The sequence below is a fragment of the Phocaeicola sp. RTP21359st1_B8_RTP21360_211022 genome, assembly GCF_040911965.1.
GTDB classification, from domain to species: domain Bacteria; phylum Bacteroidota; class Bacteroidia; order Bacteroidales; family Bacteroidaceae; genus Phocaeicola; species Phocaeicola vulgatus.
This window is the reverse complement of sequence record NZ_JBDFXP010000011.1, coordinates 1-57,671: the sequence shown is the minus strand read 5'-3', so window position 1 is coordinate 57,671 and position 57,671 is coordinate 1. Positions and strand designations below refer to the sequence as shown.

The 57,671-nt window shown below is 45.2% G+C and carries 38 protein-coding genes, 1 tRNA gene and 1 pseudogene (1 of these 40 running past the window's edge); 30 read left to right on the top strand and 10 right to left on the bottom strand.

From position 1 onward, the window contains the following. Both AB5062_RS07650 and AB5062_RS07645 read right to left on the bottom strand, forming a co-directional pair. Positions 1-721: the 5' portion of a 2-oxoacid:ferredoxin oxidoreductase subunit beta gene (locus AB5062_RS07650; RefSeq protein ID WP_007833723.1), read on the bottom strand. The gene continues 284 nt to the left of window position 1, outside the view; only the first 721 of its 1,005 coding nucleotides appear in the window; its start codon is at positions 719-721; its stop codon lies beyond the left edge, outside the window. Positions 722-744: 23 nt separating this feature from the next. Further along, positions 745-2,592 (bottom strand): 2-oxoacid:acceptor oxidoreductase subunit alpha, encoded by a 1,848-nt coding sequence (locus tag AB5062_RS07645; RefSeq protein WP_005844406.1) that lies wholly within the window; start codon positions 2,590-2,592, stop codon positions 745-747. A 410-nt stretch (positions 2,593-3,002) separates the two neighbouring features. Between AB5062_RS07645 and AB5062_RS07640 the strand changes: the two genes are divergently transcribed. Then, positions 3,003-3,074 (top strand) — tRNA-Arg (locus tag AB5062_RS07640). A gap of 70 nt (positions 3,075-3,144) precedes the next feature. On the opposite strand, the gene kbl is transcribed toward AB5062_RS07640, so the two are convergent. Continuing rightward, the gene (gene kbl, locus AB5062_RS07635) at positions 3,145-4,335 is read right to left on the bottom strand and encodes a glycine C-acetyltransferase (protein WP_005844404.1); all 1,191 of its coding nucleotides are present in this window, start codon (positions 4,333-4,335) and stop codon (positions 3,145-3,147) included. A 170-nt stretch (positions 4,336-4,505) separates the two neighbouring features. Between kbl and AB5062_RS07630 the strand changes: the two genes are divergently transcribed. Both AB5062_RS07630 and AB5062_RS07625 read left to right on the top strand, forming a co-directional pair. Beyond that, the gene (locus AB5062_RS07630) at positions 4,506-5,459 is read left to right on the top strand and encodes an NAD-dependent epimerase/dehydratase family protein (protein ID WP_005844402.1); all 954 of its coding nucleotides are present in this window, start codon (positions 4,506-4,508) and stop codon (positions 5,457-5,459) included. A gap of 142 nt (positions 5,460-5,601) precedes the next feature. Then, positions 5,602-6,666 (top strand): sugar kinase, encoded by a 1,065-nt coding sequence (locus AB5062_RS07625; RefSeq protein WP_011964993.1) that lies wholly within the window; start codon positions 5,602-5,604, stop codon positions 6,664-6,666. 264 nt (positions 6,667-6,930) lie between these two features. On the opposite strand, the gene secDF is transcribed toward AB5062_RS07625, so the two are convergent. From secDF to AB5062_RS07600, 5 genes are all read right to left on the bottom strand, one after another. Next, a complete protein-coding gene (secDF, locus tag AB5062_RS07620; protein ID WP_005844398.1) occupies positions 6,931-9,918 on the bottom strand; it encodes a protein translocase subunit SecDF in 2,988 nt (995 codons plus the stop codon). Positions 9,919-10,096: 178 nt separating this feature from the next. Beyond that, positions 10,097-12,184 carry a M3 family metallopeptidase gene (locus AB5062_RS07615; protein WP_008666673.1) on the bottom strand — a complete coding sequence of 696 codons (2,088 nt, stop codon included), beginning with the start codon at positions 12,182-12,184 and terminating at the stop codon, positions 10,097-10,099. A gap of 26 nt (positions 12,185-12,210) precedes the next feature. Beyond that, positions 12,211-13,290, bottom strand: a complete 1,080-nt coding sequence (locus tag AB5062_RS07610; protein WP_011964994.1) for an endonuclease/exonuclease/phosphatase family protein — start codon at positions 13,288-13,290, stop codon at positions 12,211-12,213. Positions 13,291-13,293: 3 nt separating this feature from the next. Further along, positions 13,294-14,187, bottom strand: a complete 894-nt coding sequence (locus AB5062_RS07605) for a rhomboid family intramembrane serine protease (RefSeq protein WP_005850230.1) — start codon at positions 14,185-14,187, stop codon at positions 13,294-13,296. Beyond that, positions 14,168-14,845, bottom strand: a complete 678-nt coding sequence (locus AB5062_RS07600; RefSeq protein ID WP_005850228.1) for a rhomboid family intramembrane serine protease — start codon at positions 14,843-14,845, stop codon at positions 14,168-14,170. The genes AB5062_RS07605 and AB5062_RS07600 overlap by 20 nt, the downstream gene beginning before the upstream one ends. 210 nt (positions 14,846-15,055) lie before the next feature. Here AB5062_RS07600 and AB5062_RS07595 point away from each other — a divergent pair, with 210 nt between their 5' ends. The 5 genes and pseudogenes from AB5062_RS07595 to AB5062_RS07575 all read left to right on the top strand — a co-directional run bounded on the left by AB5062_RS07595 (position 15,056) and on the right by AB5062_RS07575 (position 22,161). Then, the gene (locus tag AB5062_RS07595; RefSeq protein ID WP_005844385.1) at positions 15,056-15,328 is read left to right on the top strand and encodes an HU family DNA-binding protein; all 273 of its coding nucleotides are present in this window, start codon (positions 15,056-15,058) and stop codon (positions 15,326-15,328) included. Between the two features lie 92 nt (positions 15,329-15,420). After that, positions 15,421-18,750 (top strand): glycoside hydrolase family 2 TIM barrel-domain containing protein, encoded by a 3,330-nt coding sequence (locus AB5062_RS07590; RefSeq protein ID WP_368326855.1) that lies wholly within the window; start codon positions 15,421-15,423, stop codon positions 18,748-18,750. Positions 18,751-18,921: 171 nt separating this feature from the next. Next, positions 18,922-19,392, top strand: coding sequence for a virulence RhuM family protein (gene rhuM, locus AB5062_RS07585; protein ID WP_016271162.1), 471 nt, complete (start codon positions 18,922-18,924; stop codon positions 19,390-19,392). 2 nt (positions 19,393-19,394) lie between these two features. After that, positions 19,395-20,450, top strand: coding sequence for a tRNA 2-thiouridine(34) synthase MnmA (mnmA, locus tag AB5062_RS07580; protein ID WP_005844379.1), 1,056 nt, complete (start codon positions 19,395-19,397; stop codon positions 20,448-20,450). A 147-nt stretch (positions 20,451-20,597) separates the two neighbouring features. After that, positions 20,598-22,161, top strand: a pseudogene (locus tag AB5062_RS07575) (arylsulfatase). Positions 22,162-22,962: 801 nt separating this feature from the next. Here AB5062_RS07575 and AB5062_RS07570 read toward each other — a convergent pair. Both AB5062_RS07570 and AB5062_RS07565 read right to left on the bottom strand, forming a co-directional pair. Continuing rightward, on the bottom strand, positions 22,963-24,942 hold the full coding sequence (locus tag AB5062_RS07570; RefSeq protein ID WP_005844374.1) for an alpha-L-arabinofuranosidase C-terminal domain-containing protein: 1,980 nt from the start codon (positions 24,940-24,942) through the stop codon (positions 22,963-22,965). A gap of 23 nt (positions 24,943-24,965) precedes the next feature. Continuing rightward, entirely contained in the window at positions 24,966-26,501 is a 1,536-nt protein-coding gene (locus AB5062_RS07565; RefSeq protein ID WP_110506245.1) for an arabinan endo-1,5-alpha-L-arabinosidase, read from the bottom strand. Positions 26,502-26,788: 287 nt separating this feature from the next. Between AB5062_RS07565 and AB5062_RS07560 the strand changes: the two genes are divergently transcribed. The 22 genes from AB5062_RS07560 to AB5062_RS07455 form a co-directional block, all read left to right on the top strand. Further along, a complete protein-coding gene (locus AB5062_RS07560; protein WP_368326852.1) occupies positions 26,789-31,015 on the top strand; it encodes a two-component regulator propeller domain-containing protein in 4,227 nt (1,408 codons plus the stop codon). A 132-nt stretch (positions 31,016-31,147) separates the two neighbouring features. Further along, entirely contained in the window at positions 31,148-33,076 is a 1,929-nt protein-coding gene (locus tag AB5062_RS07555) for a glycoside hydrolase family 97 protein (RefSeq protein WP_032952988.1), read from the top strand. A 438-nt stretch (positions 33,077-33,514) separates the two neighbouring features. Further along, on the top strand, positions 33,515-36,724 hold the full coding sequence (locus AB5062_RS07550) for a TonB-dependent receptor (protein WP_005850211.1): 3,210 nt from the start codon (positions 33,515-33,517) through the stop codon (positions 36,722-36,724). A 19-nt stretch (positions 36,725-36,743) separates the two neighbouring features. Then, on the top strand, positions 36,744-38,495 hold the full coding sequence (locus tag AB5062_RS07545) for a RagB/SusD family nutrient uptake outer membrane protein (RefSeq protein WP_005844363.1): 1,752 nt from the start codon (positions 36,744-36,746) through the stop codon (positions 38,493-38,495). Between the two features lie 24 nt (positions 38,496-38,519). Next, entirely contained in the window at positions 38,520-40,298 is a 1,779-nt protein-coding gene (locus tag AB5062_RS07540; RefSeq protein ID WP_011965000.1) for a bacterial Ig-like domain-containing protein, read from the top strand. A 73-nt stretch (positions 40,299-40,371) separates the two neighbouring features. Further along, complete coding sequence (locus tag AB5062_RS07535) at positions 40,372-42,255, top strand: arabinan endo-1,5-alpha-L-arabinosidase (RefSeq protein WP_005850207.1); 1,884 nt, start codon at positions 40,372-40,374, stop codon at positions 42,253-42,255. Between the two features lie 374 nt (positions 42,256-42,629). Then, positions 42,630-44,111: a cysteine--tRNA ligase gene (cysS, locus tag AB5062_RS07530; RefSeq protein WP_032946210.1), complete on the top strand. Its 1,482-nt coding sequence runs from the start codon at positions 42,630-42,632 to the stop codon at positions 44,109-44,111. A 226-nt stretch (positions 44,112-44,337) separates the two neighbouring features. Further along, a complete protein-coding gene (gene hutH / locus AB5062_RS07525; protein WP_050505413.1) occupies positions 44,338-45,870 on the top strand; it encodes a histidine ammonia-lyase in 1,533 nt (510 codons plus the stop codon). After that, a complete protein-coding gene (gene fabG, locus AB5062_RS07520) occupies positions 45,867-46,595 on the top strand; it encodes a 3-oxoacyl-ACP reductase FabG (protein WP_011965002.1) in 729 nt (242 codons plus the stop codon). Before hutH ends, fabG begins: the two co-directional genes overlap by 4 nt. Before the next feature lie 7 nt (positions 46,596-46,602). Next, positions 46,603-47,832, top strand: coding sequence for a beta-ketoacyl synthase (locus AB5062_RS07515; protein WP_032953012.1), 1,230 nt, complete (start codon positions 46,603-46,605; stop codon positions 47,830-47,832). A 21-nt stretch (positions 47,833-47,853) separates the two neighbouring features. Beyond that, positions 47,854-48,105: an acyl carrier protein gene (locus tag AB5062_RS07510; protein ID WP_005844349.1), complete on the top strand. Its 252-nt coding sequence runs from the start codon at positions 47,854-47,856 to the stop codon at positions 48,103-48,105. After that, on the top strand, positions 48,105-48,989 hold the full coding sequence (locus AB5062_RS07505; protein WP_022508332.1) for an acyltransferase: 885 nt from the start codon (positions 48,105-48,107) through the stop codon (positions 48,987-48,989). The genes AB5062_RS07510 and AB5062_RS07505 overlap by 1 nt, the downstream gene beginning before the upstream one ends. A 13-nt stretch (positions 48,990-49,002) precedes the next feature. Next, positions 49,003-50,073 (top strand): methyltransferase, encoded by a 1,071-nt coding sequence (locus AB5062_RS07500; protein WP_032952985.1) that lies wholly within the window; start codon positions 49,003-49,005, stop codon positions 50,071-50,073. After that, a complete protein-coding gene (locus AB5062_RS07495) occupies positions 50,070-50,507 on the top strand; it encodes a hydroxymyristoyl-ACP dehydratase (RefSeq protein WP_005850196.1) in 438 nt (145 codons plus the stop codon). The genes AB5062_RS07500 and AB5062_RS07495 overlap by 4 nt, the downstream gene beginning before the upstream one ends. Then, a complete protein-coding gene (locus AB5062_RS07490; protein ID WP_005850194.1) occupies positions 50,504-50,947 on the top strand; it encodes a thioesterase family protein in 444 nt (147 codons plus the stop codon). Before AB5062_RS07495 ends, AB5062_RS07490 begins: the two co-directional genes overlap by 4 nt. Further along, on the top strand, positions 50,932-52,662 hold the full coding sequence (locus AB5062_RS07485; protein WP_032952984.1) for a beta-ketoacyl synthase N-terminal-like domain-containing protein: 1,731 nt from the start codon (positions 50,932-50,934) through the stop codon (positions 52,660-52,662). The genes AB5062_RS07490 and AB5062_RS07485 overlap by 16 nt, the downstream gene beginning before the upstream one ends. A gap of 5 nt (positions 52,663-52,667) precedes the next feature. Next, the gene (locus AB5062_RS07480; protein ID WP_005844336.1) at positions 52,668-52,925 is read left to right on the top strand and encodes a phosphopantetheine-binding protein; all 258 of its coding nucleotides are present in this window, start codon (positions 52,668-52,670) and stop codon (positions 52,923-52,925) included. Next, positions 52,922-54,112 carry a beta-ketoacyl synthase gene (locus AB5062_RS07475; protein WP_368326853.1) on the top strand — a complete coding sequence of 397 codons (1,191 nt, stop codon included), beginning with the start codon at positions 52,922-52,924 and terminating at the stop codon, positions 54,110-54,112. The genes AB5062_RS07480 and AB5062_RS07475 overlap by 4 nt, the downstream gene beginning before the upstream one ends. A 3-nt stretch (positions 54,113-54,115) precedes the next feature. Next, positions 54,116-55,069, top strand: a complete 954-nt coding sequence (locus tag AB5062_RS07470; RefSeq protein WP_118292313.1) for a beta-ketoacyl synthase chain length factor — start codon at positions 54,116-54,118, stop codon at positions 55,067-55,069. 71 nt (positions 55,070-55,140) lie between these two features. Beyond that, positions 55,141-55,728 carry a KilA-N domain-containing protein gene (locus AB5062_RS07465; RefSeq protein ID WP_368326854.1) on the top strand — a complete coding sequence of 196 codons (588 nt, stop codon included), beginning with the start codon at positions 55,141-55,143 and terminating at the stop codon, positions 55,726-55,728. A 185-nt stretch (positions 55,729-55,913) separates the two neighbouring features. Further along, positions 55,914-57,161: a site-specific integrase gene (locus tag AB5062_RS07460; protein ID WP_005636637.1), complete on the top strand. Its 1,248-nt coding sequence runs from the start codon at positions 55,914-55,916 to the stop codon at positions 57,159-57,161. After that, on the top strand, positions 57,151-57,671 hold a 521-nt coding region (locus AB5062_RS07455), incomplete at its 3' end, for a hypothetical protein (RefSeq protein WP_368331261.1). The genes AB5062_RS07460 and AB5062_RS07455, both read left to right, overlap by 11 nt.

The window sequence follows — 57,671 nt, the reverse complement described above, 5'->3', positions numbered from 1 at the left end:
TCAGCCCGTATTCTTTATCTACCCCAAACAACATCGGTTTACCGTGTTCCAAATAAATGGCATTCTTTGAACGACCTTCTTTCGTATATACTGATTCGTGTGTTCCATCATTAAAAATGACGCAGTTCTGAAGAATTTCACATACAGCCGCACCTTTATGATTGGCAGCAGCTTTCAGAATCTCCACTGTACCAGGACCATCCGTAGCTACCGCACGGGCAAAGAAACGCCCACGCGCACCAAAACATAATTCAGCCGGATGAAACGGATCTTCCACAGTGCCGTAAGGAGATGATTTGCTAACAAATCCACGGGGAGAGGTCGGAGAATACTGTCCTTTGGTCAAACCATATATACGGTTGTTCAACAAAATCATATTCAAGTCGATATTACGACGAACGGCGTGTATAAAATGATTTCCACCAATAGCCAGCCCATCACCATCCCCTGAAATCTGCCAGACAGTAATCTTCGGATTAGCCACCTTGCAGCCTGTAGAAATAGCAGCCGCACGACCATGCACAGTCTGCATGGCATATGTATTCATGTAATAAGGCAGACGGCTGGAACATCCGATACCCGAAATAACGGCAGTATCATGAGGAGCCACTCCCAATTCAGCCATCGCTTTGTGCAGCGAAGCCAAGAAAAAATGGTCACCGCAACCCGGACACCAGCGAGGTTGTCCCTTTTTGAAATCTTTTGCTGTATATTCGTTCATAGTCTTTACTTTCTTTACGGTTATTATTTATTTAAAATCTCAGTGAAAGCATCAACTAACTCGCTGACTACGAACGGCTGGCCTTTTACCTCATTAAACTGATAAGGAACAAATCCGTCCACTTTCATACGGAGATATCCGGCAAACTGACCAAGATTCTGCTCAGCCACGACTACCTTCTTATATTTCTTCAGCACTTCTGCCGTATTGTGAGGCAGCGGGTTCAAATGAACAAAATGTGCCAAAGCAACCTTCTTGCCCGCATGGTTCATTTCCTCCATTGCTGAATATAAATGACCGTAAGTTCCACCGAAACCTACTATCAGCAAATCTGCATCCTCTACGCAGCCTTGCACCTTAACATCAGGCACTGGAATTTTAGCAACCTTCTCGGCACGCAAACGGCACATCAAATTATGGTTTTCAGGCTCGGTAGAAATAGCACCTGTATCACTGTCTTTTTCCAAGCCTCCCAAAATATGCATATAACCTTCCTGTCCCGGCAATGCCCAATAACGGACACCTGTTTCGGCGTTACGCTTGTAAGGAGTATAATTATCCTTCATTTCCGGAGTAACATAGGGTGGGTTAATAGCCGGATAGTTCGCCAGATCAGGCAACTTCCATGCACCGGAACCATTTGCTACAAAACCATCAGTCAGCAACACCACCGGGGTCATGTGTTCCAAGGCAATCTTACAAGCATCATAAGCAGCATCAAAACAATGAGTTGGAGAAGCTGCGGCAATGACCGGCATAGGAGATTCACCGTTACGGCCAAACAAAGCCTGCAATAAATCTGTTTGCTCAGACTTAGTAGGCAAACCAGTAGAAGGACCGCCGCGCTGTACATTAATAACCACCAATGGTAATTCTGTAATAACAGCCAGATTCATAGCCTCTGATTTCAGACAAACACCCGGTCCCGAAGTAGAAGTAGCTGCCAACGCACCTGCAAACGAGGCACCGATAGCCGTAGCGCAACCTGAAATTTCATCTTCACATTGAACCGTAGTCACTCCCAATGATTTATGTTTAGAAAGTTCATGCAAGATATCTGTTGCCGGAGTAATGGGATAAGATCCCAGGAACAAACGCAGACCTGCTTTCTCGGCAGCAGCAATTAAGCCATAAGCCGTAGCCTTGTTTCCGCTGATATCCATGTACTTTCCAGGTACTTTAGACTTAGTTTCCACCTTATAAGTATGATCCACAGACGCATGCGTATTGTGACCATAATCATATCCGGCGTGTATCACTTTAATATTCGCTTCAGCTATTTGCGGCTTCTTTGCAAATTTCTCGCGCAAGAAATTTTCAGCAACCGCCAGGTCACGATTAAACAACCAGCAGACCAATCCCAAAGCAAACATATTACGACATTTCAACATTGACTTGTTGTCCATGCCTGTATCTGCCAGACAATCTTTCACCATCTGCGAAATAGGAGCAGCAATTACATCCTGCTTAATACCCATTTCTTCAATCGGATTGTCTGTTTTGAAAGCCGCCTTGTCCAGATCTGATTTCTGAAAACAATCTGTATCAATAATGATACAAGCTGTGGACTTCGCAAATTTGTATTGTGTTTTCAATGCAGCGGCATTCATTGCGACCAGCACGTCGCATTTGTCACCAGGGGTAAAAACTTTACCCGCACCGATATGCACCTGGAAACCTGACACACCGGTCAACGAACCTTGCGGGGCACGTATATCCGCCGGGTAATCGGGGAATGTACTGATATCATTTCCCACTGTAGCCGAAATATTAGAAAAGATATTTCCGGCCAGCTGCATACCATCGCCTGAGTCGCCTGAGAAACGGACCACCACTTGGTCCAACTCCTTGACTATCATTTCATCTGCCATAACTTATTATTTAGGGTTACAAAATTTCACTGTTTGCAAAGTTCGGAAAGTTCTGTCAAAGGACAAAATATTCCGCTATCAAACTACGTTTGAATATCAAAATGTACAAAATTAAAGGTTTATTTGTTTCCAAGCTAAGAAAAAGCAGAGATAATTACCTGTTTAAAAGCATAAATTCCTATCATTATGACAGCATCAAAAACGATTCATTTTTACAATTTATTATTTTTATCCATGTTTTATGAACAACATGAAAGTTTATAGCAGAATAACAACATTATTAGATTATAAAAAACAGACAAAAAACAACAAAACAACAAAGAAAGGATTATTTTCTTCCCACTTAAGACATTTTTCAATCTTTCATATTGCCATTTTAACAAAAAGAAGTACCTTTGTACCCATAAAGGGGCCTTGTAGTTCAACGGATAGAATAGAAGTTTCCTAAACTTTAGATAGGGGTTCGATTCCCCTCGGGGCTACAAAGAGCAGTAAACAATTGTTATACAACCGTTTACTGCTCTTATTTTACTGGATAGTTTTCAAATCTGCTTATTTAATCACCCCAAGTTCTTTGCCCACTTTAATAAATGCAGCAATTGCCTTATCCAAATGTGCCTTTTCATGCCCGGCAGACAACTGGACACGGATACGTGCCTGTCCTTTCGGAACAACCGGATAATAGAAACCGGTTACATATATGCCCTCTTTCTGCATCTTGGCGGCAAAATCCTGAGACAGTTTCGCATCATAAAGCATCACAGCACAAATCGCGCTCTGAGTTGGTTTGATGTCAAAACCGGCAGCCAGCATCCTGTCACGGAAATAATTCACATTATCCATCAGCTTAGTATGCAAAGCATCACTTTCTTTCAATATCTTAAACATTTCCAGACTAGCACCGATAATGGCAGGAGCTACAGAATTAGAGAATAAATAAGGACGGGAACGCTGGCGCAACATATCAATAATTTCTTTCTTACCGGTGGTAAATCCTCCCATTGCCCCACCAAATGCTTTACCTAATGTACCAGTAAAGATATCCACACGCCCGTATGCATTAAACTGTTCTGCCACGCCATGCCCTGTAGGACCTACTACACCGGCCGAATGAGATTCATCCACCATAACCAACGCGTCATACTTTTCCGCCAGTTCACAAATCTTATCCAATGGAGCCACATTACCATCCATCGAGAATACACCATCTGTAGCAATAATACGATGACGCTGTGCCTGCGCTTCCTGCAAACAACGTTCCAGGTCAGCCATATCAGCATTGGCATAACGATAGCGTTTTGCCTTACACAAGCGTACACCATCTATAATAGATGCATGATTCAACGCATCTGAAATAATAGCGTCTTCTTCTGTAAACAGCGGTTCGAACAAACCACCGTTAGCATCAAAACAAGCTGCATAAAGTATAGTATCTTCTGTTTTAAAATAATCAGAAATGGCAGCTTCCAGCTGTTTGTGCAAATCCTGAGTTCCACAGATAAAGCGTACGGAAGACATACCGAAGCCATGTGTGTCCATCGCCTCTTTGGCAGCATTGATCAAGCGTTGATTATCTGACAAACCTAAATAATTGTTGGCACAAAAGTTCAACACATCTTCTCCGTCATTCACCTTGATGTCCGCACGCTGAGGTGTGGTAATTATACGTTCATTTTTATACAATCCGGCTGCCTTAATATCAGCCAGTTCCTTCGCAAGGAACTCCTTCATTTTACCATACATAGCTTTGTTTTTTTATTAAGTATATAGTTTAAGTTTAAAAATCAGTCTGACTTGACAAAGTTCTTATTTTTTTTTGATATCCGATTAAATTATAGAGAAAATTTTGATAAAATATGCAGTTTTCTATCTATCTTTGCTTCCAAAAGAAAACTTAAAGCAAATAGCAAACTATGAAAAATGTATTAATTATCGGCTCCACCGGTCAGATCGGTTCGGAACTAACCATGAAATTGAGAAGTATTTACAATGGTAATATCGTAGCCGGATATATTCCCGGTGCTGAGCCTAAAGGGGAATTAAAAGAATCAGGCCCTTCTGCCATCGTAGATATCACCAACGAACAACAAATTGCCGAAACTGTATCAAAGTACAACATCGACACCATTTACAACCTGGCAGCCTTACTATCGGCTGTAGCAGAAGCCAAACCTCAACTAGCATGGAAAATAGGCATGGGAGGCCTGTTCAACGTATTGGAAGTAGCACGCGAAATGGGTTGCGCCGTATTTACCCCAAGTTCTATCGGTGTCTTCGGCAACAACACCCCTAAAGACAAGACCCCGCAAGACACTATCCGTAATCCGCGTACCATGTATGGCGTTACAAAAGTATCAGGAGAATTACTGAGCGATTATTACCATATCCGTTTTGGCGTAGATACCCGCTCCGTTCGTTTCCCCGGATTAATTTCGTATGTCACACCTCCGGGTGGCGGGACCACTGATTATGCTGTAGACATCTATTATTCGGCTGTAAAAGGTGAAAAATTTGAATGTCCTATTGCAGCCGGTACATTCATGGATATGATGTATATGCCTGACGGTTTACGTGCAGCCATTGAAATCATGGAAGCGAATCCCGACAAACTAATTCATCGCAATTCGTTCAACATTGCTTCAATGAGTTTTGATCCGGAAATTATTTATAACAATATAAAGAAGTATATGCCCGACTTCCATATGGAGTACAAAGTAGATCCGCTACGTCAAGCTATCGCCGAATCATGGCCGAACTCACTGGACGACACTTGTGCCCGTGAGGAATGGGGATGGAAACCGGAATATGATCTAGACAGCATGACACAGGATATGCTTGCCAAACTAAAAATACGATTCAATAAATAAACCACTAATATTGAATAAATAAAATAGCCTTCTCTATTCTATATGGAAAAGATAGAGAAGGCTATTTTTATACATTTCTTGCACTTATATAAAATTTTGATCGTATCTTCGTGCAAATTAACATACTGATTAAAAACATACTATGAATACAAGAGCTATTACCCAGAACAAGAAAGTCGTTACATTCGGAGAAGTAATGCTAAGGCTGACCGCCCCCAAATTCCAGCGCTTTTCCCAAACAAACGAGTTTATTGCTACTTATGGAGGAAGTGAAGCGAATGTAGCCATATCACTGGTCAACTTCGGCATCCCCACAGAATTCGTTACCAGACTTCCCGAGAATGCAATGGCACAAGCCTGCGTAAACTCACTCCAAGCTTACGGATTAGGTACAGACGGCATTATTTATGGTGGGAAACGCATGGGATTATACTTTCTGGAAAGCGGTGCAGCATTTCGTAACTCCAATGTAGTATATGACCGTGAAGGCTCTTCCTTTGCCACTTTACGTCCCGGCATGATAGACTGGGAAAAGATTCTTTCCGATGCAGGCTGGTTCCACTGGTCGGGTATAGCAGCGTCCCTGTCACAGGAAGGAGCAGATGCCTGCCTGGAAGCACTGCAAACAGCAGACCGCCTGGGATTAACAATCTCATGCGACTTAAATTTCCGCAAAAAATTATGGAATTACGGTAAATCCGCATCAGAGGTAATGCTCCCCCTTGTTCAATATAGTGATGTCATTTTTGGTGCAGAACCCGAATACAAAGAAATTTTCGGCATTCCCCCGGTAGGTTTTAAAGCTGTAGACACCTCATATCCATTAGATTTGTCCGGTTTCAAAGTATTCGGTCAAAAAGTATCAGAACAAGCTCCCCGATGCCAGAAAATGTTTCTGGAGTTGCGTAATACCATCACTTCCAATCACAATCTGCTGGCAGCCATACTTTATTCTAAAGGAACATTAAGGCATACCGGCATTTACGATATTGTCCATGAAGTAGACCGTGTGGGTGCAGGAGATGCATTTGTAGGCGGCATGATTTATGGTTTGCTGACCTACCCCGACAATGACCAAAAAACATTGGAATTCGCCCTTGCCGCATCTGCATTGAAAAATACCATATATGGAGATTTCAATCAAGTAACAGTAGAAGAAGTGGAAGAGTTAATGCAAGGAAACACTTCAGGAAGAGTAGTCAGATAACTATTTTCACGATTATAGCCAAACAGAATTGATCTGCAAGATACTGCGTAAAAAAGCAAGTTAACTTCATGGGACAAGCAAGTTAAGTTGAAATGCCAAGTAAGCTAAGTTACTTACCCAATGTACTTAAGTTAATTTTTGAAGCCACAGAAGATTCATCTACCCTTTTTCCACAAACCAATTCCAATCGACCTTATAAAAAGAGGAGGATGCTCATGATATGAGCATCCTCCTCTTTTTATTTATTTCTTAAAAGAAACCTTCTTATGCCTTTGTTTCTTCCGGCATCTTGTTACCCATAGTCAGGTAAGCGATAGGAGCAGCAATGAAGATAGAAGACAATGTACCGATCACAACGCCCAAAATCATTGCAAAGGCGAAGCTGCGGATACTGTCACCACCCAGCACGAAGATACACAACAATACGATCAATGTACTTAATGAAGTATTGATGGTACGAGCCAAAGTAGTATTCAATGAATCATTAAACAACTGCATACGGTTACGTTTCGGATACAGACCGAAGAACTCACGGATACGGTCAAAGATAACCACCTTGTCATTGATAGAATAACCGATAGCGGTCAAAATAGCGCCAATAAAAGTCTGGTCAATTTCCAATGAGAACGGAACCCATCCATAACATAACGAGTATGCACCGATGATCAAAATAGTATCGACAGCCAATGCAACAGTCGCACCCACACTATAAGCTACATTGCGGAAACGCAGCAAGATATACAAACCGATAGCCACCAATGCAAACAATACAGACCAGACAGCCGAAGTCTTGATATCATCAGCGATACTAGGACCTACTTTCTGAGAACTGATGATAGAACCACCGACACGATTATCACGGTCAATAAAGATTTCCAATGTAGTACCTTCGCCCAGCAAGTTACCATCTTTCAAAGACTGATACAAGAACTCTTCAATTTCAGAGTCGATAGTAGGAGAATCTTCATTAATACGGTAATTGGTTGTAATACGGATTGTCTTCTTGTCTGTACCCAAAGCAATAGCCTGTACATTATCTTCTGTGATTTTCTTCTTCAACAGGTCACGCACTGTTTCAGGTTCAACCTGCTGTTCAAACTGAACTACGAAGTTACGTCCACCGGTAAAGTCAATACTCTGCGCCAAACCACGGATAAAGAATGAAATGATACAGATAACGATAATCGCTCCGAATACCGTGAATGAACGTTTCATCATTCCCATAAAGTTGTAATTCACGTTCTGCATCAGATTCTTGGAGATCCCTGTAGTGAATGTCAAGTTCAACCACTTGTCTTTATTCATGAAGTGCTCATAAACAATACGGGTCAAGAATACTGCTGTAAAGAATGAGCAGAGGATACCGATAATCAACGTAGTGGCAAAACCACGAATCGGACCCGTACCGAAATAGAACAGAATGATACCAGTGATAATTGATGTCAAGTTTGAGTCAAAAATAGCAGAGAATGCGTTAGAATAACCGTCTGCTAAAGCAGCCTTAACAGTTTTACCGGCTCTCAATTCTTCTTTTGTACGTTCATAAATCAACACGTTAGCATCTACAGCCATACCCAATGACAACACCATACCGGCAATACCAGACATGGTCAGTGCAGCTTGGAACGAGGTAAGGATTCCTAATGTGAAGAAGAAGTTAACAACCAATGCGCAGTTGGCAACCATACCCGGAATCAATCCGTACATAGCGCACATATAGATCATCAACAGAATCAACGCAACAACAAATGAAATAATACCTTGATTGATAGATTCCTGACCCAATGACGGACCAACAATATCCTCCTGAACGATACGTGCAGGAGCAGGCATCTTACCAGACTTCAATACGTTAGCCAAGTCTTTTGTCACCTCCGGGGTAAAGTTACCGGTAATCTGAGAGTGTCCCCCCGTAATTTCACCGTTTACATTCGGAGCGCTGTATACGTAACCATCCAGTACGATAGCGATAGCCTTGCCTACATTGTTCTTTGTCAGAACAGCCCAGCGGCGTGCGCCGTCAGTGTTCATAGACATACTGACACAAGGCTTGTTGAACTGGTCATATTCATCTTTAGCATCAGTGATCACATCACCTTCCAACGGAGCACGTCCGTTACGTTCAGTAGACTTGATAGCATACAATTCAAAAATACGTCCCTGCTTGTCAAAGTCAGCAGCCTTTACACCCCATTTCAAACGAAGATCTTTCGGCAACATTTCTTTCACTTCTTTCATAGCAAGGTACTGGTTTACCTGAGCAGTATCTTTATAATCGGCATAACCTACCACCGACCCGTAACCATTCGGATTTAATTGAAGAACAGAAGCCAACGGATGTTCTTTCTTCATCTGCTCCATTGCGGCAGAGTTACTTGCCGTTTCGCCTTTCAATGCGGCTGCAAGACTGTCGGCAGCAGAAATTGCAGAAGCCTGTGCGACAGCAACAGTATCAGTAGCTACAGAATCAGCAGAAGCAGCACCACTTTCAACGGCAAGAATATCACGCAGTCTGTTATCTACAGAAGAAAGATAAGGAACTATTTCTTTTGCGTCGAAAGTTTCCCAGAATTCCAAGTTAGCAGATCCCTGCAACAGTTTTCTGACACGTTCCGGTTCTTTGATACCCGGCAGTTCCACCATGATACGGCCCATCTTTCCTTCCAACGCCTGAATGTTAGGCTGTGCCACACCAAAACGGTCAATACGTGTACGTAATACATTATAAGAGTTGTCGATAGCAGCCTTTACCTCTTCGCGCAATACTTTTTCAACTTCACTGTCGGAACTGCGGGTGGTTACTTTGTCTTTCAACTGCTGAGTAGCAAATAATTCAGCCAATTTGCCATTGGGAGCTTGTTTCTTATACTCTTTTACAAAAAGAGTGATAAAGTCATCCTGACTAGTGATAGATTGTTTTGATGCTTCTGCAACCGCTTTGTTAAAAGCTTCATCAGTCTTGTTGTCAGCCAAAGCCTTCACTACATCCGGTACAGAAACTTCAAGGATAACGTTCATACCACCTTTCAGGTCCAGACCCAGACCAATCTCCATCTCGCGACACTGTTTCAGCGTATAACTACCCAAATAAACTTTTTCATTCTGCATAGAATCAAGGTAATGTGCTTCACCTTTCGGGTCTTGTGCCGCTTTGTCCATGTGATAGCGGGTCACAAAAGAGAAAGAAAGATAAAACACACATACAAGGGTGAGTAATACCGCAAAAACCTTTACAAATCCTTTGTTTTGCATGTTACTTTGAAATTTATTATTTTTACTTTTTGATTAATTCTTAGTTTATACAAGGTTGCAAATATAGTTTTTTTTTCACATTCCCACGGTATCAAACACAAATATTTAGATTCCAAAAGAGAAAAAAGGCTGCAAAAGCATTTTTTGCAGCCTAAATTATTCTATCTCACAGTCTATTTTATTTCAAACCCCTGTTTTTAAGCAAGGGTTCCAAGCTGGGATCAGCCCCACGAAAACCTCTGTAAAGGGTCATAGGATCTTCCGTTCCACCTTTCTCTAGAATATTTTTACGGAAAGAATCTGCGGTATTTTTATCGAACACTCCATGTTCTTTAAACGCTTCAAAAGCATCCGTGTCAAGAACTTCTGCCCATAGATAGCTGTAATACCCAGCAGCATATCCACCTATAATATGACTAAAATAAGTGGCGCGATACCGAGGAGCTATTTCAGGAATCAGCCCCAGCTTGTCCATCGTTTCTTTTTCAAAAGCAACGACATTCAGATTGTCTGTATCAGTCAGGTTATGCAGTTCCATATCAAGCAAAGCGGCTGCCAATAATTCCGTAGTCATAAAACCTTGATTAAAAGTACCCTGATTTTGGATTTTCGTAATCAGCTCATCCGGAATCACTTCTCTTGTTTCATAATGCTTGGCATAGAGTTTCAGCACTTCAGGTTCTACAGCCCAATGTTCCATAATCTGTGAAGGAAGTTCTACAAAATCCTGCGCCACACTGGTACCGGACACTCCTTTGTAGTTACACTTGGTCAGCATACCGTGCAATGCATGTCCAAACTCATGAAACATGGTTTCCACCTCATCCAAAGTCAGTAAAGAAGGCATATTTCCTGCAGGTTTAGTAAAACTTGCCACATTATAAATTAAAGGACGTACTTCACCGGCCTGTTCACGAAAATTACTCATCCATGCGCCACCACGCTTACCTGCGCGTGGAAAGTAATCCGCATAGAACAATCCCAAAAATGAGCCATCGGCATCCTTTACTTCATACACTTTCACATCCGGCTCATATACGGGCACATCATTCAGTTCGGTCAATGTAATGCCATACAGCTTGTTGGCCACGGTATACAATCCGCTACGCACATCTTCCAAACTGAAATAGGGCTTGATTTCATCTTCATTCAAATCATACTTTTCCTGACGCAATTTTTCGGCATAATACCACCAGTCCCATGCAGCCAGCTTCTCTCCCTTACCTTCCTTATCCATTATTTTCTGCAACTCGGCGGCCTCTTTCTTTGCATTTTCCAGTGAGTATCCCCACAGGTTGTTCAAGAAATCCATGACTGTCTGCGAATTCTTAGCCATGTTCTCATCCAGTACAAAATTGGAATAACAATCGAATCCTAATAATTTTGCCTGTTCCAAACGCAATGCCATGATCTTTCCCAATATCTCTTTATTGTCATTCGCATCATCATGATTCCCCCGGTTGATATAAGCTTCATAAATATTTTTTCTTAGCTCACGGTTTTCAGCATATTGCAAAAAAGGCAAGCGACTGGAGTTTTGCAAAGTGAATAGCCATTTCCCTTCTTTTCCAGCAGCTTTCGCTTCCTCTGCGGCCCCCGCTTTCACCCATTCGGGTAACCCGGCCAAATCAGCCTCATTCTCGATAACCAACTGATAAGCGTTATTCTCATTTAAGATATGATTGTCGAAAGCAATCCCCAAAGTCGACAATTCTTTATTGATCTCCCTCAAACGGGATTGTTTTCCGGCATCCAGTCCGGCACCCGAACGGACAAAAGCTTTATAATACTTGTCCAACAGCCGGTGTTGCTCAGTCGTAAGAGTTATCTTACCTTCCTGTTCCTGTTGATGCACATCAGCCACCCGTTTATACAAATCCTGATTCAAATAAATATTATCACTATGTTCTGAAAGTACAGGAGCCATCTTTTCATTCAAGGCCGTCAACGAATCATTTGTATCCGCTTCGGTCAATGCAAAAAACACCCCACTTACTCTCGCCAGAATCCCGCCACTTTTATCCAGCGCCACAATGGTATTTTCAAAAGTAGGTTCCTCGGGATTATCAACTATTGCCTTAATTTCCGCATTCTGCTCCTCTATTCCTTTCAAGAAAGCAGGCTCATAATGCTCCAGTCTGATCTTAGTAAAATCGGGAGCACCGTACTCGGTCTGGAATTCCGTAAAGAACGGATTCATTTCTGTTTTCTGTTCACATGCACACATTACACAACACGTCGCTAACGTAAATAATAGTCTTTTCATAATCTGTCAATTAAAGGTATGTAAAATCACTTCTCCGCCACATAACACCAAATGGGGTAATGATCCGAACTCTTTATCGTATTATCCACCGTACAACGGTAAGATTTTAAATTCTTGCTCAATAAAATATTGTCTATTCTGAAATAAAAATGATTTTGATTATAAGATATGCCAAAGCCGTTTCCCGACTCCACAAAAGCATCATTCAGACCTTCCCCTACCACCCTGTGAGTGTATGATATAGGAGAATCATTGAAGTCACCGCATACAATTATGCCTCCCCCTTTGTAACCGGCCACCAAACGAGCTATGGAATCAGCCTGAACGGCACGTATAGCCGATGCTTCCGCCAGTTTTCCGATCAGCAAACGAGACCCTTGCGATACCTTTTGCTTATCAGGATCCTTCATCATTTCGCGATAGACTTCTTTATCCTTCTCAGTCAGCTTATTGGATTCCAGATGATTATTAACAATCAGCAAGGTATCACCATTCACTTTGATTTTATAAGCGATGGAACCATTGTTAAGGCTGGCATATTTCACCGGATGTGCCGACAAAATAGGAAAACGGGAATAACAACCCAAACCGTTGGCCCCCGATATCTTATGATAATTTTTATAAGGATAATCTCTTAAAGCATAATCCACCTCTTTCTTGGTTAACCGTCCGCCTACAATATATTCCTGCAGGCAGATTATATCCGCATTGCTGTTTCTTAAATATTCCAGCACAGGGTTCGGATTATCCTTGGTGTTCGCACGGTTCTTTTCAAAGGCCATCGTATTGTAGGATAAGAATTTGATTGCCCCTTCCGGTACATCAGATACAAATACATTGACTGGGAAATAAGTACGGATAGCACCAATGGAACATACCAGGCCTAAAAATGAAAGCAACGCATATTTACGATAAATCACCAACCAGAAGACCAGAAACAAAAGATTAACAATCAAAAAAGCGGGAAAAGCCAAACCGGCACATGACCATACCGGATGAGCCACAGGATCAATATAAGGGCTGTAAGCACATACCAGTAACAATACCACCATACACAAGTTTATGCCCAGTAGTATCCATCCCAAAAAACGACCAATATATTTCATATATCACTTTTTGCTCGCATCAAACAAGCTTTTCTTCTCTTCGGTAGTCAGACTGTTATAACCGGATTTCTTTAATTTATCCAATATACGGTCTATCTCCTCGCTTTGCTGTTTTTTACGGGCATTATAATCGTAATCTTTTGCCTTATCACCATAATGAACTTTCATCTTCGGTCTTTTCGATTGACGACGAAACGAAAGACCTTCCGAGAAGCAATCCAAGCATCGGTTTATCCATGACGTAGCATCATGTCCGCGGGACAATCCGGAAGCAAACCACCATCCGGCCAAAGCACCTCCTAAATGAGCGATATGGCCACCGGCATTGCCCGATGTCATAAACAGCAAATCGGTCACAACCATAAACAGAGCCACATACTTCAACCTAACAGTCCCAATAAACATAAAGTTTACTCTATATTCCGGTGCACGTACCGCAGTGGCCACAACGATAGCAAGTACGGAAGCTGATGCTCCCAACAAATAAGAATAATACAAAGAATCACTGAAATAAGGGAAAACATTGTAAGCGATCATATACAACAAACCGCCACAAATACCTCCCAACAGATAGAGCCCGCGGAAATGCTTTGCCGAGAAAAGAGACAGAAACATCTGCCCGAACCAATAAAGCCACAGCATATTAAACAGCAAATGCAAAATACCTGCGTGCATGAACATATAAGTCAGCAAAGACCAAGGCTGCTTGACAAACTGCAACGTCCAGGCCGGCAGTTCCAAATATTGAAGCACAAATGCTCCATTCCGGTTGAACAGCATCCATAAAATTCCCAATAAGGAAGTTACAATGAATACCCCTACATTAATATATATAAACTGGATATATATGTTCCCTTTATTGAAACTATTTTTCAAATCAGTAATAAAACTGCCCATTGTTATTCTTTTTTCTCCAATACATTATCAATATAAAGCCAAAAATCATACCTCCCAAGTGTGCAAAGTGGGCAACGCCATCGGTCGAAGCACCCAAGCCCAAAAATATCTCCAAAGCAGCATATCCCATCACAAAATATTTAGCCTTGACAGGAAATGGGATAGGGAATACAAACATCTGACTATTGGGGAACAGCATACCGAATGCCAACAAAATGCCATATATCGCTCCCGAAGCGCCAACTGTAGTCATCAGATTCAAGTACTCCGCCATCGGGATCACGGCAATCCCCGTATTCACACTGTCATACTGCGATAATTCAGTCACATATTGTATATATTGCACCAGCTCCTGCACCAGTCCCGCACCTATACCACATACCATATAATAGGATAAGAAACGTTTCGGTCCCCAGACCTGTTCAAGCGTACGGCCAAACATCCACAAAGCAAACATGTTAAAAAAGATATGCTGGAAACCGCCATGCATAAACATATAAGTAATCAACTGGGCAGGATTAAAATCAGATGCCATAAAAAAGTGCAGTCCCAGCAGGTCGTTCAAGTCAATTCCATACTTCATGGCTACCACGCCGCCAAAGAAACACAACACATTTATTATCAATAAATTCTTGGTTACTGTAGGTATACTGTTCATAAATATTCTTCGTCTTATAAAACATTGATTGCGCGCAAATTTACAATTTTATTCTGTTATATAACAGAAAACAAGAGTTCTCTTACGTTTTTTTGATTTTTGGAGCATCTTTTTTAGGCTATCTGTTTGATTTCTAATTTTGAAAGCATATATTTGTCACTGATTTCGGTAAAATTTTTGTGTTACATTTAATAATTAATCATTTTCGTTATGAATAAGGCAGATCTTATCAGCGCAGTCGCCGCTGAAGCCGGCTTGAGCAAAGTCGACGCAAAAAAAGCAGTTGAAGCTTTCGTTTCAACTGTAACAAAGGCCCTCCAAGAAGGGGACAAAGTATCATTAATCGGATTCGGAACATTCTCTGTTGCTGAAAGAAGTGCAAGAACAGGTATCAACCCATCCACAAAAGCAACGATTACTATTCCTGCTAAAAAAGTAACCAAGTTCAAACCAGGTGCTGAACTGGCAGACGCAATTAAATAATTGCTATTTTACATAAAAGGACTTAAGGAAAGGGGCGCCGGTACTAGCGCCCTTTCTTCTTCATTTTTCTATTTGAACCTATGAAACCTAAAATGACAACCTTATTTAAATTCCTGATCGGCGCTGCTGTATGCGCATATTCAACACAAGTTCTTCATGCGGAAGATACAAAACTACCTTATTGGAAAGATATTCAGACCGTAGCCGTCAACAAGGAATATCCACGCACAGCTTTCATGACTTACGACAACCGGAACCAGGCACTGACCGGCGAGTATGAGAACAGCCCTTATTACAAACTACTAAACGGTACATGGAACTTTTATTATGCAGATGCATACAAAGATCTGCCTGCCAACATTGAGCAACCGGATGCCAACATAGCCTGGAAGGAGATTAAAGTACCCGGCAACTGGGAAGTACAGGGCTACGGAGTGGCCATCTACACCAATCATGGATACGAATTCAAACCCAGAAATCCACAACCGCCGCAGTTACCCGAAACCAATCCGGTCGGTGTGTATCAGCGTGATATCGAAATTCCCGCCGATTGGGATGGACGCGACATATTCCTCCGTTTGGAAGGAGCAAAATCCGGTGTATACGTGTATGTCAACGGACAGGAAGTGGGATACAGCGAAGACTCCAAGAATCCGGCAGAATTCTTAATCAACAACTACCTGAAACCCGGCAAAAACTCGCTGGTCATCAAAATATTCCGCTGGAGTACCGGTTCTTATCTGGAATGCCAGGACTTCTGGCGCATGAGCGGTATTGAACGTGATGTATTCCTGTTCTCACAGCCCAAAACCCACATCAAAGATTTCAATGTGGTGTCTACACTGGACGACACTTATAAGAATGGTATCTTCAAACTGAATGTGGACGTAACCAACCATACAGCAGCCAACAAAGAGGTAACCGTAGCATACGAATTGCTGGATGCCGCAAAGAAAGTGGTTGCAGAAGGTAACACCCCCTGTCCTGTTACAGCAGACGGGCAGAAGAGCATCTCTTTTGAAGCCGCCCTCAGCAACGTCAAGACCTGGACATCAGAACACCCTAACCTGTACCGGTTACTGATATCTCTGAAAGACGGAGAAAAAACAAGCGAAATCATTCCTTATACGGTAGGTTTCCGCCGTTTCGAGATCAAACCAACCGATCAGATAGCCGAAAACGGCAAACCATACGTTTGCTTGTTCGTCAACGGCCAACCCATCAAGCTGAAAGGTGTAAACATACACGAACATAATCCCGAAACAGGACATTATGTTCCCGAAGAGCTGATGCGCAAGGACTTCACCCTAATGAAACAGAACAATATCAACAGCGTGCGCCTCTGCCACTATCCGCAAGACCGCAAGTTCTATGAATTGTGTGATGAATATGGTATCTATGTATATGATGAAGCCAACATCGAAAGCCACGGTATGTATTATAACTTAAGCCGGGGCGGAACATTGGGCAACCATCCCGAATGGCTGAAGCCGCACATGGACCGTACCATTAATATGTACGAGCGTAACAAAAACCATCCCTCTGTAGCCATCTGGTCATTAGGAAACGAAGCCGGAAACGGTTATAATTTCTATCAGACCTATTTATGGCTGAAAGAACGCGAAGTAAAAGGGATGAACCGTCCTGTAAATTATGAACGCGCCCTTTGGGAATGGAACACAGATATGTATGTACCCCAATACCCCAGTGCCGCCTGGCTGGAAGAAATAGGCAAGAAAGGCAGCGACCGTCCCATCGCACCATCCGAATATTCACACGCTATGGGCAATTCCAATGGTAATCTGGCAGCACAATGGAGAGCAATCTACAAGTACCCGAACCTGCAAGGCGGTTACATTTGGGACTGGGTAGACCAAGGTATTCTGGAAACAGACGAAAATGGACGTACCTACTGGGCCTACGGAGGTGATTACGGAACCAATGCACCCAGCGACGGAAACTTCCTATGCAATGGAATCGTAGCTCCGGACCGCACTCCGCATCCGGCCATGACAGAAGTGAAATATGCACATCAGAATGTAGGTTTCGAAGCCATCGACCCGGCTGCCGGCAAATTCCTGGTAAAAAACCGTTTCTACTTCACCAACTTGAAGAAGTATATGATCAGTTATACCGTAAAGGCAAACGGAAAAACAATCAAAGGCGGAAAAGTATCATTAGATATCGAACCGCAAGGTTCCAAAGAACTGAACATCAACCTCAACGGATTGAAACCCAAGGCCGGCACAGAATATTTTGTAGATTTTGTAGTTACCACCACAGAACCGGAGCCCTTGATTCCTGCAGGGCACGATATTGCTTCCGAACAATTCCGCCTGCCCATAGAACCATTGGCTATGACCGGACATAAAGCAAGCGGCAAGACTACCGTCAGCACGGATAGTGACATCATCACCGTATTATCACCACGTATGCAGTTCGTTTTCAACAAGAAAAGCGGACTCGTGACTTCATACAAAGTAAACGGTACAGAATATTTCGCTGAAGGTTTTGGTATTCAGCCTAACTTCTGGCGCGCGCCGACGGACAATGATTATGGTAACGGTGGGCCTAAGCGCGAGCAAATATGGAAACAGTCCAGCAAGAATTTCAATGTAGCAGATGTTACCACAACAACAGACGGCAACAAGACCGTATTAACAGTCAATTACCTACTGGCGGCAGGCAATCTGTACATCATGAAATATACCATCTATCCCGACGGTGTGGTTCATGCAGGCATCACCTTTACTTCTACCGATATGAAGGCTGCCGACACGGAAGTATCAGAAGCTACCTTAATGGCCACTTTCACACCGGGACAGGATGCTCAACGCCTTGCCTCTTCCAAACTGAACGTACCACGTATCGGTGTACGTTTCCATTTGCCATCCGATATGAACCAGGTAGAATACTTCGGACGCGGACCGGGTGAAAACTACATCGACCGTAATGCAAGCAGTTTCGTTGATCTCTACCGCACTACAGCCGACCAGATGTACACCAACAACTATGTCCGTCCGCAAGAAAACGGACACCGCACCGACACCCGTTGGGTAGAACTGACCCGCAAAGGCGGAAAAGGATTGTTAATACGTGCCGACAGCACTATCGGATTCAATGCCCTGCGCAACTCCGTAGAGGACTTTGACTCGGAAGAAGCTATCAGCCGTCCCCGTCAGTGGACTAACTTCACTCCCGAAGAAGTTGCTAACCATAATGAGGAAAAAGCTAAAAATGTAATACGCCGCATGACACATGTCAATGATATCACCCCACGTAATTTTGTGGAAGTATGTATTGATATGAAGCAACAAGGTATAGCCGGTTATGACAGCTGGGGAGACCGCCCTCTGCCGGAACATACCCTACCCGCCAATAAGGAATATCATTGGGGATTCACATTGATGCCGGTAAAATAAAAACATAGCAAGCATTCCTTCCTTAATAAGAAGAGTATGTCAGAACTCCGATGGCACTATCATATAGATTGTCATCGGAGTTTCATTTCCCATCCTACATTTCAATTATAACCTGAAAACAAGATCAGTCTGATTTATATTTGCTAGCTTTGTACTCAAAAAATCGAACACATGGAACAACAAGGAGAAATCATACTCTACCAGCCGGATGAATCAGTGAGGATGGAAGTGCGCATTGAAGATGAAACAGTGTGGCTGACCCAGGCACAAATAGTAGAACTATTCCAATCCAGCAAAGCCAATATAAGCGAGCATCTAAAGAACATTTATAAATCAGAAGAACTAATCCAAAGTTCAACCGTTCGGAATTTCCGAACAGTTCGCCAAGAAGGCAACAGACAGATTACCCGTAACTTAGAATATTATAATTTAGATGTGATTATATCAGTAGGATACCGTGTAAATACGAAACGAGGAATCCAATTCCGCCAATGGGCTAATAGCCAGGCACATGACCGTTTTCTTATTATAGACCAATCCGACATATATCACATCGGAGCCTCTTTGAAAGATTTGGGAAAGAAACTGTTTGCCTTCTCCAAAATGGATATTCCGGCATCCATCCTCACAAAACTGCTATAAAGATGAGAGAAACAGAGTCCAATAATAAAGTCCTACTAGGCATGAGCGGAGGAACAGACAGTTCCGTAGCCGCCCTTCTATTGCAGGATGCAGGATACGAAGTAACCGGCATCACCTTCCGCTTTTATGAAAAAGAAAATGATACAGAGTATCTGGAGGACGCCCGCGCTTTATGTGAACGTCTGAACATCCCCCATCTCACATACGATGTTCGTGACACCTTCCGGAAAACCATCATTGACTATTTCATCAACGAATATATGGCAGGTCATACCCCGGTTCCCTGTACCTTGTGCAACAACTACCTGAAATGGCCTCTTTTGAAGAAAATATCCGATGAAATGGGAATTTATCACTTCGCTACAGGACATTATGTACGCCGGCGCTTCATCAATGGATGCTATCACATCACTACCGGTGCCGACCCGGATAAAGACCAATCCTTTTTCCTATGGGGGCTGCCACAAGAAATCCTGCAACGTATGCTTCTCCCTATGGGCAACCTGACTAAAGCCCGTGTCCGTGAAATCGCGGCAGAGCGTGGTTTTCTGAAAGCCGCCCATAAACGGGACAGTCTGGGAGTCTGCTTCTGCCCCATGGACTACCGCACATTCCTACATAAGGAATTACCTGAAGGAAGTATCCTACCGGGTAAATTCTTCGATGAAATGGGGAATTTTATCGCACGGCACAAAGGTTATCCTTTCTATACCATCGGCCAGCGGAGAGGATTGGGCATAGATCTTAACCGGGCTGTCTTTGTCAAAGAAATCATTCCGGCAGAAAACAAAGTCATACTGAGCGACTTGAAAGCACTGGAAAAAACAGAAATGAGACTGAAAGAATGGCGCATCACCAATCCCGCTTTATTACTAAACAAGGACGACATCATCGTCAAAATACGCTATCGGAAACAAGCCAACCGCTGCACAGTAACCCTGCAACCGGATAACACCCTGCATGTACAACTGCACGAGCCGCTGACAGCCATTGCTCCGGGACAGGCAGCCGCTTTCTATAGGGATGATGTAGTACTGGGTGGGGGCATTATCATCTAATTCCAGACACTTTCAAATCATATTTCGGCCCTCTTTTTTGCTGCTTCAAGATTTTCTTGATAACTTTCCGTCGTTCTTCACCTTCAGGTCGAGAAACCGGAAAGTGAAAATAGACATGTATCCGGATCAAACCTTAAATAAATAGAGATGAAAAGTAGAAATTATGCAGGCATATCCTTACTTGCCTCATTAGCCGCCTGTAACTCTGCAACAGCAGAAACCGTTCAAAAAAACAGTACGCAGGCCCCCCAAAAGCCCAATGTTATCGTTATTCTGGCAGATGACCTGGGATATGGAGATTTAAAATGTTACGGAGCCAAGAATGTAGAAACTCCCCATGTTGACAAACTGGCATCGGAAGGCATTCGTTTCACTAATGCACATACCGTAGCCGCTACCAGCACCCCATCCCGCTACTCCTTGCTGACAGGAGAATATGCATGGCGCAGACCGGACACGGATATTGCCGCAGGAGATGTAAAAATGATTATCCGTCCCGAACAATACACCATGGCAGACATGTTTAAAAGTGCCGGATATGCTACAGCCGCCATCGGCAAATGGCATCTGGGCCTGGGAGACAAGACAGGCGGGCAGGATTGGAATGCTCCTTTACCAGCCCGCTTTAGGTGACTTAGGCTTTGACTATCACTATATCATGGCCGCTACAGCCGACCGTGTACCTTGTGTATTTATAGAAAACGGCAAGGTAGCCAACTATGATCCGTCCGATCCCATAGAAGTGAGTTACACCAAGAACTTTCCGGGAGAACCGACCGGCAAAGATAATCCCGAATTACTGTATAACCTACATCCCAGCAACGGACATGACATGTCCATCGTCAATGGCATCAGCCGCATCGGATTTATGAAAGGGGGCGGAAAAGCACTTTGGAAAGACGAGAACATTGCCGATTCCATCACCGTTCATGCCATCGACTTTATCAAACAGCATAAAGACGAGCCTTTCTTTATGTATTTTGCAACCAATGATGTACACGTTCCTCGTTTTCCCCATGACCGCTTCCGTGGAAAGAATCCTATGGGACTACGCGGAGACGCAATCGCCCAATTCGACTGGACGGTAGGCCAGCTGATGGAAACATTGGACCAACTTGGACTAACTGAAAACACGCTGATTATTCTATCCAGCGACAATGGTCCGGTTGTAGACGACGGATATAAGGACAAGGCAGAAGAGCTGTTGAACGGACATACACCTTCCGGTCCGTGGAGAGGAAACAAATACAGCGCTTTCGAGGGTGGAACAGCCGTCCCGGTCATTGTCCGCTGGCCACAGAAGATAAAAAAGACAGGAGACTCGGACGTATTAATGTCACAGATTGACTGGCTAGCCTCCTTAGGAGCTTTGATCAACGCCAGATTACCTAAAGGCAGCGCTCCGGACAGTTATGACCGTTTAGGGAATCTGATAGGAACCGACAAGACAGACCGCCCCTGGATTGTGGAACAATCCATGAACCACACGTTGTCCGTCCGTACCAAAGACTGGAAATACATTGAACCGAATGATGACCCGACCACTTTCATGAAAGCAGAAAAAATAGAAACCGGAAACCTGAACGTTCCCCAGTTATATGAAATGGAAAAGGTGAGCGAACAAGAGAATGTAGCAGAAAAGTATCCTGAGAAAGTATTTGAGTTGCAGACCATTCTGAGGCAAGTACGCAATAAGAGAATAAAGATGTAAACAGGACTCATCCAATAAGAGGATATTTCAAAAATCCGAAATAACCATCAAATGTTCCACCGTATGGGCAGGCCCATGAGCCCGCCCATACAACATAACGACAACAAAAATCACTTTTGACTCATTTACATAAAACATAAAAGCATTCCATCACAACAACTCACTCATTACCAAGAGCTTCCCGTGCGACAGTCTTTCAAAACCTCCTCAATCGGTATGCCGGTGGCGAAATACATCTGCTTCGGGGATGCTCTCGGACAGAATGTAAAATCAGCCCCTCGTTACCTCCCGGTAGCTCGTAGGCATCAGAAGAACCTATTCTCATCATACCTTCACCTCACTCCATTTGATATTTCACCCAGGTGAAGCAGTTATTCCACTTGGGTGAAAGCGGCTGTTCACCTAAACGAAGCTGCCTCTTCACCTTAGTGAAGCAATGAACGCACCCGAACAAAAATACGCCTTATGACGCTCCCCTGCAAGGGAACAACCGTAGCTATGACACAGGAATCAGAACAACCGATATCCGTCAAACCAAATTTGGCAGCGGAGAATGGCAAACCGTTTCGGGGGGATTTAGAATGTATTTTCACGGTACATTACTGATTTACAGCAAAATAACGTGAAAAATCCAAGATGACAATATACGTATAATCAAAAAAACTCCCTTGGTACAACCAAGGGAGACAGGTATACATTTCCTTTAAAAGTTCCGGATGCAGTTGGGATTATAAAGCAGCCCTTCGGCTGCTTTATGTTTCTCTATCCTCTGTGTTAGCATTTAAAGGAATGATTCATCTTTTACTTATTACTTGCCTTAACAAACTTATAAAGCACGAAAGTCTTGGGCGCCATCTCTACATTCAGTACATTACCCTCAATCGTAACATCACTTTCTTTCGGAGTGATGACATTCGGATGCTCTACCGTGTTATCTTTATCCAAATCGGCAGACTGGAGCGTGATGCATTTACCTTCCACAAGTTTATCACTCTTCTTCAATCCGTTGAAAGTCACTGATACCGGTTGTGCCTTATCCGAAGTATTGGCAATTTTCACGATACAAGCCTTTTCATCCTTATCCCATACGGCACTGGCAAACAGACCATCCTGTCCTTCCTGACCGCTCACAGCTTTTTTATCCATTGTCAACGGCAATACATGCGTGCCTTTATTATGACTGTACAACTGTTGTACATAGTAACTGCAAGTACGGACGGAATTCAGATTATCAAACCAAATCAAATCCGGACGCCACTGCCACCCTTCCACATGAGCAAACAAAGGCGCATAAGTAGCCATGTGTACCACATCGGCATTACGTTCCAGTCCGGTCATGAACGCAGCTTCCATTAAAGCAGCATTAAAATGGTTCCATTTCTTGCCTTTTCCATGACAAGCATATTCTCCGGCAAAGACCTTCGGACCTTTGCGGTCGTAATTGTCATAACGGTTACCTTGTGCCAGGAACCAGCTTTCGGGACGATAGAAATGCTCATCCACCAAATCCACTTTCAGATTTTTCATTTCCGGCCATAAGTAATCAAAGTCTTTACCTTCAGACTGAGGTCCCGAACTGCCGACAATCTTGATTTCGGGATGCGCCTTACGAAGCACCTCGACAAACTGTTTCAGACGTTCCGGATATTCCGGTCCCCATTGTTCGTTACCAATACCCAAGAACTTCAAGTTGAAGGGAGCAGGATGTCCCATATCCGCACGAACTTTTCCCCAAGTAGTCGTAACATCACCATTGGCAAATTCAATCAGATCCAATGCATCCTGTATATACGAATCAAGTTTGGACAAGCTGACCTGCTGGTCGGGGTCATTCTGATACTGGCATACCAGTCCGCAGTTCAGAATAGGCAACGGTTCGGCGCCTATATCCTCCGACAACTGGAAATACTCAAAGAAGCCCAGTCCGTAAGTCTGGAAATAATCGGGGAAGAAACGATGCTTGAACGTATAATGCCAGCGGTTTTCATTCAACGGACGATTCTCTACCGCACCTACTGTTTTTTTCCATTCGTAACGGGTAGCCTCATCCGTACCTTCCACAATACAGCCGCCGGGAAAACGGAAAACACCGGGTTTGATATCATATAAAGCCTGCACCAAGTCCTTGCGAAGCCCGTTCTTACGTTCTTTCCAAGTATCCACAGGGAAAAGAGAAACATGTTCCAGATCCACCGTTCCCGCACTTTCAAGGAAAATACGGAGATGAGCCTTGGGTTCCGTTCTCGGCGATTTCAATATCACCTCATATTGTTTCCAATCCTTCGAGTTCACTGTCAGTTCTTTTGACTCAAAAGCCTGACGTTCCTCCATCGTATCATTCTTGATCAATTCAATGCGAAGTTTCTGGTTCTCACCACGTGCCCATACGGAAAAACGGTACTCGGCTCCTTCCTTGACACCTATACCGAAGAAACCTTCGTTTTCAATCCCTGTATGTTTTTCCCTGTGCCCGGAATTACCCAGACGGACATAATGCGGATTTCGTTCAAACGGCCCGTCATCCATCAAGGTCACGTTACCGAAAACATTCCACCCCATAAAACGTTGCGGGAATTCGAATGAACGGTTCTTTACCAGTTCGGCATACAATCCTCCGTCGGCTCCATAATTAATGTCCTCAAAAAACAAACCATACATGGTTGGTTGTATTTCCGCACCAAGTTTATTGGTCTGCACGACCATGTTGTGCGCATTCTGTGCATGTAGCGCTACTCCGGCAGCAAATACCCATGCTGTGAATAGAGTTCGGTGTAATTTCATGATAGTAATATTATTAATTTTTATTAGTTAATTCTCTTTCCCCATACCGAATGCCCTTGAGCATCCAGGCCGGTAAAGAGAATGGTTTCTGTTTCATTTTCCCAATCGTGTCCGGCAAAGATAATCAAATTGTTAATATCTTCTGTGGCTGTTTTTATAGTAAGAAGTTGTTTTTTAACATTAAAATCCCAAGTTGCATCTCCAACACTGCCATCTGCTTCCAAAACGACACGGGCAGACAATGCCTGCTCCCCATTTCGCAAGTCTCCCTCGCCCCACATTATCTGACCGGCCTCCAAGCTACGTTCCAGAGGCGGCTCCTGAAGACGGATAATTTCCCACTCACCTGCCAAATCTTCTTTAGTGAAAGAGCGCGGAGCAGTACCTGCATAGCGTTCGGGAGAAACCACAGGCCATCCGTTTACAGTAAAGAACACTTCACGTACATGCAGATCCATCAACTGGTTCTGAGGAGAGAGCCGTCCCTGATGAGTCATAAAATAACGGCCGTCACCGGCGTCAATAAGACCGCAATGAGCCGTTCCCGCCCATCCCGGATGATTTTCGAAGCGGTAAGGAGCTGTCAAAATGGGAACATTATTCGTTGTATCTTTTATATCCTCTCCATAGAAATCCACAAAAGGCCCTTCGGGAGAATCGGAATAAGCGACACGTACATTATAGGTAGTCATCAGCGGATCGTAGGATGTAAACAGATAATATTTGCCAAGTTCCGGCTGATACATGATTTCCGGCGCTTCCAGATTGTCTTTCCGGTAATTGGCCCGACGTGCTATCAAGTGCCCATGATCCTCCGGCTGCATAGTCATTCCTGTTTCGGGACTCAGTTCCACACAGTACAGACCGCCGAAATAAGAGCCATAATGCATCCACCACTTTCCGGTTTCCGGGTCCTCAATAACAGAAGGGTCTATGGCATTCATCGCATCCCCTTCCCCTGTCTTGACCACACACCCTTTCTGTATCCAGGGACCTTCGGGAGAATCCGACTCAGCCATACCGATATAGGATGTATTCCTGCCGAATGCCGATACACAATAATACAAACGATAAATACCCTGATAAGGCATCAGGAAGGGAGCCCAAATGTTAGTCGCCCCTTTTCCCTCCGCCTGACTATGGACCCATTCTATAGCCGGAGCAGGTATTTCGGGAAAGGCCCATCCCACAAAATCCCAATGTACCAGATCTTTTGATTTGCGTACCTGAATAAAACCTAACGGTACATTCTTCTCTTCCGCCTCTTTCCGGTTCTCGGCAAAGATAGCATCAGTGGAATACATATAATAGGTATCCCCTATTTTTTTACAAGCCGGATCGTGTACATTATACGTTCCCCACTGCTTATAATTTTCCATAGACGAAAGGGCGGTATAATCATCCATCCAAGGATTCGGTGAAGGAACAGGCACGAAAGCCGTAGGTGCATTGCATGATACCAATGCCCCTACGACCAACAGGCCTAAACCAACCAACCTATTTATTATTAACCTCTTCATGTCCATGAATAATCTTTGAGGAAAAAATTGCTGTTTCATAGTATTTTGTTTATTATATGACCATTTGCTAATGTACTAATTTATCAATGGCCATGTGGCATATAGCGCAGCCAATTGGCACATTGGCATATTGACACATTGACTAATTATTATTAATGCAAATATAGCTGCAACCAAAAGCTCGCCAGGTGGACAATATCGCTTAAAGGGTGGACATTTGTACAGCAGAGGGATAAAAATGATTTGTTTGTTTTTAAGGAAAAACGAAAAGGTATATCTTTGTTTCCATAATGGTATATTCTTACGTCATTAATGAACTACACACTATGAAAAGACATTCTTTGCTATTTGCCCTGTTCATCTTTCTGTCGAGCCTGTCTATGCAAGCTGAAGAGACCGCCGGAAAATGGTCTGAACGCTATAACGTCACCGCTATTACGATGGATGAAGGACTGCCTCACAACTTCGTGGACGATATATTGAAAGACAGTCAGGGCTTTTTATGGATTGCCACCCGTGGGGAAGGAATCGCCCGTTATGACGGTTATGAATTTACCGCCTTCAATATGGGAAGCACCCACACCAAACTACGAAGCAACTTCATAAACAAACTGTGTGAGGATAACTTCAAGCGTATTTGGGCTGTCAGTGAAATGGGTATTGACATATTGGATATACAAACCATGCAGACTGTACAAGTCGCTGATACGAAAGACAAACTTATTTCACTGTGCAACCGCCCCTCCCATCTCATTCTCCATAGCAAAGCGGGAAATATTTGGGTTTGTTCGGAAAACAATTTATTCAAAATTACCTTTGACAAACAAGGAAATATAAGACAGATCATTAAAATATGCGAAGTGCCGGCAGGAGAATCCGTCCGGACTATTTGTGAGGTGGAAGACTATCTTTGGATAAACTACAAAGACGGTATCTACCGCATCAAAGAATCGGCTATGGAAGTACAGGAACCCACATTCATTTCATCTGCCCTGCAATTACCCGGTGTGTCCATACAAGTAATCTGCCGGAAAGAAAATGAAATTTGGATTGGCAGCGCACAAGGCCTTTTCCGATACAATATGGATACGGAACTGATGAAGCATTATATGTACGATCCGAATGACAACAACTCGCTTTCCCAAAACTTTATCACAGACATAGCAGAAACAGGAGAACATACCATGCTGGTTGCCACCCTAAAAGGTATAAACCTTTATAATGCGTTGACAGACAATTTTGAGCGGATAAATAAAGATACCGGAGAAGGAGAAATCGTACAAAACACATTGAACTGTGACTTCGTAAACTGTCTGCTGACCGATGGTGACATTATCTGGGTAGGAACCGAAGTGGGAGGGCTGAACAAGATGAGCCGCCGGATGCTGTTGGTACAAAACTATTATCATATTCCCACCATTCCCGGAAGTCTTTCCCAAAATCCCGTCAATGCCATTTATGAAGACCCGTCGGGTGTTTTATGGGTAGGAACCGTAGAAGGAGGTTTAAACCGGCGGGCTCCCGGCAGCAACACTTTTGAACACTATACCACTGATGCACCCGCCCACCTAAGCCATAATACCGTCAGTTGTTTTACCAGCGATAACGATGGAAGACTCTGGATAGGAACCTGGGGAGGAGGCATAGGATGGATAGACATGAAAAATCCGCAGAACAAACAATTCCACCACATAGAAATACCCGAATACGGAGACTTCTCATGGGGATGGGCCGGAAGTATCTGCTATGACCACTTGAATAATGCCATCTGGGTGGGAACCAGTACCAATATCTATGTTTACGACTTGAAAACACAAACGCTCACCGAACCATTCAAGGGTATGAACCTAGGTGGAATTGAAGGCTGTACAGGATACTATATAGATAAGGATAACCACCTGTGGCTGGGACTTACAGAAGGACTTTGCCGAATAGATCTAAGCAGTTTGAAAGCCCCCAGACTGATTTATCAACTCTGGAGGATCAAGCTGGACGAACCGGAATCAAAGTTGAAGGAAAGGGTAACCTACATCACCCAGTCTAAAGACGGAACCCTATGGATAGGCAGCAACGGATATGGTTTCTACAAATCCTCACCAACAGAAAACGGAGAATATACCTTCCGCTCCTTCACCACCGAAGACGGACTGATAAACAACAGTGTCCGCTGCATATCGGAAGATAAAGAAGGGTATCTTTGGATTACCACCACCAACGGACTCTCCCGCTTCAATCCTAACAACAACAGCTTCTTCAACTATACCCGGAAAGACGGACTATTATCCAACCAGTTCTATTGGAACGCAATATGCCGTGCCGCCAATGGAGATTTGTATGTAGGAAGTACTAAAGGGCTGTCTGTAGTCAAACCAGTCATAGACACAAATCCCAAGGAGGCTGTTCCTCTGGCATTCACCCATGTTCGTGTGGCCAATGAAGAACGATTGTACACAAACGGCACCCTACAGTTACACGAACGCGACAAATCTCTCTATATTGAATTTGCCGCACTGGATTATGATGCATCGACATTCGCCAATTATTATTACCGCTTGAAAGGATTTGACGACAAATGGATAAAAGTGCCGGCCAACAGGCGACAAGCCGCCTATACCAACCTGCGTCCCGGCAACTATACTTTCGAACTGCGTTATGCCCCCGACGGCAAACAATGGCTGGAAGAAATGGCAGAACTCCACATTGCCGTATCACCTTATTTCTATAAAACCATCTGGTTCATTCTGTCCATATTGGTTCTTCTATCTTTCCTTATATATAAGGTATTATCATGGAGGCTTCGTTCGTTAAAAGAACAACAAGAAATGCTCCACATCAAAGTAGAGGAACGTACCCGTGAACTGGAAGAACAAAAAAAACTGCTTTCCACTCAGGCAAGCGAGCTCTATCGTCAAAACCAACTATTGAAACAGCAAAACGAAAAAATAACCAAACAAAAAGGGCAATTGATACAAATGTCAAAGAAAGTACAGGAATTGACGGTTGACAAACTCGCCTTCTTCACCAATATCACCCATGAATTCCGTACTCCGTTGACATTAATCGTAGGACCTATAGAAAGGGCATTGAAACTAAGCTACAATCCTCAAGTCATTGAACAATTACATTTTGTGGAGCGCAACTCAAAATATCTGCTCTCACTGGTCAACCAATTAATGGACTTCCGCAAAGTAGAATCAGGGAAAATGGAAATTGTCCGCAACCCGGGCAACTTTGCCAAGTTACTCAATGAACTGCTGGTTCCCTTCGACGCATATGCATCCGAAAGAGGAATAACCATCGAACGTCGTTTCCGCCTTCCTTCATGTGAAATCATGTACGATGAGGATGCCATGCATAAAGTGATTGTCAATTTGATAGGAAATGCTTTGAAATTTACCCCCAAAGGAGGACAAATTACCATCTATGCCACCCCCTTCCGCCAGGAAGAGCAGGAAAAGTTGTTCATCTGTATCCGGGATACGGGGCCAGGACTGCCCGAAGAAGAGATAGACAAAGTATTCAACCGCTTCTACCAATCACAAAACAAGACGCATTCCTCTATCAACGGACAAAGCGGGACCGGAATCGGCCTCTATCTATGCAAACGAATTGTCCAGTTGCATGGAGGTTCAATTTGTGCCAAGAATAATCAGAGCAAAGGATGTTCTTTCCGTATTTTACTTCCTTTGCAATATGCCGATGCAGACAGTCTGCCCGCACCAACAGAGCAAGTTAAAGAACCGGTAGGATCTCCGCTGGCCTTGCAACCTGCCACCAATGGAAAACTGACGATTCTGGTAGTAGAAGACAACAAAGATATGCGCGACTATATCCGTTCCATTCTGGCCGAATATTATAACGTGCTCGAAGCATCCCAAGGTGAAGAAGCATTGACTGTGCTCCAATCCCAGAACGTGGATTTTATTGTTAGCGACCTGATGATGCCTGTCATGGATGGTATGGAACTGTCCCGCCGGGTAAAATCCAATTTCGCCATCTCACATATCCCCTTCCTGATGCTCACAGCCAAAACATCCAACGAATCGCGTATCGAAAGCTTCCGTATAGGTGTAGACGAATACCTGCTGAAACCATTTGATGATACTTTGCTGCTGGCCCGGATATCCAATATACTGGAAAACCGCAAACGTTTCCAACAAAAGTTCTCATACAGTATGGACGTGGATGCACTGAATATCGAAAAAGAATCCAGTGACAAGAAATTCCTGGACAAAGCGATGCAGATTGTGAAAGAAAACTATAAGAACTCCTATTACGAAATAAGCGATTTCATCGAAGCAATGGGGGTAAGCAAAAGTTTGATGAACAAAAAAATGCAAAATCTGACGGGACAGTCTGCCGGACAATTCATGCGTAACTACCGGCTGAATCTTGCGCGGGAACTTATTATCCGTAACCGGCTGACGCACAATATGAATATATCTGAGATAGCATACGAAGTAGGATTCAATGATCCCAAATACTTCACACGCTGCTTTACAAAACATTTCGGAACAACACCCAGTTCGATGATGGAGAATGGAACCGACTGACTTATTCCAGAGCGTAAAATGAACGGATTGTATACCATAAATGCTCCGTTTTTCTACGCTCTCGTCTCGCTAAATAAATTATCTTTGCTCTACATTATAATAGCATATTTAATACCCATGAAAAAACAATTTATGACTTGGCTGCTTGCCATCACTACAATGTCAGCTTTTGCCCAACAAGCTACAGTTACAGGACCCGATTCCTTTTTGAAAGTAAATGTATCCGTAAAACAGGGTATCCCCGTTTATTCCGTTACCTATAAGGACAAGACCATCCTGGAAGATTCACCTTTAGGTTTTGTTGCCAATGTGGGGGACTTCAGCCGGGATATGACTTTCACCGGACAAAAAGAGAATAAAATAGATAAGACCTATACGCAAGACCGTATCAAACAATCACAAATTCATTATCAAGCCAATGAACTTACATGCACCTTTACCAATAAAGAAAAGAAAAATATAAATATAATATTCCGCGTAAGCAACAACGATATTGCTTTCCGTTACGAAATGCCCAAATATGGCGATACGGGAAGCATCGTGATAGAAAAAGAGACTACCGGTTTTGACTTCCCCTCCTTCACCACTACTTTCCTGTGCCCGCAAAGTGACGCCATGATAGGTTGGAAACGTACCAAGCCCAGTTATGAGGAAGAATATAAGGCTGACGCTCCTATGAATGTACGTTCACAATATGGGCACGGTTACACATTTCCTTGTCTGTTCCATGTAGGAGAAAATGGCTGGGCACTTATCAGTGAAACCGGAGTAGACAGCAAATACTGTGGTTCACACCTGAGCGATGCCACCGCCGACGGACTTTATACCCTCGCTTTCCCCATGCCCGAAGAAAACAACGGTAACGGTACGGCATCTCCCGGTCTTGCATTGCCCGGTTCCACTCCTTGGCGTACTATTACTGTAGGCGAAAACCTGAAGCCCATTGTAGAAACAACGATTCCATGGGATGTCGTGGAACCTCTTTACCCAACGGAGCATACATACAAAATGGGACGCGGAACCTGGAGCTGGATACTTTGGCAAGATGGCAGCATCAATTTCGACGATCAGAAAAAATATGTAGATCTTGCTGCCGCCATGGGATATGAATATGTATTGATAGACAACTGGTGGGATACCAACATCGGCCGTGAACGTATGAAAGACTTCATAGACTATGCACACAGTAAAAATGTAGATGTATTTTTATGGTATAGTTCCAGCGGCTACTGGAATGATATAGTGCAAGGTCCTACCAATTACATGGACAATCCCATTATCCGTAAAAAGGAAATGAAATGGCTGCATAATATAGGAGTAAAAGGAATCAAAGTAGACTTCTTCGGAGGTGACAAGCAGGAAACCATGCGTCTGTACGAAGCCATCCTGAGCGATGCGGATGATAATGGACTGATGGTCATTTTCCACGGCTGTACCCTTCCTCGGGGATGGGAGCGTATGTATCCTAATTATGTAGGAAGCGAAGCCGTGCTCGCATCGGAAAACCTGATTTTCCAACAACATTTTTGCGATGAAGAAGCGTTTAATGCCTGTCTGCATCCATTTATCCGCAACACCATCGGTTGCATGGAGTTTGGTGGCACATTCCTCAACAAACGCCTCAACCGCAACAATGACGGCGGAAGCATACGCAAGACCACTGATGTATTCCAACTGGCAACAGCCGTTTTATTCCAAAATCCTATTCAGAATTTTGCGTTGGCGCCTAATAACCTGACCGATGCCCCCCAAGTTTGTTTGGATTTCATGAAGCAAGTTCCCACCACATGGGACGAAACAAGATTCATTGACGGCTATCCGGGCAAATACGTAGTACTGGCACGTCGGCATGCCGATAAATGGTACATAGCCGGAATCAATGCACAAAAAGAACCGCTGAAATTAAAGTTGAACCTTCCCATGTGTACTAAAGGAGATAAAGTGATGCTTTATCAGGACGATAAAAAACTAAATCCTCACGCTGAAGAGATAACATTAAAAAAGAATGATGAAGTCAGCATTACGATGCAGGCGGAAGGAGGATTTTTACTTGTGAAATAATTCCTTTCAGAGAATTTTATTTGTATTTTATCCCTTATGTAGCCGGACAGTCCTTCACCAGGTTGTCCGGCTACATGACTTTATATAAAAAAAGTCTTCTCCTAAGCCTATCTCACCACCCCCAAAAGACGCAAACTATAAGCGGAATAAATACATTTTTTCCATTATCCATTCGTCCACCCTATAAAACCGTTTGTCCACCCCTGTTTACGGTGTAAATTATACTTTTGTCATGCAATCGGTGCTCAATCTTTCGGAAGAGAACCCTGCTTTTAAAGTCTAATCCTAATCTTAAATATTATGAAGAATAGCTCCAGCATATTTATAAACTCTGTGATTTGTCTACCTAGAGTATTCAACATTGGATTGTACAATAATCCAACATCTCAATTCAATACATCAGCAACAATTTAATCTACTAATTTAATACTTAAAAAAATGAGGAAACATTTATTATTTTCCGTAATGCTTAGTCTGTGTGCTATGGGTGGCATGATGGTGTATCCCACACCTGCTATAGCTACCGTAGCACAATCTCCGGCTATCAAGGTTCGCGGTCAAGTTATCGATGAACAAGGTGAGCCCTTGACTGGAGCTACTGTCAGAATTAAAGGAGGACAAGGTGGAACCATTACCGATGTGGACGGAAACTTCCAACTGGAGGTTGCCGGAAACGCTATCCTTTCGATAAGCTATGTAGGCTACAAGGAACGCGAAGTAGCTGTTCGTAACCGCGCTATCATTGAAGCTATCCAATTGCAACCCGACAACCAGATGCTGGAACAAGTTGTTGTCATAGGTTATGGCACACAAAAGAAATCCGATTTGACCGGTTCTGTAGCTGTAGTAGACACGGAAGCCTTGAAACAGACATCCCATTCCAATATCTCCACCATGCTCGAAGGTAAAGTATCAGGCGTACAAGTCACTTCCGACGGGCAGCCCGGTGCCGACCCTACCGTCCGTATCCGTGGCGTCGGATCTTTTGGTGACACTTCTCCTCTTTATGTTATCGATGGTGTCCCCATGGGTACTTCCATCCGCGATTTCTCTTCAAACGATATTGAAACCATCCAAATTCTGAAGGATGCATCAGCTGCTGCCATTTACGGTTCGCGTGCAGCCAACGGTGTGGTCATCATCACTACCAAACGCGGTCAGAAAGACCAACCGCTGAAAGTAGACTACAATGGGTACGTAGGTATGGACTACATTCCCAGTAGTGTCTATGACGTAATGGATGCCGACCAATACAGCCAGTACATCGGTCAGGCATGCGCCAACTCCAACACTCCGCTGCCCGGCGGTTACAAGCTGGACAGTACCACCGGAAAATATCATTTCCAGGATAACACCAATACCAACTGGTTTAAAGAAGTGTTCAAAACAGGTATCCGTCAAAATCACAATGTGAACCTCTCCGGTGGCGGTGCCCACAATACTTATAACGTTTCATTAGATTACTACAACCAGAAAGGTACACTGGAAGGCGCCGGTCCCAACTACGAACGTTACACGGCGCGTGTCAACAACACGATGGACACCAAATTCATCAAGTTCCATACCAGCCTGGTTTACTCTCACTCCGATCAAGACAACATGGGTTTGTCAAACGCTTCCGAATACGTTCAAGGTCTGTATGGAGACGTAACCAACATACTGCGTGGTACTTTGCTGATGCAACCCACCATCAAAGCCTACGACAACTCTACTTGGGTACTTGACAATCTGGTAGGGATCGCCAATAACTTCAACTATGACTCTTATGGTTATGGTGTTTACTACGACACCGTACATGGTGACATTTCAGCTTCCAACCCCTTGCTGGTCAATAACCTGTTAAAGCGCAATACCCGTGTAGACCGCTTTGTAGGAACAGCCTCTGCCGATGTGGATCTCCTGAAAATGATCGGTATTGACAGCAAAAACCACAAGCTCAACTATAAAGTCAATCTCTCTTACAGCAAAACCCATTGCAAGGACTTCACCTGGATTCCTGCATGGGTACAGAGCAACCGTGTCTATCTGGCCAAAAGCAACGAACGTCTCACCAAAGCTACCCGCTCTTATGCCGATGCTTTGATTGAAAACGTGCTGACTTATGATGCCACCGTCGGCAAACACCATTTTAACCTGGTAGCCGGCCAGACTTACGAAGAAGAAAACACCGACTTGCTGACAGGCTGGGGCGTCAACTTCACCGAGCCTTACTTCCTGCAACTCCAGAATGCCGCCAACACTTACGCTGAAAGCTTCGAATACAAACACACCCTCCTATCCTACATCGGGCGTATCAACTACAACTACGACGAGCGTTATCTGTTCTCGGCAACCGTGCGCCGCGACGGCAGTTCCCGCTTGTCCCAAAATATCCGTTGGGGCACCTTCCCCTCTGTTTCTGTGGGATGGCGTTTCGACAAGGAGTCTTTCTTCCCCTTCAACAGAAACATTGTCAACATGTTCAAGGTACGTGCCAGCTATGGCGAGCTCGGTAACGAAAACATTGGTGAATACATGTATCAGGCTGTAATGGCACGTAATAACATGACTTATAGCTTTGGCAACACGCCCATCACCGGTTCTGCCATTTCCACTTTCGTAGACAACAACCTTTCTTGGGAAAAGAAGAAAAGCTACAACGTGGGTATCGACCTCGCCTTGTTCAACAACCGTCTGGAATTCACTGCCGAATGGTACAAGAACACCAGTGAAGACCTGCTTTATGCTGTTCCCGTTCCCGAACAAGCCGGTGTATCCAATACCACCGTAACAATGAACGCCGCTTCGATGAACAATTCAGGTTTCGAATTTGCAGCTACTTACCGCAACCGAGACCACGACTTCAAGTATGAAGTGTCGGCTAACTTAAGTACTGTCCGTAACCGCGTAACCTCATTGGGCTTCGGTACCGATTCATACATCTCCGGCGCCTACATCACCAACGTAGGTGAAGAGATCGGCAAATTCTACGGATGGGTTTATGATGGCATCGCCCGCACACAAGCTGACTTGGACAACCATGCCACACAAGAAGGCGCCCAAATTGGTGACTGCCTCTATAAGGACGTAAGCGGTCCCGACGGAAAGCCTGACGGAAAGGTAGATGCCAATGACCAGGTAGTATTGGGCAGCGGTATGCCTAAGATCAATTTCGGTTTGAACGCCCGCTTCGAATACAAACGTTTCGACCTGAGCATCGCTACGTTCGGTGCACTCAACTATCATGTTAGCGACGACATCCACAACTCTCTGAACTCTTGCTATGGCTGGGGCAACAAAGACGTAGCCATGCTCGACGCCAATCGCTTCAGCGAAGACGGCAGCACCTATCTTTCCAGCGTACCACGTACCTATGTCACCAACAGTGCCAGCCTGGCCTGGAACGATCTCTTCAGCGACCGCAAAATTCAGAACGCAGCTTATTGGAAAATTGCCAATATAGAACTGGGCTACAACTTCCCCAACGAATGGTTTGGCAAATACGTATCGGATGTACGTTTCTACGTGTCGGCACAGAACCTGCACACCTTTACCGGCTACAAAGGTTACAATGTGGACTATGCAGGAGGTACCTTCACACCGGGATATAACTTCTGTTCTTATCCTACCGCACGTACCTTCATGTGTGGCGTTCATTTCACTTTCTAATCACTAAAAACATAACAATATGAAACTCAATAAATATGCATTGGTTCTCTTTTTGGGATTAGGCACATTGACTTCTTGCAATGATAATTTGGAGCTGTTAAATCCCAACCAGCAAACCTCAAACACATTCGGTTTCAATGCCGATGATTTGGAAGAGAGCGTTATTGCCGCCTATAACCATATCCGTATGGAAGGTTCTTACGCCCGTGTAGGCTACACCATTGATGTGTGTCGTGGCGATGAAGCCTGGAATTCATCACAAGTATGGTATCTGCCTTTCGATGACCTGAATGCGGAAGTAACCTCGGACATCACGTGGTGGCCCTGGCGCGAATGGTACTACACCGTTAATGTATGTAATTTTGCCATTTCCCGTTGCGATGAAGACAACAGCCAGCTTTCCGAAAAAATGAAACGCATCAAAGGACAAGTGCTCTTCCTGCGCGGTCTGTCATACTACAATCTGGTTGGTTATTACCAGAACCCGCCCCTCATCACAGATTATGCCACCTACTCTTCATTGGATGGACTTTATACCGGCAACAGCACCTATGATGCCGTGCTGGACCAAGTGGAAAGTGATTTCAAAGAAGCCATGGAATTGTTACCCTCACGAGATCAAGGTGGCGAATGGGAAAAAGGACGTGCCACCTGTGGTGCCGCAGCCGGTTACTATGCCCGTGCGCTCATGGTACGCCATAAATTCAAAGACGCCCTTACTGTACTGAAAGACATTATCGGCAAAAAATATGGTACTTATGAACTGATGGATAACTATGGCGACAACTTTCGTGAAGGTCCTGCCTATGAGAACAACAAGGAAAGCCTTTTCGAAGTGCAATTCCTTGACTTAGAATCACAAGGAACCGACGACGAGTGGACTCCGGTGAACACCAGCCCGAATGCCACCCAAGGTTCGGCCATCGAGAGTAACTTCGCTCCCGGCAATTATGGCGGTTGGGCCGACATTTCGGCTTCCCCCTGGCTCTACCATCTCTTCAAAGCAGAACGTACTACTGACGGCAAACTCGACCCGCGTCTGTACTGGACCATCGGTACTTACGAATCCGATTGGGAAGACTTTGAATATGGCAATGTAGCTTATACGAGCAAACTTACAGCCACCGACAACATCGTAACCAACAACACATACGGTGGTCTACCCATCGCCAAGTTCACAAACCTCCGTACCGGACTCTATAGCACCGTTATTACAGGCTTACACGATGGAATCAACTTGCGTCTGATGCGCTACTCCGACGTGCTGCTCCGTGCTGCCGAATGTGAAAACGAAGTCAACGGCCCCACACAACAGGCCATCGACTGGATTAACGAAGTACGCAACCGCGCTGACTTGCCCGATCTGGAACTGGCTGACTTCCCTACAGCCGACAAACTCTTCGAGCAGATTGCCAATGTGGAGCGTCCGAAAGAATTTGGTTGTGAGTTCGGACGCGGATTCGATCTTATCCGCTGGGGATTCTTCTATAAGAATGATCGTTTGCAACAACTTAAGGAGCACAGTGTCGTACGCCGTTCTGTAACCGGAACCAAAGATCCTGTAGACTACAACGATATCGCAACCGACTCCGAACTAAAAAGTTCTTTTGACACCTACTTACCCGGGCACGAATTTCTGCCCATCGTACAACAGTTGTTGAACAAGAACCCTAACCTAAGTGGTAACTCTGCCAACTTTAGCACGGACAACTCTACTTATTTCAGTGAGAACGGATGGACTGTTCATCCGGTGGTTGACTTAAGCAAATAAACAAACCTATTAAAATGTAAGACAATGAGAATACTCAATAAATTAGTATACGCTTGCTGTTCCATCGCCTTCGGGTTGATGGCATTGCCAAGCTGCGAGGGTGGCGAGCTGTATGATGTTAACGCCCCCGACTGGATTTCCGAGAAAGTGGACTCCATAGCAAATTCAAAGAAAGATCCGGAAGAAGAAGTGCTGGAGGGCATGCAGGAAGATGTCTACTCCTTCGGTAATACGGACTACACCTCCGGTTTCTGGACAGCTTTCTCCAAGTATTACGTCGTGCCCGATGGTCAGAAGTGGCATGGAGTGTTCAACCTCAACATCAACCCTGCCGACAATACCTATTATAAAAACTTCGCCCTAGTCATTACCAATGACGCAGACCGCGGAGGTGAAGGATACACGGAATATGGCGCTTATCGTTTTGATACCACAAACGATACTTTGGCCTATAACTCCCAATGGGGTTCCCATCTCTTCTTCAAATACACCTCCAGCACACTGATGCTGTCACCCGTTGACAATCTGGACGAAACTGTACAGAAATTGGGCGGCAAAGTAACACTCACCGTAGACCGCACCAATGAAAATGCCTTCTCTATCAAAATCCAGAACGCCTCGGCAACCAAAACCTACAAACAGCCGTACAAGTTACCCAATCTGAATGCAGACGCGAGCAATACCAACATCCGCTGCTTCCTGGTACCCGAAGGCTCTTACATCAACTTCTTGCAATCGAACATCGTTCCTATCGGCGGCCTTACCTCTGCCGAAGACAAGAATCCGCTCTCGATGGTACTGCAAAATGTACCCGATCAGGTCAATGCCGGCACCTCACTCGAAGAAGCCGTGGCCGGGATTACTGCCATCGTCAGCTTCGAAGAAGGGGTGACTAAGACCGTAACCGCAGAAGAACTCCAGTTCACTGCCATCCCCAATATGAACGAACTGGGCACGAAGACACTGGTAGTCATCTACAACAAGACCTTCAAGGGCGAGAATTGCAACCAGCCGGTGGTGGCCAATGCTACGTTTGAAGTAGTGGAAAAGATTGTATCCATCCAAGTGACGGCTCAACCTGCGCACACGCAGTATTACTATTATACTTCGGCAGCAACGGAAACGATGACCGACCGTACGCTGGCATTCCTTCCCGAAGGATTGGAAGTAACGGCTACTTATGCCGACGGAAGCACAAGAGTAGTAGACAACGCCAAACTCCATTTCTCTGCCATTCCTGCCAAAGCCGGTACGCAGACCGTAACCATTACTGCCGACGAAGTTACCGCTACCGTAGAAGTCAAAGTTGCCGAATCTGTGGTTGCCGCTGTGAGCAACTCAGCCGGTATCATAGGAGCCGAAGACAATTCAACGGGTTGGTGGACTGTCTTTTCTGACAATTTCAACGTGCCGGCAGGTGAAACCAGATCCATCAGCTTCACCAATTACACCAGCCAAGCTAATAACTGGAGCAACTTCGCTATCGTTCTCCGCAAAGCCGATCTTGCCGAATATGCAGTGGTACGCGCCGACAACTATGGATGGGGTGCAGGATACGATGGAAATGCCAGCCTCGTTCACAACGGTACACAAGGCGACTGGGCTGCTTGGCTTGCCGATATGAACGGAGCCAAAGTCACCGTCTACGTGACCAATTGCGGCAATGGTACAGCCGACATTCAAGCAGTAATGAAAGGCACTTCAGGTACTTCCTATGCCCAATACTATTTAGGGATCAACAAATTGGATATGAACGACTTGAACTTCGCTTTAACGATTGAAGGCGGCCATCTCGTCTTCTAATCCGAATCAGTAATCACACAAGCCATGCCGTTTTCCTCAGGAAGAAGCGGCATGGTCTTTAAACTATCAACAGATGAAAAAACTATTACCATTGTGGATGTTCTTGCCAATATTCCTTGTTTTAGCCGCTTGTTCTGACAACAGCGAAGATATAGACCGCTATTATGCAACTGTAAGTACTCCGAAAGTAACTACAACCACACCCACCTCGTTGACCGTCACCGCATCGGTTACAGGTGATCTGAACCAAATAGTCAAGAAAGGCTTCTGTTACAGTGCAGCAGCTTCCGTACCGACTATCAAAGACCACGTGGTGGATGCCGATGAGAATTTCAGTGCCTCCCTCTCAACCTTGACCTCCGGTACCTCCTACTATATCCGTGCATACGTCTACTGTGACAGCCGTTATGTCTATTCAGAGGTGGTCACGGCCACCACAGAAAGCTTAAGCTTAGACGATGAACTCAAGAATTACGTGGCCCCCACCTACTCCGATGACTATACCTCGATAAGTGACTGGAGCAAACGCTCTCAATGGAATCTTGCCAACGTACACGACCCCTCGGTTGTATTGGCCGAAGATGGTTATTATTACATGTATCAGACGGATGCTTCATACGGCAACGTCCACACCGCAGGCGGCCACTTCCACGGTCGTCGCTCCAAGGACCTTGTCAACTGGGAATACCTCGGCGGTACAATGAAGAACCTGCCCGAATGGGTAGTGCCCAAGCTCAATGAAATACGAAAAGAAATGGGACTTGCCGAAATCAATCCTAATGTTAATGACTTCGGCTATTGGGCTCCCGTAGTACGCAAGGTAAAGAACGGCCTCTATCGCATGTACTATTCCATTGTCTGCCCCGGCACACTCAACGGTGCCAACACCTGGTCGGAGCGCGCCTTTATCGGCCTGATGGAAAACAACGATCCCTCCAACAACGACGGATGGGTAGACAAAGGCTACGTCATCACCAATGCTTCCGACAAAGGACTTAACTTCAACGTGAAGCCGGATGATTGGGCCAATTGCTATTATAAATGGAATGCCATCGACCCCTCTTATGTCATCACGCCCGAAGGCGAGCACTGGTTGGTCTACGGTTCATGGCATAGCGGCATAGCCGCTCTCAAGCTCAATAGCGAAACAGGCAAGCCTGCCGAAACTTTGGGCCAACCTTGGGCTACAGGCCAAGCACCTGCCGAGTATGGTCAGTTGATCGCCACCCGCCAGACAGGTAACCGCTGGCAAGCCAGTGAAGGTCCCGAAGTCATTTACCGCGATGGCTACTACTACCTCTTCCTTGCCTACGACGCTCTCGACGTGCCCTATAACACCCGTGTGGTCCGCTCGAAAAGCATCACCGGTCCCTACGTGGGCATTGACGGCAAAGACGTGACCGCCGGTGCCGATGCACTGCCCATAGTGACTCATCCCTATAAGTTCAGCAAAGGCTACGGCTGGGTAGGCATCGCCCACTGCGCTATCTTCGACGATGGCAAAGACAACTGGTTCTACGCCTCACAAGGCCGTCTGCCTAAGGATGTTCCGGGCATCAACGCCAGCAACGCCATCATGATGGGGCACGTACGCAGCATCCGCTGGACGAAAGACGGTTGGCCTCTCGTAATGCCTGAACGCTACGGAGCCGTTCCCAAGGTAGCCATCACCGAAGAAGAATTGCCCGGCAATTGGGAACACATCGACCTTACATACAAATATGGAGAGCAGAGAACTTCAGCAACAATGACTCTCGCCGCCGACCACACTATCACCGAAGGTATCTGGAAAGGCAGTACGTGGAGCTATGATGCCGCCCAACAGATTCTGACTGTCAACGGAGTGGAACTTTATCTGCAACGCGAAACCGACTGGGAAGCCAGTCCGCGCACCCATACCATCGTCTATGCCGGCTATGCCAACAACAAGACGTATTGGGGAAAGAAGTCCAAATAAACATTCCCGCTCCGCACGCAAACTTCATATAGAAACACCACCACTGCCCCGTAAAACAACACCAAGGTTTATGAGGCAGTGGTCCTGTTTTACAAATCAATAGCAGAGATTAAAGATCATAAACAGAAACAAGAGAAACCTATTTCATGAAAAGGAAAAAGAGTTAGGTTCCCTAATCTCCATACAAAAAATCATCATTCTGTTCTTTTACATTCAAAGACAACCTACTTTTATTTATTACCATAAATCTCTATCCTTTAAACCAACAAACACCATTTGTAGACAAGCAGAGGACATCAGCATCAGATTTTTTGTTAATTATTAGCCAAATACACACTTTAATTTATAACTTTGCAATTCTAATAGAATGAATTATGGAAAATAAACTAACCATTTACAATACATTAAGCCGTCAAAAGGAACTTTTCGTTCCCTTGCATGCCCCTCATGTAGGTATGTATGTATGCGGTCCTACCGTATATGGCGATGCCCATTTAGGACACGCACGCCCCGCCATCACGTTCGATATCCTGTTCCGTTATCTTACCCATCTGGGATACAAGGTACGTTATGTCCGTAACATTACCGATGTCGGTCATCTGGAACACGATGCAGATGAAGGCGAAGATAAAATCGCCAAAAAGGCCCGTCTGGAGCAACTGGAACCCATGGAAGTAGTGCAATATTACCTCAATCGCTACCACAAGGCAATGGAAGCCTTGAATGTACTTCCACCCAGTATCGAGCCACATGCATCAGGCCATATCATTGAACAGATAGAACTGGTAGAAGAAATTCTGAAAAACGGCTATGCTTATGAAAGTGAAGGTTCCGTTTATTTCGATGTAGCAAAATACAACAAAGACCATCATTACGGCAAACTGTCCGGCCGCAACCTGGACGATGTGCTGAACACCACCCGCGAGCTGGACGGTCAAAGCGAGAAGCGCAATCCTGCCGATTTCGCCCTGTGGAAATGTGCACAACCCGAACATATCATGCGCTGGCCCAGCCCGTGGAGTAACGGATTCCCCGGTTGGCATTGTGAATGTACCGCAATGGGTAAGAAATACCTGGGCGAGCATTTCGATATTCATGGAGGGGGAATGGACTTAATTTTCCCACACCACGAATGTGAAATCGCACAAAGCGTGGCTTCACAAGGCGATGACATGGTTCACTATTGGATGCACAACAACATGATTACCATTAATGGACAGAAGATGGGAAAATCATACGGCAACTTCATTAACTTGGATGAGTTCTTCCACGGTACCCACAAGTTACTGACCCAAGCCTACAGCCCCATGACCATCCGTTTCTTCATCCTTCAGGCACATTACCGCAGTACAGTGGACTTCAGTAACGAAGCATTACAAGCAGCCGAAAAAGGATTGGAACGGCTGACAGAAGCTGTGAAAGGTCTTGAACGCATCACTCCGGCAACACAAACCACCGGCATAGAGGGGGTAAAAGACTTGCGTGAAAAGTGTTATACAGCCATGAATGATGACTTGAACTCACCGATTGTCATTGCCCATCTGTTTGACGGCGCCCGTATGATTAATACGGTTCTGGACAAGAAAGCCACTATTTCCGCAGAAGATCTGGAAGAACTGAAAAGTGTGTTCCATCTCTTTATGTACGAAATCCTGGGTCTGAAAGAAGAAGCCGCCAATAACGAGGCACGTGAAGAGGCATACGGCAAAGTAGTAGATATGCTGCTGGAACAACGTATGAAAGCCAAAGCCAATAAAGACTGGGCTACAAGCGATAAAATCCGTGATGAGCTGGCCGCTCTTGGCTTTGAAGTGAAAGATACCAAAGACGGTTTCACATGGAAACTGAATAAATAGGATACATAGAGCGACACTATATTTTTCACCACAGACTATACAGATTCACACAGATTACCCACCTGACAATCAATGATTTAAGAAGCATCTGCGTTTATTTGTATAATCTGTGGTGAACCTTTCAGATAACCATCAAAACTGAAAAATCTCCCTTCGGATGGTAATACTTATTTTTAAATAACTATTTTTGCGGAAATTATACAAAACTGCTTATCACACCAATCCAATGCTAGCTGAGAATAAGATAACTTTAGCGTCCCTGTATAAGATTTTGTTTGAAGAAGAGCCACTGACACTCTCCGACCAATGTATGCAAAAATTGGAAGAGAGTTTCCATTTTCTGAAAACATTCTCCAACGACAAGATCATCTATGGCATCAATACCGGCTTTGGACCGATGGCCCAATACCGTATTGAAGATGAATCCTTGTCACAATTACAGTATAATATCATCCGCAGCCATGCCACCGGAGCAGGGCAACCCCTTCCGGAACTCTATGTCAAAGCTGCCATGATAGCGCGTCTCTATACTTTTCTGCAAGGAAAATCCGGCATACATAAAGAACTGGCATTGCTCATTACCGAGTTTATCAACCGGGGGATTACTCCATACGTACCCGAACACGGCAGTGTAGGGGCCAGTGGCGATTTGGTACAGCTTGCCCATATCGCCCTCACCCTGATTGGAGAAGGAGAGGTCTTTTACCAAGGCAAGAAAAGAGATACGGCATCCGTTTTGGCGGAAAACGGATTGCAACCCTTCAAAATGCATATCCGCGAAGGGCTTTCAGTGACCAACGGCACTTCGGTAATGACAGGTATAGGCATTGTCAACCTGATTTATGCCCGCCAACTGATGCATTGGGCAGTAGGCGCATCGGTCATGATGAATGAAATTGCCGCCTCGTACGATGATTTCATGTCCGAACCGCTGAACGAAGCCAAACGGCATGAAGGACAGCAAGAGATAGCCCGCATGATGCGCCAATGGGTGGAAGGCAGCCAATGTGTACGCAAAAGAGAGAATGAACTTTACAACGGAAAACACGAAGAGAAAATCTTCACCCATAAGGTTCAACCCTATTATTCGTTGCGCTGCATCCCACAGATTCTAGGACCGGTTTATGATGAATTGCTCAATGCCGAAAAAGTATTGATAAACGAAATAAATTCAGCCTGTGACAACCCGATAGTGGACCCCGACACGCAAAACGTGTATCATGGCGGTAATTTTCACGGAGATTACGTTTCTTTTGAAATGGATAAACTGAAAATAGCGGTCACCAAACTGGCCATGCTTGCCGAACGGCAGATCAATTACTTGTTTCACGACCGCATCAACGGCATTCTGCCCCCCTTTGTCAATATGGGAGTGCTGGGATTGAACTATGGTTTGCAGGCGTCACAATTTACCGCGACTTCTACCACAGCGGAGTGCCAGACTTTGTCCAATCCGATGTATGTGCATAGCATCCCCAACAACAATGACAATCAGGATATTGTAAGCATGGGAACCAATTCCGCACTGCTGGCAAAAACAGTCATAGAAAATGCTTATCAGGTGATGGCTATCCTGATGATGGGTATTGTACAAGCTGTAGACTGTTTGGAAATAGCCGATCGGCTAAGCCCCCGGTCACAACAAGTATATAAAGAGATACGAGCATTTTTTCCTGTGTTCCGGGAAGATACGCCTAAATATAAAGAGATAGAAAGAATGATGGTATATCTTAAAAAAGGGAGGTTGCAAGAAAAATGAAATACGCACTAGTAACAGGAGGAAGCCGGGGCATCGGACGGGCTGTATGTCTGAAACTGGCCGAAATGGGATATCATATACTGATAAACTACCAAAACAACGATACGGAAGCCGAAGCCACCCTGCAACAGATACGGGAACAAGGCTCGGACGGCGAACTGATGAAATTTGACGTGACAGACGCAGTAGCCACACACGCCGCACTGAACGGCTGGATGGAGAAGCATCCCGATACCTACATTGAGGTACTGGTGAACAATGCCGGTATACGCCGTGACAACCTGATGCTGTGGATGGAACAGGATGAATGGAGCCGGGTGTTGGATATCAGCCTGAACGGTTTCTTCAACGTCACCCAACCCTTGCTGAAAAATATGCTGGTAAAGCGATTCGGACGTATCATCAACATCGTTTCCCTGTCGGGTATCAAAGGAATGCCGGGACAAACCAACTATTCGGCAGCCAAAGGCGGAATGATAGCCGCCACCAAAGCACTGGCACAGGAAGTGGCCAGAAAACACGTGACGGTGAACGCCGTAGCACCGGGATTTATCCGCACGGATATGACCAACGGCATTGATGAAAATGAATGGAAAAAACAGATACCGGCAGGACGGTTCGGCGAACCCGGAGAAGTAGCCGCACTGGTAGGCTTCCTGGCATCGGAACAAGCCTCCTATATCACCGGAGAAGTAATTTCCATCAATGGAGGAATCTATACATAAGCAGAAGATGAGAAGAGTAGTGATTACAGGCATGGGTATTTATTCGTGCATAGGCAAGAACCAAGATGAGGTGAAAGACTCTTTGTTCCAAGGGCGTTCAGGCATCGGCATCGATCCGGCACGTAAAGAGATGGGGTATTTTTCCGCATTGACAGGACTTGTCGAACGTCCTGATTTAAAGAAGTTATTGGACCGCAAAAAGAGGCATAGCCTCGCCGAACAGGGAGAATATGCCTATATGGCTACCTTGGAGGCATTCCGTCAGGCACAAATAGACGAGGAGTTTTTATTAAATCATGAAGTAGGCATATTGTATGGAAATGACAGTAGCGCCGCTCCGGTAATCGAGGCCATTGATGTCATTCGTGCCAAGAAGAATACGGCTATGGTGGGCTCCGGTTCTATCTTCCAGTCCATGAACTCTACGATTACCATGAACCTTTCGGTTATTTTCCATTTGAAGGGAATTAATTTTACCATATCGGGAGCTTGTGCCAGCGGTTCACACGCCATCGGCATGGCATATATGCTCATCAAATCAGGACTTCAGGACTGCATTCTGTGCGGAGGAGCACAAGAGGTAAATCCTTACTCCGTGGGTAGTTTCGACGGATTGGGCGCGTTCTCCACCCGTGAGGACGAACCGGAAAAGGCATCGCGCCCCTTTGACAAGGGACGGGACGGTTTGATACCCAGCGGAGGAGGCGCCAGCCTGGTACTCGAAAGTTATGAATCAGCCGTAAGGCGCGGAGCTACTATTCTGGCAGAAGTCATAGGATACGGTTTTTCATCCAACGGAGATCATATTTCCGTACCGAATGTGGACGGTCCCAGACGCTCTTTACAGATGGCAATCAACGATGCGGGCATTCCCTTGGAAGAAATCCAATATATCAATGCACACGCCACTTCCACCCCCGTGGGAGATTTGAATGAGGCAAAAGCCATAGCGGAAGTGTTCGGAAACCATCGGCCCTATGTCACATCCACCAAGTCACAAACCGGACATGAGATGTGGATGGCAGGCGCCAGTGAAGTCATTTATTCCATCTTGATGATGAATAACGGATTTATCGCTCCTAATCTCAATTTTGAAGAACCCGATGAAGCCTCTGCTCTGCTGAACATCCCCTCCCGGAGGATAGAAACGGAATTTGATACCTTCTTGTCCAACTCATTCGGATTCGGAGGAACCAATTCCTCACTGATTATCCGTAAATTTAAAGAAAACAATTAATTCAAACCAATATATAAATTTATGACCAACGAAGAAATCATCGAAAAGATCAGAACCACCCTGGCCGAAGAATTTGAGATTGATGTAGAACAGATCCAACCGGACGCACCTTTGATGCAAACCTTGGAATTGGATAGCCTTGACCTGGTGGATATGGTAGTACTGATTGACAAGAATTTCGGTTTCACCGTTACAGCCAAAGATTTTGCCGGTATCAAAACCTTCCAGGATTTCTATAATCTGGTAATTTCACATATGCAAAAAGAAGACTGATGTCCGAAACATGGAAAGGTAAGACAAGAGGAGGCACATTCGGATACATGTTCTTTATCTACATGATCCGCTGTCTGGGGATAACTGCGGCCTACGGCTTCCTGGCATTGGTCGTCCTCTACTTCATACCTTTCGCACCGAAAGCAACGGGCAATACTTGGAGTTACGCACGGAACAGGCTGAAATACGGACGGCTGAAATCCGTCGCACTGCTCCTGAAAAACTATTACCGGCTGGGACAAATATTGATTGACAAAGTGGCCATCGGCAACGGAATGACCGGCAAGTATCATTTCAAGTTTGAGAACTATCAGGCATTTTTAGACGTACTAAACGGAAACACCGGAGTAATTATGATTGGCGCCCATGTGGGCAACTGGGAAATAGGCGCTCCTTTCTTCGATGAATATGGCAAAAAGATCAATATCGTCATGTTTGACGCCGAACACGAACGGATAAAGGAGATTTTGGAAAAGAACGCCTCTACGCGAGACTACAAAATAATTCCGGTGAATGAAGACAGCCTGACACATGTATTCCGCATCACGGAAGCATTGGACCGCCGGGAGTATGTCTGCTTTCAGGGAGACCGCTATCTGAATAAAGAGAAATTACTCACGACTTCTTTCATGGGAAAAGAAGCCAAATTTCCGATGGGCCCTTTCCTGCTGGCTTCGAAGTTAAAAGTACCCGTCGTATTCTATTTTGCCATGCGTGAAGCCCAAAGAACGTATCGTTTCCATTTCTTTATAGCCGAGACAGTAGTACGGACGAAAGAGAAACGGGCCGAACAGGCATTATTGGAGCAATATACACAAACGCTGGAAAAGATTGTCCGGCAGTATCCGGAACAATGGTTCAATTACTACCCGTTCTGGACATAAAAATAAATCTGGTATGATGCATAAAAGATATACAAAAGAACAATGTACGGCTGCCGAAGCGCAAAGACTGGCACAAGAGATAGCTTTCGGTCCTGTGGTATTCCAAGTATCGCGCCTGATGTTGAAATTCGGAATTTTCCAATTATTGTCCGGCAAACGGGAAGGATATACGCTGCAAGAAATCAGCGGGCGGACCGGACTGACACGCTATGCGGCACAAGTATTACTGGAAGCATCGCTGACCATCGGAACCATCCTGTTGGAAGAAGACCGTTATGTACTGGCCAAGGCAGGCTGGTTTCTGCTGAACGATAAAATGGCTCGTGTCAATATGGAATTCAACCACGATGTGAACTATCAAGGATTGTTCCATTTGGAAGAAGCTCTTTTAAACGGGCGTCCGGAAGGATTGAAAGTATTCGGAGAATGGCCTACCATTTACGAAGGTCTGTCCCAATTGCCGGAACAGGTACAGAAAAGCTGGTTCGGCTTTGATCATTTCTATTCGGACCAGTCATTCGGCAAAGCATTGGAAATCGTGTTCAGCCATCACCCGAAACGCTTGCTCGATATTGGCGGGAATACCGGCAGATGGGCCACACAATGCGTACAATATAATAAGGAAGTGGAAGTAACCATCGTGGACCTGCCTCAACAACTGGAAATGATGAGAAAGCAAACGGCCGGTTTGTCCGGTAGTGAACGCATACACGGTCACGGCGCCAATCTGCTGGATCGGGACGTGCCCTTTCCCACGGGTTTTGACGCTGTATGGATGAGCCAGTTTCTGGACTGCTTCTCGGAAGAAGAAGTCATCAGCATCCTGACCCGTGTGGCACAATCCATCGGCAAAGACAGCAAAGTCTATATTATGGAAACATTATGGGATCGCCAACGGTATGAAACAGCATCTTATTGCCTGACACAAATCAGCCTCTACTTTACAGCAATGGCCAACGGCAACAGCAAGATGTTCCATTCGGATGACCTGATCCGCTGCATTGAAAATGCCGGATTGGAAGTGGAAGAGATTCAAGATAACATAGGACTGGGACACAGTATCCTGCAATGCAGACTGAAATGAGCAGCAAAGAAATCATTTGTCAGGGAGAAGAACTGTTCCGGCTGATTCCCCAACGCCCGCCCATGGTAATGATAGACCGCTTCTATGGGATAGAAGAAGATACATCCTGGTCAGGGCTGACCGTCACTACCGACAACCTGTTCTGCCGGGACGGTGTACTACAGGAAACGGGAATCATAGAGCACATCGCCCAGTCGGCGGCGGCACGTGTAGGTTATATCTATATGCTGCGGAAAGAACCTGTACCATTAGGTTTTATCGGTTCGGTAGAAAAGATGAAACTATTCCGTCTTCCTTCTGCCGGAGCAGAACTATATACCGGTATAACCATCGTTCAGGAAGTATTTGATATCACCCTGATTACCGCCGAGGTAAAAGAAAACGATGAATTGCTGGCCGAATGCCGGATGAAAATATATCTGAAGAAAGAATGAAACGAAAAACAAGTCCACATCAGGCGGCACTGACAGACCGGACCACCATCAAAGTCCGCTTCAGTGAGATAGATTCCATGCAGATAGTATGGCATGGAGAATATGTGCGTTATTTCGAAGACGGACGCGAAGCTTTCGGAAAGCGGTACGGCCTGGACTATATGAGCATTTACCGGGAAGGATATGTAGTACCTATCGTAGATCTGACCTGCCAATTCAAACAACCGCTGTCTTTTGGTGAGGAAGCGATTGTCGAGACACGGTTTATCCACAGTGATGCCGCCAAAATCCTTTTTGAATACACCATCTACCGGGCATCGGACCAAAACATTGTGGCAACAGGAACCACTACACAGGTATTCCTGAATACAAATAGAGAACTGGAACTGGTTAATCCTGCCTTTTACATAGAGTGGAAAAAGAAATGGAACATCATCTGACTACCTATATCACCCATGATACCCTGATCAGCGCGCTGGGTTTCGGCACACAGGAAAATCTGGAAGCCATCCGGAGCTATCACAGCGGTATCACCCTGCAGACGGACAAACGGATTGCGGACACTCCCCTATTGGCAGCCACTCTCTCGCAAGAGAGATTGCAACAACAGGCGGAAGCCATAGGAGTAAGTGGCTATCCCCGGATGGAACAACTGTTCATACTGACTATCAACGAACTCATCCGTCAGTCCGGACAAACTTTGGAAGACAAAACCTGCGGACTCATCCTCTCCACCACCAAAGGGAACATCGATTTACTGGCCCGTCATACGGAACATCCCGATGAAGCGGTCTTTCTTTGGAAAATGGCAGAAAACATTGCCGGTTATTTCCATGCCGAGGAACGGATGCATGTCATTTCCAATGCCTGCATTTCAGGAGTGTCAGCCATCATAGCAGGAAAACGCATGATAGAGAACGGTATCTACCGCCGGGTAATCGTAGCGGGAGGTGACCTTCTCTCTCATTTCATCACCAGCGGTTTCGGGTCTTTCCGGTCTCTCAGCTCCCGCCCATGCCGTCCGTATGACAGCAGCCGTGACGGATTGAACTTGGGAGAGGCCTGCGGAGCCGTATTGCTCAGTTCAGAAGGAACAGAAGAACATGTTATCCTTTCGGGAGGAGCCGTCAGTAACGATGCCAACCACATCTCCGGTCCTTCCCGCACGGGAGACGGACTCTATTTCGCCATCCGCCAAGCCATGCAGGAAGCAGGAACAGCCCCTCAGGATATCAGTTTTGTGAATGCTCACGGCACTGCTACCTTATATAATGATGAAATGGAATCCAAAGCCCTCACACTGGCTCATCTGGAACAAGTGCCCGTCCATAGTTTGAAGCCCTATTTCGGCCATACCCTGGGAGCATCGGGAATCATTGAAAGCATTGTCTGTATGCACGAACTGAAACAAGGCATCCTGTTCGGCACTCCGGGTTACGAAACGCCGGGAATTCCTATACCAATACCGGTCTATGCCACCCACCGGAGCATCCCGATGAAACATTGTGTAAAAACCGCTTCGGGATTCGGCGGATGCAACGCAGCCATTGTCTTATCTTTACCGGAATATACTCCGTTCAAGGATGAGGACAACACCTTGCCCGAAATCCGATGTACACGGGAGGTTCGTATTGAAAACAGTTCTGTCTTCATAAACAACGAACTTATTTTTCATTCCGAAGAACCGGATTTCGGCACATTTATACGTGATACCTATAAAAAAACATGCGGAAACAACCTGAAATTTTATAAAATGGATGACCTTTGCAAATTGGGATATGTGGCCGCCGAATACTTGCTGGAAGGTAAGACATTCGCCCCACTGGAAATGGGGATGTTACTTGCCAATGCCGCTTCCTCTCTGCATACGGACATCAGACACCAGCAACTGATAGACCGGGAAGGAGACCAGGCAGCCAGTCCGGCTGTATTTGTTTACACACTACCCAATGTCGTATCTGGCGAGATTTGCATCCGCCACAAGATACAAGGGGAAAACACCTTTTTCATCACTGAAGCCTATCAGCCGGAAAAACTGGAAAGATACGCACGTATAGTCATGCAAAAAGGGAAACTGAACTATTGCATCATCGGGTGGTGTGAATTATGGAAGAACACCTATAAAGCAGTATTTAAACTGATCGAAAAACAATAAAGAATATGGAAGAATTGATTGATAAACTGAAAGTTGAATTAATAGAAGCATTGAATCTGGAAGAAATCACTCCGGAGGACATTGACAGTGAAGCACCTTTATTCGGAGATGACGGTCTGGGCCTTGACTCGATTGACGCATTAGAGATTATCCTGATTCTGGAAAGGAATTATGGAATCAAGATAGAGAATCCTGCCAAAGGCAAGGAAATATTCTATTCGGTACGTACCCTGGCAGACTACATCACCGCCCATCAGAAATGAGGAAGATCTATGTCACCGGTCTGGGAGTGATTTCGGGCATAGGGAAAGGAGTGGAAGAAAACCTGGATTCCTTAAAAGCCGGGAAACACGGTATGGGGAAAATCACCCTTTTCCCCACCGCACTTGACGTACCCGTGTCCGAAGTAAAACAGAGCAATGAAGAATTAAAGAAACTCCTGTCCCTTCCATCCGGCAAGACGTATTCACGTACAGCCTTGCTGGGCTTGTGGGCAGCCCAAGAAGCGGCCCGTGATGCGGAACTCGATTTCACTTCTCCCCGTATCGGGCTCATTTCTTCCACTTCCATCGGAGGAATGGATGCAAGCGAGCGGTTTTATGCCTCTTTCCGGGAAGATAACCGGAAAGGAAGATTACGTGACATTATCTCCCATGACTGTGGGTCCAGTACCGAAATGATAGCCGCTTATTTGGGAGTGAAAGGAACGGTGACCACCCTCAGCACCGCCTGTTCTTCCGCCGCAAATGCCATTATGTTAGGGGCACGCCTCATCCGGCACGGTCTGCTGGACGCTGTCCTTGTAGGCGGAACGGATGCCTTATGCCGTTTCACGCTCAACGGTTTCAATTCATTGATGATACTGGACAAAGAGCACTGCCGCCCTTTCGACCGCACACGTGCCGGACTAAACCTGGGAGAAGGAGCCGGATACCTTGTTCTTCAATCTGATAAATCCCTTACTAAAGCTCCTTATTGCGAACTCAGCGGTTACGCCAATGCCAATGAAGCCTACCACCAGACAGGAAGTTCCCCCGACGGAGACGGACCTTTCCTTTCCAAGAGTCAGGCCATAGCCTCTGCCGGGCTGACAGCCGGAGCCATAGACTATATCAATGTACATGGTACAGGCACTCCCAGCAACGACGCTTCCGAAGGGAAAGCCATCCGGCGTATCTTCGATACCCGTATTCCGCCTTTCAGTTCGGTCAAGGCTTTCATCGGGCACACCCTGGGAGCCTCGGAAGGAATAGAAGCCGTATATTCCGTACTCTCCATCCGTCACGGACTGATTTACCCTAATCTGAACTTCCATCTGTCCGATGAAGAAAGCGGCCTTATTCCTGAAACGGTTTTCCGGTCAGGACTTCCCATACGGCATGTATTATCCAACTCCTTCGGATTCGGCGGCAACAACTCATCTCTCGTATTTTCCACCCTAAACAGATAGCGTATGTGCCCAGTATATATCAACCGTATCGCCTCTATCCATGCGGAAAGCAGCAATGAAAAGCCTTATTTCTCCGCACAGGAACCTGATTATAAAGAAATGATCACCAACGCCAATCTGCGGAGGCGCATGAGCCGCATGATCAAGATGGGAGTAGCCTGCGGACTGGAATGTCTGAAAGATATCCCGTCGGAAAAGGTAGATGCCATTATCACTGCTACGGGACTGGGTTGTCTGGCCGATACGGAAAAGTTCATGAACGCCTTGATGGATAACCGGGAACAGATGCTCAATCCCACCGCTTTCATTCAGTCCACCTTTAATACGGTGGGTGCACAGCTAGCTTTGCTACTCAAAATACATGCCTATAATGTTACGTATGTACACCGTGGTTTAAGTTTTGAAAGTGCTCTGATAGATGGCATCATGAGCATTGCCGAAGGCAAACAGCATGTACTGGCAGGTGCTATGGATGAAATAACCCCTACCAGCCATATCATCCAACAGCGTTTAGGACTGTTGAAAGGAACGACAGCCGGTGAGGGAGCACAATTTTTCCTGTTAAGCGCACAAAAAGAGGAACAGACCTTTGCCGAACTGAAAGGGGTAGATACTTTTATCACCCGGATGAGTGCTCCGGAAATCAGTAACAGGATGCATCATTTTCTAAAATCTCACGGGCTTGCACCCGAAGACATTGACTGGTTTATCAGTGGCAAGAACGGGAAGAAAGCAACAGATGCCGTTTATACAGAGCTGGAACACAGTCTGTTCCCTCATGCCCTGCATAGCAGCTTTAAAGAACAATGCGGAGAATATCAGACTGCTTCATCCTATGCTCTCTGGATGGCGGCAAAAGCCTTGAAAGAAGAAGCTTCATCCCGTTACGCATTGATTTATAACCAATATCAAGGTATCAATCACTCAATCATCTTAATCAAGCGATGCACATCCTAGTTTCTGTAGTCATCATAGTAAGCGTCATGGCCTATTAAAAAGATGCTTTTAAGATACTGAAAACAGGAATAATGCTTAACTTTATCCCTCATAAAATAAAAGTAGTAGAAATAATGAAGAAAATAACTGTTACGAATATTGATATATCCATATCTGTAAGACCTGATAATAATGATTATATCTGCCTGACAGACATGGCACATTTCAAAGACAGAGAACGTACTAACTACATTATACAAAACTGGATGCGTCTACGTAGTACGATTGATTTTCTAGGGTTATGGGAAAAACTAAATAATCCAAATTTTAAAGGCATCGAATTCGATGCTTTTAAAATGGAGAGTGGAACAAACAGTTTCACCCTAACCCCCAAACAATGGATAGAAAAAACTAAAGCAATAGGGATTATATCCAAGCCCGGGCGATATGGGGGAACTTTTGCCCATAAAGACATAGCTTTTGAATTCGGGACTTGGCTCAGCCCTGAATTTAAACTATATCTCATCAAAGAATACCAAAGACTTAAAGAAGCAGAATCACACCCTTTATTAAGTGAATGGAACGTAAAAAGAATACTTAGTAAAGTAAACGCAGCAAGAAAAAGCAAGGTTGATGATAATACAGCAAGAATGCAGTCTATTAAGCAGTTAGGTGTTTAACTCATAATACTGCATAAGCTGAAAAAGGAGATCCGCTAAAAACAGCGAAAGACTTCAGTTCCCATATCGTTACTGATATAACGGGAATAAGAAACGGCACAACGGGTTCTATTTCAGTAATTTGCACAGTTTTTCATACCTGAGGACAACTCGCTTGATATTAACTTTGTAACGATCAAAAAAGTATGAAAACGAGTATGAGCAGATCGACCTTCAAAATCCTCTTCTACGTGAAGAAGGGCAGCGAGAGAGCCAACGGCTATCTCCCCCTAATGTGCCGTCTTACGGTGGACGGTGAAATCAAGCAGTTCAGTTGTAAACTGGACGTACCTCCGAAACTTTGGGACGTGAAAACGGCACGTGCCACGGGCAAGAGCGCCGAGGCGCAGAAAATCAATGCGGAGGTTGACCGGATACGCGTGGACGTGAACCGCCGTTACCAGGAACTGATGCAGTCCGACGGCTATGTCACCGCCGCCAGGCTGAGGGACGCCTGCCTCGGGCTGGGCGTGAAACGCGAGACGCTGTTGAAACTCTTCGAGCAGCACAACGAGGAGTTCATCAAGAAAGTGGGACACAGCCGCGTGCAGGGAACATACAACCGCTACCGTACCATATACAGGCACCTTTGCGAGTTCGTCCCGAAAGTGTACCGCCGTGACGACATCCCCCTGAAGGAACTCAACCTGACGTTCATCAACAACTTCGAGTATTTCCTGCGTACGGAGAAGAAATGCCGCACCAATACCGTATGGGGTTACATGATCGGGCTCAAGCACGTCATCTCCATCGCCCGCAACAGCGGTGCGCTTCCCTTCAACCCCTTCGCCGGGTACATCAACTCCCCCGAAAGCGTTGACCGGGGCTACCTAACAGAGCGTGAGATACAGACGCTGATGGAGGCCCCGGTGAAAAGCGGGACCTGCGAACTGGTACGCGACCTCTTCATCTTCTCTGTGTTCACCGGACTGGCATACGCGGACGTGAAGGCGCTGACGACCGACCGGCTCCAGACCTTCTTCGACGGCAACCTCTGGATCATCACCCGCCGGCGCAAGACAAACACCGAGTCCAACATCCGCCTGCTGGACGTTCCCAAGCGCATCATAGAGAAGTACAAGGGGCTGTCCAAGGACGATCATGTATTTCCGGTACCGAGCAACGGCAGATGCAACACCATATTGAAGGAACTTGGCAGGCAGTGCGGTTTCAAGATAAGGCTGACCTATCATGTGGCCCGGCATACGAACGCCACCACCGTGCTGCTCTCGCACGGTGTGCCCATCGAGACCGTAAGCCGTCTTTTGGGGCATACGGATTTGAAAACCACCCAGATATATGCCCGGATAACCAACCAGAAGATCAGCAGCGACATGGAAATCCTGTCCCATAAGCTGGAAAAGATGGAGAAGGAAATATGCGATGCCATCTGAGGAAATGGTATTTATGAAACGGACGATTTTCCCCTTCCTCATCAAAGTTCGTCCGTCCCTGCGGGACTCCGCGTTTTCCCTTCGGTTTCCGGTAGAAAATTTCCGCATGGTGAAATTTTCTACCGGAAAAACGCTCCGAAAGCGCAGGGACGGACGTAAAAGGGATTCAGAAGGCGAAAACTGCGACCGACGTAGTGCATGTGCGACAAGGAAAAGAACTGTCCGGGAGCCCCTTTTCATGCCGTACCCCGGCATGAGACCGCTTTCCTCTCCGGCTGTGGTGAAGGCTCTCCTGCTCCCTCTGCATTGCATATGCGGGTTGTTCCGCCTGTATCCACGTCAGCCGGTATTGCCTGCCCTTTCCTTGGTAGAAACGGCTTGTCGCAACAGGCGGCGTGACACAAACTTTTCCGGATATGGAGGACCATTCCGGAAAATACACCGTACATTTGTACATCGAACCAATAATAACCGAATAACCGTTAAAAGAACATGGCTAAAATTAAAGTC

Coding starts and splice junctions, on each gene's coding strand:
- AB5062_RS07645 (WP_005844406.1), bottom strand. CDS start 2,592: ATGGCAGATGAAATGATAGTCAAGGAGTTGGACCAAGTGGTGGTCCGT.
- kbl (WP_005844404.1), bottom strand. CDS start 4,335: ATGTATGGTAAAATGAAGGAGTTCCTTGCGAAGGAACTGGCTGATATT.
- AB5062_RS07630 (WP_005844402.1), top strand. CDS start 4,506: ATGAAAAATGTATTAATTATCGGCTCCACCGGTCAGATCGGTTCGGAA.
- AB5062_RS07625 (WP_011964993.1), top strand. CDS start 5,602: ATGAATACAAGAGCTATTACCCAGAACAAGAAAGTCGTTACATTCGGA.
- secDF (WP_005844398.1), bottom strand. CDS start 9,918: ATGCAAAACAAAGGATTTGTAAAGGTTTTTGCGGTATTACTCACCCTT.
- AB5062_RS07615 (WP_008666673.1), bottom strand. CDS start 12,184: ATGAAAAGACTATTATTTACGTTAGCGACGTGTTGTGTAATGTGTGCA.
- AB5062_RS07610 (WP_011964994.1), bottom strand. CDS start 13,290: ATGAAATATATTGGTCGTTTTTTGGGATGGATACTACTGGGCATAAAC.
- AB5062_RS07605 (WP_005850230.1), bottom strand. CDS start 14,187: ATGGGCAGTTTTATTACTGATTTGAAAAATAGTTTCAATAAAGGGAAC.
- AB5062_RS07600 (WP_005850228.1), bottom strand. CDS start 14,845: ATGAACAGTATACCTACAGTAACCAAGAATTTATTGATAATAAATGTG.
- AB5062_RS07595 (WP_005844385.1), top strand. CDS start 15,056: ATGAATAAGGCAGATCTTATCAGCGCAGTCGCCGCTGAAGCCGGCTTG.
- AB5062_RS07590 (WP_368326855.1), top strand. CDS start 15,421: ATGACAACCTTATTTAAATTCCTGATCGGCGCTGCTGTATGCGCATAT.
- rhuM (WP_016271162.1), top strand. CDS start 18,922: ATGGAACAACAAGGAGAAATCATACTCTACCAGCCGGATGAATCAGTG.
- mnmA (WP_005844379.1), top strand. CDS start 19,395: ATGAGAGAAACAGAGTCCAATAATAAAGTCCTACTAGGCATGAGCGGA.
- AB5062_RS07570 (WP_005844374.1), bottom strand. CDS start 24,942: ATGAAATTACACCGAACTCTATTCACAGCATGGGTATTTGCTGCCGGA.
- AB5062_RS07565 (WP_110506245.1), bottom strand. CDS start 26,501: ATGAAACAGCAATTTTTTCCTCAAAGATTATTCATGGACATGAAGAGG.
- AB5062_RS07560 (WP_368326852.1), top strand. CDS start 26,789: ATGAAAAGACATTCTTTGCTATTTGCCCTGTTCATCTTTCTGTCGAGC.
- AB5062_RS07555 (WP_032952988.1), top strand. CDS start 31,148: ATGACTTGGCTGCTTGCCATCACTACAATGTCAGCTTTTGCCCAACAA.
- AB5062_RS07550 (WP_005850211.1), top strand. CDS start 33,515: ATGAGGAAACATTTATTATTTTCCGTAATGCTTAGTCTGTGTGCTATG.
- AB5062_RS07545 (WP_005844363.1), top strand. CDS start 36,744: ATGAAACTCAATAAATATGCATTGGTTCTCTTTTTGGGATTAGGCACA.
- AB5062_RS07540 (WP_011965000.1), top strand. CDS start 38,520: ATGAGAATACTCAATAAATTAGTATACGCTTGCTGTTCCATCGCCTTC.
- AB5062_RS07535 (WP_005850207.1), top strand. CDS start 40,372: ATGAAAAAACTATTACCATTGTGGATGTTCTTGCCAATATTCCTTGTT.
- cysS (WP_032946210.1), top strand. CDS start 42,630: ATGGAAAATAAACTAACCATTTACAATACATTAAGCCGTCAAAAGGAA.
- hutH (WP_050505413.1), top strand. CDS start 44,338: ATGCTAGCTGAGAATAAGATAACTTTAGCGTCCCTGTATAAGATTTTG.
- fabG (WP_011965002.1), top strand. CDS start 45,867: ATGAAATACGCACTAGTAACAGGAGGAAGCCGGGGCATCGGACGGGCT.
- AB5062_RS07515 (WP_032953012.1), top strand. CDS start 46,603: ATGAGAAGAGTAGTGATTACAGGCATGGGTATTTATTCGTGCATAGGC.
- AB5062_RS07510 (WP_005844349.1), top strand. CDS start 47,854: ATGACCAACGAAGAAATCATCGAAAAGATCAGAACCACCCTGGCCGAA.
- AB5062_RS07505 (WP_022508332.1), top strand. CDS start 48,105: ATGTCCGAAACATGGAAAGGTAAGACAAGAGGAGGCACATTCGGATAC.
- AB5062_RS07500 (WP_032952985.1), top strand. CDS start 49,003: ATGATGCATAAAAGATATACAAAAGAACAATGTACGGCTGCCGAAGCG.
- AB5062_RS07495 (WP_005850196.1), top strand. CDS start 50,070: ATGAGCAGCAAAGAAATCATTTGTCAGGGAGAAGAACTGTTCCGGCTG.
- AB5062_RS07490 (WP_005850194.1), top strand. CDS start 50,504: ATGAAACGAAAAACAAGTCCACATCAGGCGGCACTGACAGACCGGACC.
- AB5062_RS07485 (WP_032952984.1), top strand. CDS start 50,932: ATGGAACATCATCTGACTACCTATATCACCCATGATACCCTGATCAGC.
- AB5062_RS07480 (WP_005844336.1), top strand. CDS start 52,668: ATGGAAGAATTGATTGATAAACTGAAAGTTGAATTAATAGAAGCATTG.
- AB5062_RS07475 (WP_368326853.1), top strand. CDS start 52,922: ATGAGGAAGATCTATGTCACCGGTCTGGGAGTGATTTCGGGCATAGGG.
- AB5062_RS07470 (WP_118292313.1), top strand. CDS start 54,116: ATGTGCCCAGTATATATCAACCGTATCGCCTCTATCCATGCGGAAAGC.
- AB5062_RS07465 (WP_368326854.1), top strand. CDS start 55,141: ATGCTTAACTTTATCCCTCATAAAATAAAAGTAGTAGAAATAATGAAG.
- AB5062_RS07460 (WP_005636637.1), top strand. CDS start 55,914: ATGAAAACGAGTATGAGCAGATCGACCTTCAAAATCCTCTTCTACGTG.